At 38.2% G+C, this 57671-nt stretch carries 43 protein-coding genes, 1 tRNA gene and 2 pseudogenes (1 of these 46 running past the window's edge); 23 read left to right on the plus strand and 23 right to left on the minus strand.

All coding sequences use genetic code 11. From position 1 onward, the window contains the following. The first annotated feature begins 250 nt into the window (after positions 1–250). Positions 251–811 (plus strand): phase variation DNA invertase MrpI, encoded by a 561-nt coding sequence (gene mrpI, locus CUB63_RS07925; RefSeq protein ID WP_006534900.1) that lies wholly within the window; start codon positions 251–253, stop codon positions 809–811. 433 nt (positions 812–1244) lie between these two features. Here the strand turns inward: mrpI and CUB63_RS07930 are convergent, their stop codons facing one another. Together CUB63_RS07930 and CUB63_RS07935 are read right to left on the minus strand one after the other, a co-directional pair. Beyond that, a complete protein-coding gene (locus CUB63_RS07930) occupies positions 1245–2468 on the minus strand; it encodes an RtcB family protein (RefSeq protein ID WP_109847832.1) in 1224 nt (407 codons plus the stop codon). A 2-nt stretch (positions 2469–2470) separates the two neighbouring features. Further along, entirely contained in the window at positions 2471–3604 is a 1134-nt protein-coding gene (locus CUB63_RS07935; protein ID WP_109847905.1) for a slipin family protein, read from the minus strand. 550 nt (positions 3605–4154) lie between these two features. Between CUB63_RS07935 and rtcR the strand changes: the two genes are divergently transcribed. Next, on the plus strand, positions 4155–5744 hold the full coding sequence (rtcR, locus tag CUB63_RS07940) for an RNA repair transcriptional activator RtcR (RefSeq protein WP_109847833.1): 1590 nt from the start codon (positions 4155–4157) through the stop codon (positions 5742–5744). A gap of 9 nt (positions 5745–5753) precedes the next feature. Next, positions 5754–6671: a ribonuclease Z gene (gene rnz, locus CUB63_RS07945; protein ID WP_109847834.1), complete on the plus strand. Its 918-nt coding sequence runs from the start codon at positions 5754–5756 to the stop codon at positions 6669–6671. An 85-nt stretch (positions 6672–6756) separates the two neighbouring features. On the opposite strand, the gene CUB63_RS07950 is transcribed toward rnz, so the two are convergent. Then, entirely contained in the window at positions 6757–7431 is a 675-nt protein-coding gene (locus CUB63_RS07950; protein WP_072063573.1) for a DUF421 domain-containing protein, read from the minus strand. A gap of 270 nt (positions 7432–7701) precedes the next feature. Here CUB63_RS07950 and CUB63_RS07955 point away from each other — a divergent pair, with 270 nt between their 5' ends. Beyond that, positions 7702–8271, plus strand: coding sequence for a hypothetical protein (locus CUB63_RS07955; protein ID WP_109847835.1), 570 nt, complete (start codon positions 7702–7704; stop codon positions 8269–8271). A gap of 365 nt (positions 8272–8636) precedes the next feature. Beyond that, the gene (gene betT, locus CUB63_RS07960) at positions 8637–10643 is read left to right on the plus strand and encodes a choline BCCT transporter BetT (protein WP_072063574.1); all 2007 of its coding nucleotides are present in this window, start codon (positions 8637–8639) and stop codon (positions 10641–10643) included. A 65-nt stretch (positions 10644–10708) separates the two neighbouring features. On the opposite strand, the gene hpaR is transcribed toward betT, so the two are convergent. Then, the gene (hpaR, locus tag CUB63_RS07965; RefSeq protein ID WP_006534911.1) at positions 10709–11146 is read right to left on the minus strand and encodes a homoprotocatechuate degradation operon regulator HpaR; all 438 of its coding nucleotides are present in this window, start codon (positions 11144–11146) and stop codon (positions 10709–10711) included. A 591-nt stretch (positions 11147–11737) separates the two neighbouring features. On the opposite strand from hpaR, the gene hpaC reads away from it, so the two are divergent. Both hpaC and dtpB read left to right on the plus strand, forming a co-directional pair. Next, a complete protein-coding gene (gene hpaC, locus CUB63_RS07970; protein WP_006534912.1) occupies positions 11738–12256 on the plus strand; it encodes a 4-hydroxyphenylacetate 3-monooxygenase, reductase component in 519 nt (172 codons plus the stop codon). A gap of 596 nt (positions 12257–12852) precedes the next feature. Beyond that, positions 12853–14338, plus strand: a pseudogene (gene dtpB, locus CUB63_RS07975) (dipeptide/tripeptide permease DtpB). A gap of 167 nt (positions 14339–14505) precedes the next feature. On the opposite strand, the gene fbaA reads toward dtpB, so the two are convergent. From fbaA to dnaQ, 7 genes are all read right to left on the minus strand, one after another. Then, complete coding sequence (gene fbaA / locus CUB63_RS07980; protein WP_006534914.1) at positions 14506–15585, minus strand: class II fructose-bisphosphate aldolase; 1080 nt, start codon at positions 15583–15585, stop codon at positions 14506–14508. Positions 15586–15648: 63 nt separating this feature from the next. Then, the gene (gene pgk / locus CUB63_RS07985) at positions 15649–16812 is read right to left on the minus strand and encodes a phosphoglycerate kinase (protein WP_072063577.1); all 1164 of its coding nucleotides are present in this window, start codon (positions 16810–16812) and stop codon (positions 15649–15651) included. Positions 16813–16898: 86 nt separating this feature from the next. Continuing rightward, the gene (epd, locus tag CUB63_RS07990; protein WP_109399230.1) at positions 16899–17918 is read right to left on the minus strand and encodes an erythrose-4-phosphate dehydrogenase; all 1020 of its coding nucleotides are present in this window, start codon (positions 17916–17918) and stop codon (positions 16899–16901) included. A gap of 257 nt (positions 17919–18175) precedes the next feature. Beyond that, the gene (gene tkt / locus CUB63_RS07995; protein WP_072063579.1) at positions 18176–20170 is read right to left on the minus strand and encodes a transketolase; all 1995 of its coding nucleotides are present in this window, start codon (positions 20168–20170) and stop codon (positions 18176–18178) included. A gap of 786 nt (positions 20171–20956) precedes the next feature. Then, on the minus strand, positions 20957–22180 hold the full coding sequence (locus CUB63_RS08000; protein WP_109847836.1) for a hypothetical protein: 1224 nt from the start codon (positions 22178–22180) through the stop codon (positions 20957–20959). Between the two features lie 1044 nt (positions 22181–23224). Then, positions 23225–23301 (minus strand) — tRNA-Asp (locus CUB63_RS08005). Positions 23302–23424: 123 nt separating this feature from the next. After that, positions 23425–24177, minus strand: a complete 753-nt coding sequence (dnaQ, locus tag CUB63_RS08010; protein WP_006534924.1) for a DNA polymerase III subunit epsilon — start codon at positions 24175–24177, stop codon at positions 23425–23427. A 65-nt stretch (positions 24178–24242) separates the two neighbouring features. On the opposite strand from dnaQ, the gene rnhA reads away from it, so the two are divergent. Continuing rightward, on the plus strand, positions 24243–24728 hold the full coding sequence (gene rnhA / locus CUB63_RS08015) for a ribonuclease HI (RefSeq protein WP_072063582.1): 486 nt from the start codon (positions 24243–24245) through the stop codon (positions 24726–24728). Between the two features lie 6 nt (positions 24729–24734). On the opposite strand, the gene CUB63_RS08020 is transcribed toward rnhA, so the two are convergent. After that, positions 24735–25451, minus strand: a complete 717-nt coding sequence (locus tag CUB63_RS08020; RefSeq protein WP_006534926.1) for a methyltransferase domain-containing protein — start codon at positions 25449–25451, stop codon at positions 24735–24737. A 38-nt stretch (positions 25452–25489) separates the two neighbouring features. Here CUB63_RS08020 and gloB point away from each other — a divergent pair, with 38 nt between their 5' ends. Both gloB and mltD read left to right on the plus strand, forming a co-directional pair. After that, the gene (gene gloB, locus CUB63_RS08025) at positions 25490–26245 is read left to right on the plus strand and encodes a hydroxyacylglutathione hydrolase (protein ID WP_109399233.1); all 756 of its coding nucleotides are present in this window, start codon (positions 25490–25492) and stop codon (positions 26243–26245) included. Between the two features lie 75 nt (positions 26246–26320). Next, on the plus strand, positions 26321–27655 hold the full coding sequence (gene mltD, locus CUB63_RS08030; protein WP_109847837.1) for a murein transglycosylase D: 1335 nt from the start codon (positions 26321–26323) through the stop codon (positions 27653–27655). 234 nt (positions 27656–27889) lie between these two features. On the opposite strand, the gene CUB63_RS08035 is transcribed toward mltD, so the two are convergent. The 4 genes from CUB63_RS08035 to mazG form a co-directional block, all read right to left on the minus strand. Then, positions 27890–29272, minus strand: coding sequence for an SLC13 family permease (locus CUB63_RS08035; RefSeq protein WP_109847838.1), 1383 nt, complete (start codon positions 29270–29272; stop codon positions 27890–27892). Between the two features lie 321 nt (positions 29273–29593). After that, positions 29594–30895 carry a phosphopyruvate hydratase gene (gene eno, locus CUB63_RS08040; protein WP_036911952.1) on the minus strand — a complete coding sequence of 434 codons (1302 nt, stop codon included), beginning with the start codon at positions 30893–30895 and terminating at the stop codon, positions 29594–29596. A gap of 62 nt (positions 30896–30957) precedes the next feature. Continuing rightward, a complete protein-coding gene (gene pyrG, locus CUB63_RS08045; RefSeq protein WP_109847839.1) occupies positions 30958–32595 on the minus strand; it encodes a glutamine hydrolyzing CTP synthase in 1638 nt (545 codons plus the stop codon). Positions 32596–33105: 510 nt separating this feature from the next. Next, positions 33106–33903, minus strand: a complete 798-nt coding sequence (gene mazG, locus CUB63_RS08050; RefSeq protein WP_109847840.1) for a nucleoside triphosphate pyrophosphohydrolase — start codon at positions 33901–33903, stop codon at positions 33106–33108. Between the two features lie 243 nt (positions 33904–34146). Between mazG and CUB63_RS08055 the strand changes: the two genes are divergently transcribed. After that, on the plus strand, positions 34147–35421 hold the full coding sequence (locus tag CUB63_RS08055; protein ID WP_232240055.1) for a colicin-like pore-forming protein: 1275 nt from the start codon (positions 34147–34149) through the stop codon (positions 35419–35421). A 23-nt stretch (positions 35422–35444) separates the two neighbouring features. On the opposite strand, the gene CUB63_RS08060 is transcribed toward CUB63_RS08055, so the two are convergent. The 4 genes from CUB63_RS08060 to dgt form a co-directional block, all read right to left on the minus strand. Then, positions 35445–35783 (minus strand): colicin E1 family microcin immunity protein, encoded by a 339-nt coding sequence (locus CUB63_RS08060; RefSeq protein ID WP_109847841.1) that lies wholly within the window; start codon positions 35781–35783, stop codon positions 35445–35447. A 149-nt stretch (positions 35784–35932) separates the two neighbouring features. Beyond that, positions 35933–38170, minus strand: a complete 2238-nt coding sequence (relA, locus tag CUB63_RS08065) for a GTP diphosphokinase (RefSeq protein ID WP_006534939.1) — start codon at positions 38168–38170, stop codon at positions 35933–35935. A 71-nt stretch (positions 38171–38241) separates the two neighbouring features. Then, entirely contained in the window at positions 38242–39567 is a 1326-nt protein-coding gene (gene rlmD, locus CUB63_RS08070) for a 23S rRNA (uracil(1939)-C(5))-methyltransferase RlmD (protein ID WP_006534940.1), read from the minus strand. A 389-nt stretch (positions 39568–39956) separates the two neighbouring features. Continuing rightward, entirely contained in the window at positions 39957–41465 is a 1509-nt protein-coding gene (gene dgt / locus CUB63_RS08075; protein ID WP_109847842.1) for a dGTPase, read from the minus strand. A gap of 126 nt (positions 41466–41591) precedes the next feature. Between dgt and mtnN the strand changes: the two genes are divergently transcribed. Further along, entirely contained in the window at positions 41592–42287 is a 696-nt protein-coding gene (gene mtnN / locus CUB63_RS08080; RefSeq protein ID WP_072063593.1) for a 5'-methylthioadenosine/S-adenosylhomocysteine nucleosidase, read from the plus strand. A 105-nt stretch (positions 42288–42392) separates the two neighbouring features. Continuing rightward, a complete protein-coding gene (btuF, locus tag CUB63_RS08085; protein ID WP_006534943.1) occupies positions 42393–43217 on the plus strand; it encodes a vitamin B12 ABC transporter substrate-binding protein BtuF in 825 nt (274 codons plus the stop codon). Between the two features lie 235 nt (positions 43218–43452). Here the strand turns inward: btuF and erpA are convergent, their stop codons facing one another. Then, the gene (gene erpA, locus CUB63_RS08090; RefSeq protein ID WP_006534944.1) at positions 43453–43797 is read right to left on the minus strand and encodes an iron-sulfur cluster insertion protein ErpA; all 345 of its coding nucleotides are present in this window, start codon (positions 43795–43797) and stop codon (positions 43453–43455) included. Between the two features lie 275 nt (positions 43798–44072). Between erpA and hemL the strand changes: the two genes are divergently transcribed. Next, a complete protein-coding gene (gene hemL, locus CUB63_RS08095; protein ID WP_109847843.1) occupies positions 44073–45359 on the plus strand; it encodes a glutamate-1-semialdehyde 2,1-aminomutase in 1287 nt (428 codons plus the stop codon). Positions 45360–45431: 72 nt separating this feature from the next. Here the strand turns inward: hemL and mrcB are convergent. Then, positions 45432–47738: pseudogene (gene mrcB, locus CUB63_RS08100) on the minus strand (bifunctional glycosyl transferase/transpeptidase); the annotation flags it as partial. Between the two features lie 128 nt (positions 47739–47866). Beyond that, entirely contained in the window at positions 47867–50299 is a 2433-nt protein-coding gene (hrpB, locus tag CUB63_RS08105) for an ATP-dependent helicase HrpB (RefSeq protein WP_109847844.1), read from the minus strand. A gap of 85 nt (positions 50300–50384) precedes the next feature. On the opposite strand from hrpB, the gene sfsA reads away from it, so the two are divergent. The 9 genes from sfsA to CUB63_RS08150 form a co-directional block, all read left to right on the plus strand. Beyond that, entirely contained in the window at positions 50385–51095 is a 711-nt protein-coding gene (gene sfsA, locus CUB63_RS08110; protein WP_109847845.1) for a DNA/RNA nuclease SfsA, read from the plus strand. 196 nt (positions 51096–51291) lie between these two features. Further along, a complete protein-coding gene (gene dksA, locus CUB63_RS08115) occupies positions 51292–51747 on the plus strand; it encodes an RNA polymerase-binding protein DksA (protein ID WP_023580786.1) in 456 nt (151 codons plus the stop codon). Positions 51748–51800: 53 nt separating this feature from the next. Beyond that, complete coding sequence (gene gluQRS, locus CUB63_RS08120; RefSeq protein WP_109847846.1) at positions 51801–52712, plus strand: tRNA glutamyl-Q(34) synthetase GluQRS; 912 nt, start codon at positions 51801–51803, stop codon at positions 52710–52712. A 37-nt stretch (positions 52713–52749) separates the two neighbouring features. Continuing rightward, a complete protein-coding gene (gene pcnB / locus CUB63_RS08125; RefSeq protein WP_109399245.1) occupies positions 52750–54357 on the plus strand; it encodes a polynucleotide adenylyltransferase PcnB in 1608 nt (535 codons plus the stop codon). Then, a complete protein-coding gene (gene folK / locus CUB63_RS08130) occupies positions 54350–54844 on the plus strand; it encodes a 2-amino-4-hydroxy-6-hydroxymethyldihydropteridine diphosphokinase (RefSeq protein ID WP_006534956.1) in 495 nt (164 codons plus the stop codon). Before pcnB ends, folK begins: the two co-directional genes overlap by 8 nt. 357 nt (positions 54845–55201) lie before the next feature. Next, positions 55202–55993: a 3-methyl-2-oxobutanoate hydroxymethyltransferase gene (panB, locus tag CUB63_RS08135; RefSeq protein ID WP_072063600.1), complete on the plus strand. Its 792-nt coding sequence runs from the start codon at positions 55202–55204 to the stop codon at positions 55991–55993. Between the two features lie 43 nt (positions 55994–56036). Further along, entirely contained in the window at positions 56037–56888 is an 852-nt protein-coding gene (panC, locus tag CUB63_RS08140; RefSeq protein WP_006534958.1) for a pantoate--beta-alanine ligase, read from the plus strand. 32 nt (positions 56889–56920) lie between these two features. Continuing rightward, a complete protein-coding gene (gene panD / locus CUB63_RS08145; RefSeq protein ID WP_036932765.1) occupies positions 56921–57301 on the plus strand; it encodes an aspartate 1-decarboxylase in 381 nt (126 codons plus the stop codon). Positions 57302–57526: 225 nt separating this feature from the next. Further along, on the plus strand, positions 57527–57671 hold the start of the coding sequence (locus CUB63_RS08150) for a response regulator transcription factor (RefSeq protein WP_072063602.1). 488 nt of this gene lie beyond the right edge of the window; only the first 145 of its 633 coding nucleotides appear in the window; it begins with the start codon at positions 57527–57529; the stop codon falls past the right edge of the window.

The following is a 57671-nucleotide window of genomic DNA, read 5'->3' on the forward strand; positions in this document are numbered from 1 at the left end:
AAACAATTTGGTGTATTCTGTTTATTTCTCTAAAGATGTCTGAATTCCTCTCTTTATTTATTTTTCACTTTTTCAATCAATAGCTTTTATTTTTCAAAAATTAATAATCTTTCGATAAACTTGTTTAAAATGAACAAGTAAAAGTGAAAGCATAAAAAAAATATAATCCTTTATTGATGCATATTACTTGTTATAGTTATGCAACAATTGACTTTTGTTCCTTGTTATCTCATTGAAAAGGTTATGAAAAATGAAGCAACGCAAGTTTCTTACACGTTTTGAGATCAATTCTATTTTGAAACAAGCAAAGGAAGGACGGTATCCAGAAAGAGATTACTGCATGTTTTTAATGTGTTTTTTACATGGATTTCGCGTTAGTGAGTTATGTAAGTTAACCCTCAGCGATATTGATTTGGAAAGTAGGATACTCTATGTCAGACGTTTGAAAGGAGGGCTATCTACAACACAACCAATTATAGAAGATGAGTATGAAGCGTTAGTTAACTGGTTGAAAAAACGGGAAACATGGAGAGAAGCTGATTCTGAATGGGTGTTTTTATCTCAAAAAACAGGCCCAATTTCGCGTCAACAAGTTTATGGATTACTTCGCCGTTTAGGTAAAAAAGCTAATGTATCTATTATTCCTCACCCTCATATGCTACGCCATGCGTGTGGCTATGCCTTAGCTGATTTGGGGCGAGATACACGTCTAATTCAAGATTATTTAGGACATCGTAATATTTCACATACTGTTATCTATACTGCAAGTAATTCAAAACGTTTTTTTCACATTTGGGATGCAATAAATTAACAATTACTTTTTTATTAATATATACAATGAGGATTAATACTCTAAATAGAATAAGCTATATTTTTTCAATAAGAATAAAGTTAATTTTTATATAATTAATAAAATTAGGAATTGTTTTATACTAAAATAAATAACTGCGATTGTAGATATTAATAGATTATTAATAATTACTTTTCAATTATGAAATGACTTAATATAGGTATTCTTTTTTTGATTATCTTTATTGGTTAGTAATAAGTTTGATATTAGTAATTATTTATTAATAATACTAAACATTTATCGTTCAAATTTTGAGCGAGAAATAATGACTTAATTTAAAGGTAACTTTAATTCTTTAACTTATATTCATTTGCATACCATACACACGCTTTCATATCTCACTATCCCCAGCGTTATCGTTAGGGGATAGTTATGAATTACCTTAAAAACACCATTATCCTTTTACACAAACAACCTGTCGTAGTGTATGAACTATCTCAACAAGTGATAACTGCGCCTTCATAACCGCATCAATATCCTTATAAGCCATGGGAATTTCATCAATCACATCTTTATCTTTTCGACATTCCACATGTGCAGTTGCTCTCATTTGGTCTTCAACACTAAAGGTTTTTTTCGCTGCTGTTCGACTCATTACGCGTCCTGCACCATGACTACATGAACAGAAACTTTCAGCATTTCCTTTTCCTCTCACAATAAAACTTTTAGCGCCCATTGAGCCAGGGATTATTCCCATTTCACCTTTTTGAGCCGAAACAGCGCCTTTTCGAGTCACCAGCACTTCTTCACCAAAGTGCATTTCCTTTTGCACATAATTATGGTGGCAATTTACCGCCTGTTGTTGTGTTGTAAAAGGCTTAGCTATTTGTGTTGATAATGCCGCCAACACGTGTTCCATCATAATTTCACGGTTATGTCGGGCAAAATCCTGTGCCCATTCTACGGCTTCTATATAGTCATCATAGAAAAGTGTCCCTTCTCTTAAATATGCTAAGTTTCTATCCGGCAAGTTAGCGATATGTTCCCTCATATCTTCTTGTGCCATTTGTATAAATAGCGTACCGATAGCATTACCGACGCCACGAGAGCCACTATGTAACATGACCCAAACATTATCTGATTCATCAAGGCACAACTCGATAAAGTGATTCCCTGTTCCTAATGTTCCAAGATGACGATAGTTATTCGTATTTCGCAAACGTGGATACTTATCAGTTAACACCTTAAAACGCCCTTCAAGTTGTTGCCAATGCTGATCAACAAGTTTAGGCGGGTTCTTCCATGAACCACGATCGTTCCCTGATTGATAACTTGTTCTTCCATGAGGTACTGCTCTTTCTATTGCCGTTCTTATGGCAAATAAATTATCAGGCAGATCATTTGCGTGTAATGATGTTTTCACCGCTATCATTCCACAACCGATATCCACACCAACAGCTGCCGGAATAATCGCACCTTTGGTTGGGATAACACTGCCTATTGTTGAACCTTTGCCTAAGTGAACATCAGGCATGACCGCCATATGTTTAAAAATAAAAGGCATCTTAGCGGTATTGATAAGCTGCTTTAGAGCATCAGCCTCAACAGGCACACCATTTGTCCACATTTTAATTTCAGCAGTCCCTGCTTCTTTTACTATTTGGTGATCCAATATCATGCTTATGCTCCTTTAATTTGTACTAACCCGTTTAATACTTGGTCTAAACCGCCATAAACGGAAATCTTATCAATACGTTCTGCAATACGTTCTACGGTTTCTAGCTCTTTTAACCGTAAGGCTACAGGATTGTTTTCCATCACTTTTGCCGTATTTAATAGAGAACGCGTTGCGGATGTTTCTTCTCTTCGACGAATAACATTAGCCTGAGCTGATTTTTCTGCCTCAACCACTTGCGCTAAAATCGTTTTCATTTCACCCGGTAAAACAATATCTTTTACCCCTAATGAAGCCACTTCAATACCATATCCTTGAGTGACTTCACTGATTTTTTCACTGACTAAACTATCTATCAGGCTTTTATTTTCTAATAATTCATCCAGCGTTCTTGTTCCTACTGCTTCGCGTAAAGCAAATTGCAACTCTTTATATAAAAACTCCAATGGTGAAGCCAATTGTTGATATGCTAAAAGTACGTCGCTATAACGCCAGTTAGCCGATAAATTAATACGCAGTGTTACTTTGTCTTTTGTTAAGATCTCCTGTCCACTCACATCCAGTGTTTGTAAACGCATATCGACTACTTCAACATCCACTTTATGCTGATAACGCCAATAGCCTTTTAATCCCGGTGGCAATAACGCTTGTGTTTCCCCATTGATCCGAATAACACCATTATGCCAAGCAGGAATATCCACATTGAGGATCCCTTCACTTCCTTTTATGACTTGATTTCGTAATTTAGGATGCTGGAGTTTTTTCATCAACATTGAAGATACTTCAAGTTCATCGATAGATACTATTTCTAGAGAACGGTCGGCATAACGCCAATATAAACGTCGTGTTCCTGGTGCTAAGATCTCTTTTAAAGAGCCGTTTTCATATAAAAGGCCAATCTCTTCATCCGATAACACAATATCAAAACCATACTCAGCTACCCATTTAGGATAATATTGACGTAAAAATTCGGCTTTCTCGCTTTCTAATGCCCCCCCATTTAAAGGGAAGAGATCTACACTGAGCTGACGCCAAAAATCAAAAAACTTATGTTCACCTGCTGTTAGCACATCAATGTACTCATCTTTTTTCTTTAAAAGTGCTAACTGCCCCTGTTTTACCACTATTGTTGTTTTTATCATTTTTCGTTCCTTCTTCTTTTATTCTTCTTTATATAGTGCAATTTATCGTGACTTACTTTTCCACGGGCAAGCTTTGCGAAACTGAAAGGAAAACAAGAGAGGAACGATACTTTGTTTGTCTCTTCTTCTGCTATCAATCCAGCTCAGTTGCTGGTGGATAAGTAAGGTGACGGTACAGCTGTCACAACGATTTTTTTATTTAATTTTACATTTGGATTTGTAATGGTTTTGGTGTCAGGAATCGAACCTGAAAATAACCCTCTTCACCTACAGAGTCTCGATGTGGAGGAACACATTTAGATAACACGACAGAGTGTTCTTTATGTGCCTACCAGATTTAAAATCTGCTCAAGACAATAATAACATTGCCAATATCGTGCCAAGTTTTAAAAAAACACCAAAAATATTTTTAATTCATTGTTTTTATTAATTAAATTATTTTTAGTGTTATTTTTAGATATTTACCCATTAAATTAAAAACAACAGAACACTATCTTTTTATCTATATATTTATAAAAATAGATAAAAAATAAGTAGGGATAACTTAATGAAACGCAAAGTAGTGATTGGTGTTTTAGGCACAACATTAGATAAAAGAGGTAAAAGCCATAAAAGGTGGAATTCATGGCGCCCAACAATTTCCATTTGTCATCAAAAGGATTTTCCTGTTAGCCGATTAGTGATGATCCACCAGCCTAATGATTCAATGTTAGCGTCAAAGATCACTGAAGATATTCATACCATTTCACCTGATACTGAGGTGTGGCCTTATGAAATTGATATTTGTGATCCGTGGGATCTTGAAGAGGTTTACAGCCATTTTCTTGATTTTGCCGTGAATTATCCATTTGATACTGAAAATGAAGAATATTATGTGCATATCACAACGGGAACACATATTGCTCAAATTTGTTGGTTTCTACTGACAGAAGCACACTACTTGCCAGCAAAACTATTACAAACCTCACCCACATCTAAAATAGAAAATAAAGACGGTGTGAAAACCATACAGTCAGCTACGGGCAGTTATGCCATTATTGACCTTGATTTAAGCCGTTATACAAAATTAACGAGCCGGTTTGAGCACTACCATAATGAGTCACTCTCTTTTTTAAAATCGGGGATTGCCACACGTAATGAACGCTTCAATACTTTAATTGCTCAGATTGAACGAGTCGCATTGCGCTCTTTTGCTCCTATTCTATTAACTGGTCCCACTGGTGCTGGAAAATCATTTCTTGCTCAACGTATTTATGAATTACGACAATCACGCCATTTTGTAAAAGGGCGTTTTATCGCTGTTAACTGCGCCACTTTGCGAGGAGACAATGCGATGTCCACTTTATTTGGACATGTAAAAGGTGCATTTACAGGGGCATTACAAGCCAGACATGGCTTATTAAGAGAAGCAGATAAAGGGATTTTATTTCTTGATGAAATTGCAGAATTAGGACTTGATGAGCAAGCGATGCTACTTAAAGCAATAGAAGAAAAATCTTTTTATCCTTATGGTTCAGATACTGAGGTACAAAGTGATTTTCAGCTAATCGCAGGAACACATCGTGATATGGACAAGCAAATTGCAAAAGGACTTTTTCGTGAAGATCTCTATGCAAGGATCAACTTATGGTCTTTTTCACTACCTGGTCTAGCCGATCGTAAAGAGGATATTGAGCCTAATATCGATTATGAATTGCATCACTTTACAAAACGCCATCAAAAGGTAATCCGTTTTAACTCTGATGCGAAATCTCACTATATTCGGTTTGCCACATCTGAACAGGCATTATGGCGTGGTAATTTTCGTGAACTTAGTGCTAGTATAACGCGAATGGCAACACTTGCCGAAAATGGTCGTATTACTCTAGCACTTGTTGAGGAAGAAATTAGCCGTTTAAGACAAAATTGGGGAATAACTTCTTCTTTATTAAAAGATCAGGATATCGATCTTTTCGATCTCAGCCAACTGAATACGGTTATCAAAACTTGCCAGCAATCATCAACTCTCTCAGAAGCCGGTAGAAAACTTTTCGCAGTATCAAGACAAAATAAAAAACAGCCCAACGATGCCGATCGCCTACGCAAATACCTTGCGAAATTTGATTTAAGCTGGGAACAAATTCAACATGGAGAATAATATTTCATTATGGAGCTCATTTTTTTAGGCACTAATGCTGGTGTTCCTTCTAAAGATCGGAACGTCACAAGTATGGTGCTTGATTTACAAAATAAACAAAAAAGTATGTGGATGTTCGATTGTGGTGAAGCGACACAACATCAGATACTGCATACCCGCGTGAAACTACCGCGTTTAAATAAAATTTTTATTACCCATTTGCATGGCGATCATATTTTTGGTTTACCAGGATTACTTTGTAGTCGCTCAATGGGGGGAACAGAAACACTTTTAACAGTGTATGGCCCTACGGGTATAAAAGCTTTTATAGAAACAGCGCTGACATTAAGTCAATCCTATTTAACTTACCCTATTAATATTATTGAGATTGACGAAGCTGGTTTTCTGTTTGAAGAAGAAGGAATGAAAGTCAGTTGTGAAGCGCTTTCTCATCCAGTACCTTGTTTTGGCTATCGCTTAGAAGAAGAAAATAGCCCCGGTAAACTCGATGCTCAGAAGCTAAAAGCTGAAAATATTCCGACCGGCCCTTGGTTACAAGAGTTAAAACAAGGCAAAACTATTACGTTGCCCGATGGCAGAGTCATTGATGGCCAAGAATATATCGGCCCTGAAATAAAAGGACGCTGTATTGCTATTTTTGGTGATACACAACCCACTCCGGATGCATTAAAACTAGCAAATAATGCAGATGTTATTGTGCATGAAGCAACGTTTAAGCATGAAATGGCAGAACAAGCCAATAGTCGCGGGCATTCAACTACAGTACAAGCTGCAACATTAGCAAAAGACGCTAATGTCAAAAAGTTGATTATTACCCATCTTAGTAGCCGCTATTTACCCGAAGAGTGCGTTGAGTTACTCAATGAATGCCAACACGTTTTTAGCCATACTGAAATTGCGTCTGATTTTGCTGTGTTTAAGTTATAGTTCTACGACTAGAAAGTAACAATAGCGACATTATGTCGCCATTGTTACTCTACAGCATTCACCTAATCATCGATTTGTATTTTAATTAATTATTCTGCAGTGGTGCGGTACGTTTTATCTTGCCATCTTGCAAAATAAAATTCACTTTCCCATCCCAAAATTCAGCTAAAAAAACATCTTCAGGCTTATCAATATGCTGGTTTTTCATTTCTTCTTGTAACCATGCTTCATCTTTTTCTATTTGTACTAATTCTGAAGTACGGATAACGCCATCTTTCATCACTATCAAGGATGGCATTTTAGCACCGTCACACACTACCGTAATTTGTCCATCAGGTTCAATTTGCGCATAATTGACCTCTTGAAACGAATGAATACCTTGAGCATGAAGACGAGACGTTATGTTTAAAATATCTATTTTATTCTTTTTCTCCATGATGTTTTCCATTATAAACTCGCCGTTCTTTATAATAGGAATAGGATTGCCAATCGTCACCGCACGGAAAAAGTTGAATCGCTTACTAATATAATTAAGCAAAGAGATAAAACAGACACCAATTAAAAAGACGATAATATATTGATAAAGAGGGATTGCATCGGTATAAATTACCCCTCCCATAATGCCACCAAGGACAAAATTGCCAATAAAATCAATAGGTGTTAATTGAGAGAGTTGTGTTTTACCCGATAAATTCATATGGGCTAATATGATAGTAAAACCAATAATAAATTTAATAATAACCAGAAAGTAATATTCCATTTTTGTCTCACATTTCCAATAACTTCTGCACTTATTATAAAGCAGAAAATCTCACCTAGATAAAAATTTAAATTATTTTTGATGATATTTGACTAAGAAAAAACACTTAATATACTTAGGTTTGTTGATTTTAAGACTCATACTATACTTATTAGGATAGCTTATCCGTAATATCTTATTCGGATTCAGAACTCAATAGCTTCTCGCCTTTTCTATTTCTTACGCGGGATTTCACTGAATTGTTTTTAAACTCACATTTTGGAGAAAAAAATGAATAAAAAACTACTTACTTCATTGGTTCTAGCGGGTCTTGTCACTATTACAGCAGGTTGTGATGATTCATCTAAGAAAGTCGATGATAGCATTGATAAAGCAAAAGAAACCGCTACTCAAGTCACTGAAACAGCGCAAGATAAAGCCAATGAATTGACTGAACAAGCCAAAGATAAAGCTGCCGACTTGAAAGAAAATGCATCAGCAAAATCAGATGAATTGACACAACAAGCTCAAGAGCTAAAAGATAAAGCTGAACAAAAAGCCGCTGAGTTAAAAGATGCGAGTGCTAACAAAGCTGAAGAAATAAAGCAAAGCCTAGAAGCTGAAAGTAATAAATTATCTGAAAAAGCCGCAGAGCTAAAACAAGATGCAAGCAAAGCAGCAGATAACCTGATGCAAGAAACAGATAAAAAGATTGATCAACTGAAAGGTGACGCGTCAAAAACCAGCGATAATGTAAAACAACAAGCTCAAGAGACTGAAAATAAAGCAATTGATAAAGCGGATCAATTAACTGATCAAGCCAAACAAAAAATTGATGATTTAAAAACTGAAAACAAATAATCCGATTTCAGTTTTTTTGATGAATTGAGAGCCAGTGAACTTTCACTGGCTTTTTTTGTATAAAAAAAAGCCAAGGGTTGATCGTTTAAGCAAAAAATGTAACCATGTTCTCCTTTTTTCAACAGGAGAAACCTATTAAAGAGCGAAAGCATCTAGAATATAAAGTTATTAATAAATTGATTTAATTGTATTTTTCTTCATCTTGCGGAAAAAATAATTTACTTCCGTTCTTTTATAAAACATTTATCCAATTTTGTGTTTTATTCAAATTTTCTTATGAACTTTTCTTTTCTGGTAATACAAGCAATCAGATAATGGGTAGCGAAAAGTCTCTTTCTAAGAAAATAACTATAAATAGGTTAACTATGAGTCAACAAAACGATATAACCCCTCAAAAAAAAGTTAGGATGAAAATTAATCCTCCCGTTTTTTATACATCAGCGTTGTTAATTTTACTGGTCGTTGGTTTCTCTGCGTTATTTCCTGAGTTAGCTAATGATAAATTAGGTCATCTTCAGGAAAATCTCTTCAGAAACGCGAGCTGGTTCTACATTCTAGCCGTTGCATTGGTTTTGCTGAGTGTGACTTATTTAGGGCTTTCCCGCTTTGGTGAAATCAAGTTAGGGCCTGATCATGCTCGCCCTCACTTTAGTTACTTTGCTTGGTTTGCCATGCTCTTTTCAGCAGGTATGGGGATCGGCTTAATGTTCTTTGGTGTTGCCGAACCTGTTATGCATTACCTAATGCCTCCGACTGGCGAAGCTCAAACCGTAGAAGCCGCGAAAGAAGCGATGCGATTAACCTTTTTCCACTGGGGATTACATGCATGGGCAATTTACGCCATTGTCGCATTGATCTTAGCTTTCTTCTCTTATCGCCATGGTTTACCGTTAACACTACGCTCTGCACTTTATCCAATTATTGGTGATCGCATATATGGCCCAATTGGTCATGCTGTTGATATTTTCGCTGTGATGGGGACCGTATTTGGTGTCGCAACCTCCCTTGGCTTTGGTGTTCTGCAAGTTAATGCGGGTTTAAATCACCTCTTTAATGTACCAATTAATCCAACTATTCAAGTAATATTGATTGTAGTGATAACAGGGCTTGCAACCATTTCTGTTGTATCTGGGTTAGAGAAAGGGATCCGCTTTTTATCTGAACTTAACTTAGGATTGGCGGTTATTCTTCTTTTATTAGTCATTACTCTCGGCCCAACCGTATTGATATTAAAATCATTTGTTGAAAATACGGGGGGATATCTATCCGAAATTGTCAGTAAAACCTTTAATCTTTACGCATATGAACCCAAATCGAGTGATTGGTTAGGGGGATGGACACTGCTTTATTGGGGTTGGTGGTTATCATGGTCTCCATTTGTAGGGATGTTTATTGCCCGCATTTCTCGAGGCCGTACTATTCGTGAGTTTGTTGTCGGTGTCCTGTTTGTTCCTGCTGGCTTCACTTTACTTTGGATGACCGTTTTTGGTAACACTGCGATCCATTTAATCAAAGATAAAGGTGCAGAAGTCCTCGCCAATATCGTACAACAAGATGTGTCATTGGCTTTATTTGAGTTCTTAAATTATTTCCCATTCTCGTCTGTTTTATCCTTCGTTGCGATGTTGATGGTAATCGTCTTCTTTGTGACTTCAGCAGACTCAGGCGCTATGGTTGTTGATACTTTAGCTTCTGGCGGTGATAGCGAAACGCCAGTATGGCAACGTATTTTCTGGGCTGCCTTAATGGGTATCTCTGCAATTACTTTATTATTAGCGGGTGGTTTGACTGCACTACAAACAGTAACTATTGCAAGTGCACTCCCCTTCTCAATAGTATTGCTTGCTTCTATTTATGGACTGATAAAAGCATTGCGAGTGGATGTATATAAACGTGATAGTCAACAGTTAACTACGATTGCACCACCAGCCAGTCGTAATCCAATCCCTTGGCAACGTCGTTTAAGAAATATTGCCTATTTTCCTAAACGCTCTCATGTAAAACGTTTTATGGATGAAGTCATTCAACCCTCAATGGAAATGGTCTCTGCTGAGTTAAGTAAACAAGCAACGCAATGCTATATCCATAACGAAGAAGATGATCGCATTGGCTTCGAAGTCGATTTAGGCGATGACATGAATTTCTTCTATGAAGTTCGCCTGCGTTTTTATACTCAACCGGCCTTTGCTTTAGCAGGATTAAGTGATGAAGAAAGAGACGAAGAGCATAAATATTATCGTGCTGAAATTCATTTAAAAGAAGGTGGGCAAGATTATGATGTAATGGGTTGGACGAAAGAACAAATCATTCACGATATTCTTGATCAGTATGAAAAACACATTCACTTCTTGCATGTATTAGGTAAGCAATAATTTTATCTGCATGACAGCAACAAAAAGGAGATGCTATGACATCTCCTTTTTTCTTATCAAATAATTTATTTCTCTGATTGTTCAATATCATCTAAGTTAAGTGCAATCAGCTCTTTTAATAATCCGGATAACCGTTGTAGTTTTTCAGTCGAAAACTTTTGCTCAAGTAATTGATAACCTTCTTCAATTTTAGGCTGAATTTTATCGTATAAACTTTGCCCATTAGCAGAAAGTGAAACAAAAAGTTTACGTTGGTCACTTATCGGTTTTAAACGACAAATTAGCTCGTCTCTTTCCATTCTAATAAGAATACCCGTTAGACTTGGTCGAAGAATACACGATTTTTGCGCTAATTCGTGGAAATCAATAGAACGTTTATCCGCAAGTACACGAATGATACGCCACTGCTGTTCTGTCAGATTATGCTCTTTGAGAACAGGTCGAAAAAAACCCATCGCAGATTCCCGTGCTTGTAATAGCGCGATAGTTAATGATTCATGCATAATCAAGAAGCTCTTTATATGGTGTTATAGGTGAAATGACAAAATATCACTCAATATAGACAGTGAAAAAATACCGCTGTTTATAGTTTATAAATGGCTATATTCTAAGAATAGACTAATTGTTACAATTATTCATATTAACAAATAAATAAAGTTGACTCAATTTTTGCAATTTTCTTCCCTTTCTGCAATTTATCACCCATGCCCCTTTTCAGAGCTAAATTCATCTTCCACAACATCTTGAGCTATTCACAATTTTTATAAATTGGCAATTTGTGTTATCTCTTTATCAACCCAAAAAAGTAGCTTGATTTGCCTATTATCCTACTTCTAAATTAGGAATAATGTCGCTTAGCGATAAGGTTGTCTCACAGTTTTTGAGATAAAGTTAATGGGTTGTAACAAAGAAAGATTGCTATCTTTGTTCATGCGCGGTAGCGTTACAGCTTTTAAACAACGCAACAAAGAGACCGGCAATAGCATTACAACTTTGTTAGCGGAGTAGTCAGATGATTTTTATAGTTATCTAACTAATAAATTATTTTAAGTGAAGACGCCCACAGACGAGAAGTCTGGCAGTAGGAGTAAATAATGTCTGAGGAAAAACAGGCTAACCCACTTTTTCGGGATGCAATGGCAAGCTTAGGTGCTGCAGTCAATATCGTGGCAACAAATGGCGATGCGGGTTGTTGTGGCTTAACAGCAACTGCGGTATGTTCTGTTACTGATAACCCACCTACCGTAATGGTTTGCATCAATAGTAAAAGTCAGATGAACTCTATTTTTCAAGAAAATGGAAAATTAAGCATCAATATATTAAATCATGAGCAAGAAGAAATGGCATGTCATTTCGCCGGAATGACAGGGCTCGCGATGGCAGATCGCTTTACCCAACCAGGATGGCAAAATGGACAATTACAACAACCTGTATTAACAAATGCACTTGCCTGCCTAGAAGGTGATATTCATGATGTACGCCAAGTCGGTACTCATTTTGTTTATATGACCGAAATTAAGACTATTTCAGTACGTGAAGATGGTGATGGACTTATTTATTTCAAACGTCGTTTCCATTCTGTTAAAAATAAACAAGTCCCCATCACTGCTTAAATTTCACTTATTTTACCTCAAGATAAAAACGCACTTTTAATAAGGGCGTTTTTATTGACTATAATCACACCATGAAATTAAATATTTATTTATATTAAATGAATATTTATTTAATAAGGTAGCATTAGCTAACTTTTAGATACTTATTAAACATTTATTAACATCTGTTTGTTATAAAAGAATAATTTTTAATTATAATAAAAAATTTCTTTCTAGAATCAATTAGTCACATAATCAAAAATATTTTCTCTCTACCTTTCCCCTTTATCTTTATTTAATTTACTAAGATTAAAATATAAACAAATAATAATTCCATTGATTGTATTTTATACAAAAAATCAATTAAATGACTTTATTTGAAAATAAACTAATGAATATTTTTTTCAATCTGGTATTAATCTTACCCACAGTGTGATCAACCTTTGAGAAGTCATTTCATCAATATATTAGTCTACTCGACTTGCTGATTACCTTCTTAAATTTGCAAACATCACTCTAAATACGACAGATAATGTTACCGTCGTGTAACATTCCTCGTGAATGTGAGTAAATAACATCGTTGTTGAAAATAAATAATAATTAGGGGCATTACAGATATGGATAAACCCGCTCAAGTCGGTTTATTACAACAGCCTAAACCATTCTTTATGATTTTCTTTGTAGAATTATGGGAACGTTTTGGTTACTACGGCGTACAAGGTATTCTTGCCGTTTATTTTGTTAGTAAACTCGGTTTCTCTCAAGAACAGGCTTTCATTACTTTTGGTGCATTCTCTGCGCTGGTTTATGGGCTTATTTCTATTGGTGGTTATGTTGGTGACCACTTATTAGGAACAAAACGAACAATTGTTTTAGGTGCTATTGTCTTGGCTATCGGTTATTTTATGACTGGTATGTCAATTATGTATCCTAATTTAATTTTCTACGCATTAGGCACTATCGCGGTAGGTAATGGTTTATTTAAAGCTAACCCAGCCAGCCTATTAGCAAAATGTTATCCACCTAAAGATCCACGTCTTGATGGTGCATTTACACTATTTTATATGTCGATTAATATCGGCTCATTAATTTCTTTATCTATCGCCCCTGTACTTGCAGAACGTTACGGATATGCACTGACTTATAATATCTGTGGTATTGGCTTGATCATGGCGTTATTAGTTTATTTCTTCTGTCGTAAAATGGTTGCCAATATTGGTTCTGAACCAGACCATTTACCAATGAGCTTTAACAAACTGTTATTAGTTATTGTTGGTTCAATTGCGATGGTATTTGTTTGTGCATGGTTACTGCACAACGTGATGATTGCAAATATCGTTTTAGTCAGCCTGTCCATTATTGTTGTTTTCATTTATTTCCGTGAAGCTTTTAAACAAAAAAGACAGAGTTGCTCGTAATAAAATGTATGTTGCATTTGTTCTAATGTTAGAAGCAGTTGTTTTCTACATTCTGTATGCTCAGATGCCAACTTCACTGAACTTTTTTGCTATTCATAACGTTCATCACACACTTTTAGGCTTTGATATTAACCCTGTAAGCTTCCAAGCACTAAACCCATTCTGGATCATTGTTGCTAGCCCAATCCTTGCTATCGCTTACAGTCATTTTGGCGCAAAAGGTAAAGACCTTTCAATGCCAGCGAAGTTTACCGCAGGTATGCTTCTATGCTCATTAGGTTTTCTTACAGCGGCAGCATCAGGTATGTGGTTTGCCGATGCTCAAGGCTTAACATCTCCTTGGTTTATCGTTCTGGTTTACTTATTCCAGAGTTTAGGTGAACTGATGATCAGTGCGTTAGGTTTAGCAATGGTTGCTGCATTCGTACCACAATACATGATGGGCTTTATTTTAGGTATGTGGTTCTTAACACAAGCCACAGCCTATCTGTTAGGGGGTTATGTAGCGACGTTCACAGCCGCACCAGAAGGTATTACAGATCCACTACAAACCTTACCTATTTATACTGATGTATTTGGTAAAATTGGCATAGTAACCTTAATTGTGGGCTTGGTTATGTGGGCAACAGTCCCCCTACTAAACCGAATGATGAAAGAAGAAAGCAAAAACGTTAAAGTTGCTTAATCTTTCAATCTAAATTAAATATTAATAAAAGCGCTTTTAATAGGCGCTTTTATTTTGCAATAAAAAACATTCTTTCGTTTAAGCGTTACCATGATTTTCCACTTTTCTTGATATATAAAAAAACCCGCCAAATAAGCGGGTTTAATTTAATCATTAAGAGTGATCAATTACAGAACATCAACTGAATTCAGTTCTTTAAATGCTTGCTCCAAACGAACAACCATAGATGATTGTGCGTGACGCAACCAGTTACGTGGGTCGTAGTATTTCTTGTTAGGTTTATCAGCACCTTCTGGGTTACCTAACTGGCCTTGCAGATAGGCTTCATTCTTTTTGTAGAACTGTAAGATACCATCCCAAGTTGCCCACTGAGTATCTGTATCGATATTCATTTTGATAACACCATAATCAACAGCTTCTTTGATTTCTTCAGCCGAGGAACCTGAACCGCCGTGGAAAACGAAATCTAAGCTATTGTGTGGTAGATTGAATTTCTGTGATACGTAGTCTTGTGAGTTACGCAGAATTTTTGGCGTTAATTGAACGTTACCTGGTTTATAAACACCGTGAACGTTACCGAAAGAGGCTGCGATAGTGAAACGAGGACTTACCGCGCTCAGTTTTTCATATGCATAAGCAACATCTTCTGGTTGTGTATACAGAGCAGAGCTGTCCATACCTGTATTATCAACACCATCTTCTTCACCACCAGTACAGCCTAATTCGATTTCTAAAGTCATATCGATTTTAGCCATACGCGCTAAATATTTAGCACAGATTTCGATGTTTTCTTCTAATGATTCTTCAGATAAGTCAATCATATGAGAAGAGAACAGTGGTTTGCCTGTTTTAGCATAGTGTTTTTCACCTGCATCTAACAGACCATCAATCCATGGTAATAATTTTTTCGCACAGTGGTCAGTATGCAGAATAACAGGAACACCATAATATTCAGCCATTTGATGCACATGATGAGCACCAGAAATTGCACCTAAAATAGCAGCTTGCTGTGGTACATCAGATTTAAGACCTTTACCTGCGATAAATGCAGCACCACCGTTAGAGAACTGTACAATAACAGGAGAACGAACTTTCGCAGCAGCTTCTAACACAGCATTGATTGAGTCAGTACCTACACAGTTAACCGCAGGCAGAGCAAATTTATTTTCTTTTGCTACTGCAAATACTTTTTGTACATCATCACCAGTGATGACACCCGGTTTCACGAAATCAAAAACTTTAGACATGTAATAAGATCCTATATTTGGAACAGGTAGAAAATAATTTTCTACCTGTATGAGCTGACTTAATTACTGTTTAGCGCGTTCTTCTAACATTGCAACAGCAGGAAGTTTTTTGCCTTCAACGAATTCTAGGAAAGCACCACCACCGGTTGAAATGTAAGAGATTTTGTCTGCGATATCAAATAAATCAATAGCAGCTAGCGTATCACCACCGCCAGCGATAGAGAATGCTTCACTATCTGCGATTGCTTTAGCAACGATTTCTGTACCTTTACGGAAGTTAGGGAATTCAAACACACCTACCGGACCGTTCCACAGAATAGTTTTTGCATTTTTCAGAATTTCAGCTAAACGTTCAGCAGTCACATCACCGATATCCAATACTTGTTCATCATCTTTAATGTCATTTGCTGATTTCAATACAGCTTCTGCTGTTTCAGAAAATTCAGTTGCAACACGAACATCGCTTGGTACTGGAATATCACATTTTTCCATTAATTTCTTAGCATCATCGACAAGATCAGCTTCATATAAAGAACGGCCTACTGGGTGACCTTCTGCTGCGATAAAGGTATTTGCGATACCACCACCAACGATTAATTGGTCAGCGATTTTTGATAAAGAATCTAATACAGTCAGTTTAGTTGAAACTTTAGAACCACCAACAATTGCAACCATTGGGCGCGCTGGTTTATCTAATGCTTTACCTAATGCTTCAAGTTCTGCTGATAACAGTGGGCCAGCACAAGCAACTTGTGCAAATTTAGCAACACCATGAGTTGATGCTTGAGCACGGTGAGCTGTACCGAATGCATCCATTACAAATACATCACATAATGCAGCGTATTGTTTAGACAGTGTTTCGTCGTCTTTCTTTTCGCCTTTGTTAAAACGAACGTTTTCAAGAACAACTAATTCACCGGCATTAACTTCAACACCGTTTAAATAGTCTTTAGCAAGACTGACAGGTGCAGTTAATTTGTCTTTCAGATAGTCAACAACTGGTTTTAAAGAGAACTCTTCGTTGTACTCACCTTCGGTAGGACGGCCTAAGTGAGAAGTTACCATCACTTTAGCGCCTTGTTTTAACGCGGCTTCAATTGTTGGTAAAGAAGCACGGATACGCGCATCTGAAGTCACTTTACCATCTTTTACTGGAACGTTCAGGTCAGCACGGATAAGAACTCGTTTACCCGCTAGGTCTAAATCGGTCATCTTAATTACAGACATGATGAATCCTCTCATTGATTCTCTAAAATTTAGTAATCTTCTGTTCAGTGTGTTGTATTTTACGCGACACCGTCATTAAAACATGATTATTTAAAACCAGTTGCAGCCATTGCTAACGTTGTATCAAGCATCCGATTAGCAAAGCCCCATTCATTATCACACCAGACTAACGTCTTGATCAGGTGTTGCCCACTGACTCTTGTTTGAGTGCCGTCAACGATAGCACTATGAGGGTCGTGGTTAAAATCAGTTGAGACTAATGGCAATTCTGTGTAATCCACTATACCACGAAATGCGCCAGTTGCTGATTTTTGAATTAACCGATTGACATCTAACACATTTACAGCAGTTTTTACAGTGATACTTAAATCAATTGCCGTCACATTAATTGTAGGAACTCGTACAGAAATTGCCTCAAAATGATCCTTAAATTTTGGGAAAATCCGAGTAATTCCTGCGGCTAATTTCGTATCAACAGGAATGATAGATTGTCCTGCGGCACGAGTACGGCGTAAATCCTTATGATATGCATCAATCACGGGTTGATCGTTCATGGCTGCATGGATTGTTGTTACTGTTCCTGACTCTATATTAAACGCATCATCCATCATTTTAATGATGGGAATAATACAGTTTGTTGTACAAGATGCATTTGAAACAATGCGGTGTTCTTTTTTAAGTTCATGTTGATTAACACCAAAAACCACTGTTGCATCTAAATCTGTTGTCCCCGGATGAGAAAAGAGCACTTTTTTTGCACCTTGTGCAATATGAGCTTCACCATCAGCACGAGAGCCATAAGCACCACTACAATCAAGCACAACATCAATACCAAGCTCACCCCAAGGTAAATCAGTAATATCAGCATGATGAAAAAGACGAATGCTATCATCACCTACTTGCAATAAATCGTTATTAATTCGTACATCCCAAGCAAAACGTCCGTGACTGGAGTCATACTTGAGAAGATGCCCAATGCCTTGTGCATCAGCCAATTCATTTATTGCAACAACCGTTATTTCAGCCCGTTTACCTGATTCATAAAGCGCTCTTAACACATTACGCCCTATACGACCAAAACCGTTAATAGCGACTCTGATTGTCATGTGACTTCCTTGATAACTTGTGATTTGCAACCGCTTAGAATAATAGAGCAAGATACTAATCAACAACGATAAATCAAGTAAATCTAGAAATTGTGCAGTCACCGACATTTTAGCATTAACTGAAACGGTTCAGCTTATTGATAATCAGATTACGAGAAATGAGAGAAGATCGCAATAGTAAACAAAGATGGAAGGATAAAAAAAGAGCACATCTGAGAAATTCTTCCCAAAAATGTGCTCTTGTTAACACTTATTGATTATTTAAGTAAAGATTTTGCCTGTGTGACCACATTTTCAACAGTAAAACCAAACTCTTCAAATAATTCGTTTGCAGGTGCAGATTCGCCGAAGCTATGCATACCAACAATCGCGCCTTCTAAACCAACATATTTGAACCAATAGTCAGCAATACCAGCTTCGATAGCAACACGTGCTTTCACTGATGTTGGTAATACTGCTTCACGGTAATCTGCATCTTGCTTATCAAATGCATCTGTTGCTGGCATAGAAACAACACGTACTTTACGGCCTTCAGCAGTCAGTTGATCATAAGCGCTAACCGCTAATTCAACTTCAGAACCTGTGGCAATAAAGATTAATTCAGGCGTACCAGCACAATCTTTCAGGATGTAACCACCCTTCTCGATATTTGCCAGTTGCTCTGGAGTACGTGGTTGTTGTGCAAGATTTTGACGAGAGAAGATCAGCGCTGTAGGGCCATCTTTACGATCAATAGCATATTTCCATGCAACAGCTGATTCAACTTGGTCACATGGACGCCATGTGCTCACGTTTGGAGTGACACGCAGGCTTGCCATTTGCTCAACAGGTTGGTGAGTTGGGCCATCTTCACCCAGACCGATAGAGTCATGAGTATAAACAAAGATACTGCGGATCTTCATCAGTGCAGCCATACGCACTGCATTACGCGCATATTCCATAAACATCAGGAAGGTTGCGCCGTAAGGAACAAAACCGCCATGTAATGCAATACCGTTCATGATTGCAGACATACCAAATTCACGCACACCGTAATGGATGTAGTTACCAGCCTTGTCTTCGTTCAGTGCTTTAGAACCAGACCACATGGTCAGGTTACTTGGTGCTAAGTCCGCAGAACCGCCCATGAATTCTGGTAATACTTTACCGAATGCTTCTAATGCATTTTGAGACGCTTTGCGGCTTGCGATGCTTGAAGGATTTTGTTGCAGATTTTCAATAAATGCTTTGGCATCTTTTTCCCAGTTTGCGGGTAATTCACCAGAAACACGACGTTTGAATTCAGCCGCTAATTCAGGGAACTGTGCTGCGTATGCAGCAAATTTAGCATCCCATGCAGCTTCTTTTGCTTTACCCGCTTCTTTCGCATCCCACTCTTTATAGATTTCTTGTGGAATTTCGAATGCGCCATATTCCCAACCTAATGCTTTACGTGTTTCAGCAATTTCTGCATCACCTAATGGGGAACCGTGAGAATCAGCAGTACCTGCTTTATGAGGGGAACCAAAACCGATAGTGGTTTTACAAATCAACAGTGAAGGCTTGTCAGTAATTTGTTTTGCTTCTTCAACCGCGGCTTTGATGCTTGCTGCATCGTGTCCATCAATGCCACTGATGACATGCCAGCCATAAGCGTCAAAACGTTCTGCTGTGTTATCAGTAAACCAACCGTGCACTTGACCATCAATAGAGATGCCATTGTCATCATAGAATGCAATCAGTTTACCTAACTGTAATGTTCCAGCTAAAGAACACGCTTCATGAGAGATACCTTCCATCATACAACCATCACCCATAAAGGCGTAGGTGTAGTGGTCAACAATGTCATGACCAGGACGGTTAAATTGAGCCGCTAATGTACGTTCTGCAATAGCAAAGCCCACTGCGTTTGCAATACCTTGACCTAAAGGACCCGTTGTTGTTTCAACACCAGGGGTATAACCATATTCTGGGTGACCCGGCGTTTTAGAATGCAATTGACGGAAGTTTTTTAGATCATCTAAAGAAACTTGATAACCAGACAGGTGCAGTAAGCTATAAATCAGCATTGAAGCGTGGCCGTTAGATAATACGAAACGGTCACGATCAGCCCAGTTAGGGTTAGTCGGGTTATGATTTAAAAAATCACGCCATAATACTTCTGCAATATCAGCCATACCCATAGGGGCGCCAGGGTGTCCTGATTTCGCTTTTTGCACAGCATCCATACTTAAAAAACGGATCGCATTAGCAAGGGTTTTACGAGTGGTCATTTTCTACTCCAAGTCGGATAAAAAGCATCTAGATAGCTGATTCTCTCAATGCAGGCAAAAAACCGCAATATAAAAAATCCACCAAGGTGGCTATCGTAATTAGCTTAAAGCAATAATTCTTTGATTTGCACGGCATTTTTTACGATCAAAGCGGAAAATAACATTACACCACCGCATTGTTGCGCAACGAAAAGCAAAAAAGACAATGATTTGCGCAATTGAGAAGCGTGCTATTAAACCTTAGCTTGATATGACTAATCAAGATAAAATTTCATTGCTGAATTATCCATCAAATCAAATAAATACTGTATTGTTTTAATTATAACCTAATAACTGACTAAACTTGTTACAAGGACGTAGAATTATAAGAGATTAAAAAAGATAAAAAGCAGATAACCCACTGATTCAGTAATAAAAATCTTATTTACATCATATATAACTAAAAGGGAAAGTCAGCGTAACGTAAATGTTACTTATCACCTTAGCAAAATGAGTGAGAAAATAAGTAATTAGGTTATTCCAAGAATGGTTTTTATAAATTTTATTACAATAAAGAATATATTTTTCGTATTTTGACTTTCAATAAGCCTAAAGTTTCTTTTTTCTGTGTTAATTGAATATTTTTTTCCATTATTATTTTTGCAGAAAATAGTTTCAGAAAACAGCTTATTTAATAATACTCGAAAGTTTACAAAGCAAAAAACCCAGCATAAATGCCGGGGTTTAGTAATGAAAGGCATCCCTCCGAATTGGATTATCATTTCATGTGGTTATAACTAACCTTGTTCAGATATTTTTAAAGATAGGTATTTTTCTCACTTCTTTAAGGTAGGCAGTACCTTCAGTATTGCCAGTACCTGGCGAGGCGCCCAGCATTTTTACAGCAATACCGTAATGCGACTGCCTCCATATTTTCATGCCTAATCCAAACGACTCCATCGCTTGATGAAAATCATCTTTATACAAATTATCCTGAGGAATAAGATTAAAAACATCATCAATCGTCTCAGGGTTGCATAAAATCTCCTCGCTTACCTCCGGTACCGCTCGATAGGCTATTGAATTGAATCTTTCAGCATCAGGTCTACTACACAATGATTCAACTTTTTTATAACTGCGTGACTGGATTGCACTAGAACCTTCGGTATAGTCTCTGAACCTATGAAAGCCATCAACCCGCAACGTCGATAGCAATGGAAAAAGTGCTGCCATTTCATTCAATCGATTAGCACTGAGAAACAAGAGTTCAGTTGCTTGTTTCAGATCCGATTTAGCAAAGGCAATAACTTCCGTTAAACAAGAGGCCAGCCAATCAAACAATGTTTCAAAAGCCTGTAATATACGTAAAAAAATGTACTCATCATGATTAATATAAACGGGTATCATTGAGTATTCTAAGCGTAATTTTTCATTATCAGATAAGCGTAAAAACACAGCGGAACAAATTGTGTCGCAGATCGCTATCATATCCCGCTCATTATTTTCCCACTGTATATTCATTCGTTGATATACTTTTCCCATACACTTTATCAGTCGTCGGCAACGCATATTAACAAGTCGCTGATCTGGTGCCATTTCATAGAGCCAACTGCCATTATTACGCAATGCCTCTAGCTCAAAACGGATTAAATCCATAGTAATAATAGTCAGTTGCCAATCGATATAATCAGCACTATTTTCTGTGTAATTCTGCCAATGTAATAAATCCAGTGCTAGATAAGATCGGTAACTATAAGTGTCATCAAATTTATCCAAGACGACGTTAAGAAAACTTAACATCCAATCACCAGCGGAATTGCGGGCTAATTCATCTCGATATACTGCCAGTTGTTGTAATTTTTGGTGGGTAACAAAATGTTTTCCAACTTTATGAAATTCAGAAAGAATTTCTCTGGCATCACATCGATGACTATTATTCAATAGACTGTCTTCGGTGGTCACTCTATAACTCTTTTCACGTTTTGAATCAGCCCCATCAAGATGCTCTTGCTCTGATATTCTATCAACCATAGTTAGCTCCCGGCTCTTTGTTTCGATAAATCAGTAACTGTCCACAAAAAAATCTACGTCGGCTTGCTGTATAAAATAATGGATGGCGATCCTTAACACCTTATTACGCAAATTCCTCTTTGTTGCATAAATGTCAGGATTTCAAGTTGCTGGGCGAGTAGTTTTATATATTCCATCCCGCGCTTCACTAATACTGTTGCCTTCGCTACATGCCCAGCACTCAATTCACTTGCTGCTTCAGCTAACTCTTCATTTTGTTGAAGATTCAACCATCGCTATGTGGATTGATGTATAACCTGAAAGAAAAATTCATTAGAAATATGAATGTATTTATACAATATAACAGTCATTAAAACCAACAATAATTTAACGTTGAACCAACAACCCTAACTGTAAAAAGACATATTTACTGGAATTACATAAACAAAATCAATCAAGTTAAAAGAAAAATAATTTTATTATATAGGTTGAAAATCCTTTAAATTAATCCGCAAAAGAGTAATTAAAGCTAATTAAAAGTGATAATTTGCATTATTATAGTCTTTTAGTTCACTTTGTTATTATGATTTATTTTATTATTCTAATTGCTTTAATTATTTTAACGGTAATTTTTCGAAGGGTAACAATTAAAGATACCCCGTCATCAATCACAAGTCCGAGAAGCATATACATAAAATATATTTATATTTTTAATTGAGGCAATGTTAAAATCTGTTTTATTGGTTTCCAGTAATTATTTATATATTCAATTAAACGGCTATTCGGGTCTAATAAACAGGGTGTTACTGGCTAGCTGGGGCTAGTTTGGATATCAACGGGGATCAGTACTGGAGTTGCCCGCTTAATGGTAGGAGAAAGCCTTGTGTTCTTATGTTTAGCCCAAAGAGTTCAATGTATATGAACACACATTACAGCGTGATTTACGTGAACATTTGGCTTATTTACGGGTAGAAGGTCGGAAAAGTGGCATACTGCAGGTATGGCATAATGATAAAACCTCAATAGCAAAAACGCCATGCTAATAAATAGCATGGCGTCATAATTTGGCGGAACGGACGGGACTCGAACCCGCGCCCCCCTGCGTGACAGGCAGGTATTCTAACCAACTGAACTACCGCTCCGCGTATCCTTTTGGACGAGGTGAATATTACGAATCTCTTGCCTTGTCGTCAACTGTTTTTCTAACAAAAAGATGCATTTGGATAGTTTTTAATCTCAGTTAACCATTTCTGCATTTTTTATCTTCAAACAGCCTCATCATTTGATGCTGGACGCCACAAACAATGCCCACCTTTTTTCTCAACTAAATCTAATCGAGACTCATGCTCAGCAAGTTCTTCTGCGGTTGCTCTTATTACTCTTAATCCTGAAACAGGGCGCTCGATACGCTGGATATCATTTTGCTCTTGCTCGTTATTTGATTCACCTTCCATTGAAAATGCTAATGCTGTTTGTCCACCGGTCATTGCCAAATAGACATCAGAAAGTATTTCAGCATCCAATAACGCGCCGTGAAGAGTACGTTTAGAGTTATCTATTAAGTATCTATCACATAAGGCATCAAGGTTATTTCGCTTACCGGGAAATAATGCTCTTGCCATTGCAAGGCTATCGGTAATTTGGCAGAACGTTTCAGTAGGCGGAATATCACGGTTAAGTTTTCTAAACTCATAATCCATAAAGCCAATATCGAACGATGCGTTATGAATGATCAGCTCTGCGCCACGAATATACTCTAAAAACTCGTCAGCGATATCAGCAAAAGAAGGACAATCTTCTAAAAACTCATCACTAATACCATGAACTTCAAACGCTTCAGGATCAACTAATCTTTCGGGCTTAATATAAACATGGAAATTTCGCCCTGTTAATCGACGATTGATAACCTCTACAGCACCAATTTCAATGATATTATGACCTTCATAATGAACGCCCAGCTTATTCATACCAGTAGTTTCGGTATCAAGTACAATTTGTCGTGTGATTGGAGTGCTCATAATCCGTTTTTATGTCAGACTTAGGGTTAGTTTTTCGTATTAATCAAAAAGGATAAGTCGCCTTTATGCACAAGCAGGTAGAAATATTCACCGATGGTTCATGCTTAGGCAACCCTGGCCCTGGTGGTTATGGCGCTATTTTACGCTATCAACAACATGAAAAAACCCTAAGTGAAGGTTTTTTTATGACCACCAATAACCGAATGGAACTTCTTGCCGCTATCGTAGCATTAGAAACATTAAAATTCCCTTGTAAAATCACACTGACAACAGATAGCCAATATGTCAGACAGGGTATTACACAGTGGATCCATAGCTGGAAAAAGCGCCAGTGGCGTAAAGCAGACAAAAGCCCTGTGCTTAATGTCGATTTATGGAAACGCTTAGATAGTGCTATTACTCGTCATGAAATTGAATGGCATTGGGTAAAAGGCCATGCAGGTCATGATGAAAATGAACGTTGTGATGAATTAGCAAGAACGGCGGCTCAATCACCTACACAAGAAGACACAGGTTATATCGAAAGCCAAAAAGATAAAACCACAGATTAGTAAGCATTATGGCTCTGGATGATTACGTGTAGCGCCTAAAACTCGACCTTTTACACTCATGCGTGGCAATACAAATTTCAAGGCTGTGGGTGTTAAAGGAAGCGTTCTTTTACGTGCAATGATTAGATTTAAACAGCCACCGATGTGATAGCGGCTGCCATCACATTTTATTGGTCTTGAAAATGGCATAATCTGGAAATTCTGTTGTGTCATCACTTCGTAATTTAGCACACTTAGCCAATCAATTTGGCGTCGAAGTGAAAACATACGACTTGAATAAGGCTGCCTTTGTCGTAAAAAAGGCGTGCATTTACCCAATCCTAATAAACTCATAGGGTTAAAGCTCGTTAATACTATCCAGCCATCATCAATTAAAACGCGATCTGCTTCTCGTAATAGCCAATGGGGATCTGCACTATAATCAAGCACATGCGCCATAAGACAAACATCAATCGATTTATTTTCAAAGGGTAAATAATCTAAAGAGGCGATAACATCTGCATTTATTTTATTAGATGTCACATTGACTTGATGTGAAACGATACTTAATTTGGTATCCAGTTCAGCACTGAGTTGACCGAGTTTTAATAAATGAAAGCCATACATTTTTGGCCACCAATTTTGTAAACGCAGTTCGATAGCCATGCGATAATATTCCCCCCATGGAATATCGCGCCAAGAATCTGGCATCATAATTGGTTTTGCTGAACGCGCTGCTTTCATCGTTTAACCCTTTATATTTTATAAGTAAGGTAACTTATATGGAGCTTATCAGAATTCCTGCTTTATCCGATAACTACATTTGGCTATTAAGTAATGAAAATAGTGAATGTGTGATTGTGGATCCGTCACAAGCCAAGCCTGTTATTGAAATGCTTTCACAACGCTCGCTAACACCTATCGCGATTTTATTAACCCACCATCATGATGATCATGTTGGTGGCGTTACTGAACTTGTAAAAAAATATCCTAACATTGACGTTTTTGGCCCACAAGAAACACAAAGTAAAGGGGCTGAAAATATTATTCATAATCAAGAGCGCATCATTGTTGGCACTTTCACTTTTAATGTGATTGGCACACCAGGCCATACATTAGGTCATGTTGCGTATTATTGTGAACCCTATTTATTTTGTGGCGATACACTTTTTTCTGGTGGTTGTGGTCGTTTATTCGAAGGTACCGCACAACAAATGTTTAGTTCATTACAAAGATTGAGCGCTTTACCTGATGACACATTAATTTGTTGTGCTCATGAATACACCCTATCAAATATGACCTTTGCACATCATATCATGCCAGAAAATGCACTTATTACCGATTATTTAGCCCAAGTTAGTGAAATGCGTAAAAATTTGCAACCTACTGTGCCAATAACACTGAAAAACGAAAAGAATATTAATCTTTTTTTGAAATCTGACGATATTGATTTGCAAAGGATTTTAGGTATAACCACTAATACATATGCTCCAATTAAGACATTTACAAAATTAAGAGAATTAAAAGACAACTTTTGATTTCTATTGATTGTTTTATTTTGGCACACTAAGTATCATTTGGTTCAAAAAACACACAGGATGAATTTTTATATTATGAAGACAAAAGCGATTTTGTTCTCCATATTGCTATTGGCGGGCTGCCAGCAATCTGAGAATATTAAACCTAATTTGTCTGCGATCACACCAACATCAACGAAAGGGACTTCAACTTCTCAACAACCTCAATATGATGTCAAAACCAATTTATGGGGTTATGTGATAAGTGAATTAAAAATGGATCTCCCTGAAAATGAAAGGATCTCGCAGCAAGAATTATATTTTTTAAATAATCCCAAACATATACAAAACGTTGCTTCTCGTGCTGAACCTTATATGTATTCGATTATTGATGAAATTGAAAAACGTGAATTACCGATGGAACTAGCTTTAGTTCCTGTGGTTGAAAGTGCGTTTAATCCCCATGTTACCTCTTCTGCAAATGCTGCTGGTTTATGGCAATTTGTTCCAATAACTGGTAATTACTATGGTTTAGCACAAAACCAATGGTATGACGGTCGTCGTGATGTCATGGCATCAACCAAAGCCGCACTTGATTTACTTGAACGCTTGTATGTAATGTTTGATAGTGATTGGGCACTTGCCCTTGCTGCTTATAACGCTGGTGAAGGCCGTGTTATGCAAGCAATAAAGGCAAATGAAAGTAAAAACCTACCCACAGACTATTGGTCACTCTCTTTACCTAAAGAAACAATGAATTATGTACCTAAAATTCTCGCTTTAAGTAAAGTTATCCGTGAAAACGAAGAAAACATTACTTTTCCTAAAAGTAACTATCGTGATAAAGCATTAGCTTCCATTGATGTCGGTGAACAAATCACATTAAATAAAGTTGCTGAATTAAGTCAGCTACCTATTAATACTGTGAAAGATTATAACCCAGGCTATAAACGTGGCATAACCGCACCTAATGGCCCTCATGTGATTATGTTGCCTCGCAATAAGCTTGATCAATTCCGTAACGCTTTTGAAGATGAAGCGGTATTAGAGACTATTCGTTTAGCTGTCGCCAAAACAAATCAGTCTATTAAGCAAGAAGGTGTTTATAAAGTTCGCTCTGGGGATTCATTTTACGCTATTGCTCGTCGCTACAATATGAGCATAAAAGACTTACAACGTATTAATGGATTAAATGCAAAAAGCACCCTATTAGTAGGACAAACATTAAAAATTCATAATGCGGGTAGTGCCAGTAATACCACGGTAACAAAACCGACAAAACCGTCTCCGAGTTATTACAAAGTTCGACAGGGAGATTCTTATTACAGCATCGCTCGTCGTCACGGTATTAACCTTAAATTATTAATGAGTTGGAACTCAGACATTAAAATGTTAAAACCGGGTACACAACTTACACTTTACACAAAATAATTAAGTTATTTTCTATTTTAAATAGCCATCAATGTTATGACATTTTTAGTCTTAATATTGATGGTTTTTTATAACCCATAAAAGTCATATCACCTCTTCTTTTTCTAGAGCGATCCTTATAATAACTAGGATGCCAATCCAAATAACAGATAAGAACAAGGCAATAAAAAAGCGCCCGATATCACTATCAAGCGCTCTATTTTTATCTCATCAAGATTAATTTAACGTATTCACTTATAACCAGAAGAACCAAGCAAACAGAGAGATAACTAAGATACACACTAAGTTCAGCACACCACCGACACGTACCATCTCAGTTTGTTTAATATAACCAGAACCAAAGACAATCGCATTTGGTGGGGTTGCAACAGGTAACATGAACGCACAAGATGCACCAATACCAATAATCATTGTCAACGCCATTACTGGCATACCTAACGCTTGTGCAACGGTTGCAAAGATAGGTACTAATAACGCAGCACTTGCTGTATTGCTGGTGAACTCTGTTAATACGATGATAAAGGTCGTTACTGCAAGGATGATCACAAACCAATGGCTATTACCAAAGGTATCTTTCATAAAGTCAGCCATAACCAAGCTTGCACCAGATGATTGTAAAATTGCGCTCAGTGTTAAACCACCACCAAACAGCATTAATACCCCCCACTCAGTGTTCTCTTGAATTTGGCTCCAACTTGCTACACCTGTTACACCGATTACAATTGCTGCACCAACCGCAATAACTGTATCTAAATCTTTTACACCACCAAAAGCACTGCTGATGAAAGAGCTAAAGATCCAGCAAAATACGGTAACTAAGAAGATAATCATGGTGATAACACGTTTGTTATTCCACTCTAACACTTCTAATTTCAGATCAAACTTATGTTTCAAGTTAGGACGCAGCATTAGGTACATTACAATAAACATGATAGGCAATAATACCAACATGATTGGAACACCATACTTCATCCACGTAATGAAATCTAAGTTCAGTTGAGCCGCAGCAATCGCATTCGGAGGGCTACCAACTAACGTACCTAAACCACCAATACTGGCACTATAAGCAACACCTAGTAATACGAAGACGAAAGTATTACGTTCTGAACGAATATCTAAGTTAGATAAAATACCTAATACTAAAGGCAGCATCATCGCAGCTGTTGCTGTGTTACTGATCCACATTGAAAGTAATGCAGTAACACCAAATAACAGCAATACAGCGATTGACAGTTTACCTTTTGCAATCATCAGCAAGCGGTTAGCAATTAAGCGATCAAGCCCTTGAATATGAAGTGCTGTCGCTAATGCAAAGCCACCGAAGAATAAGAAAATGATAGGATTTGCAAATGATTTTAATGACTCATTGGTATTCATTAGCCCAAGCACAACGGCTAAAATAGGTATAAATAATGCTGTTATCGTCACGTGAATAGCTTCTGTCAGCCATAACACACCCACAAACACCATTAATGCTAAACCTGCATTGGCCTTCGGATCACAAGGTAAAAATTCTAGCAAAAGTAGTAATAACACCACATCAATAGCCAGAATAATTAACCCTCGTTTGTTTATCGGACTAGACTTCGCCGATGGGGCTAAATTGGATGCGTCCATGATAATACTCCACATTAGCTGATATGAACATTGGATTCACTAAGCTTAAATTGTTAACGAAATAGGTTATATGTGAAATATAAAAACATTTCTCGTCCTTGAAAATGCGCAAAACTAATAATTGGGATCTCATCCACGAGAATTAACCAATTTATTAATAAAAGAGTAATAATTGAACACTATTTCCTCTTACACATCACACTTTTTTCAAAACGGTTAAAAATAAATATGCTATTTTTTCGGTAAAAAAATAAAAAAAAGAGGAGAACTCAATGTTTTCCCCTTTCAGATTAATAAATTTTTTTAATCAAAGGTGCCAGATTATGCTTGGCCTTTAACTTCTTTAAGACCGTTGAAAGGTGCTTTGTTACCTAATGCTTCTTCGATACGGATCAGTTGGTTATATTTAGCAACACGGTCAGAACGGCTCATAGAACCTGTTTTGATTTGACCTGCTGCTGTACCAACTGCTAAGTCAGCGATAGTTGCATCTTCAGTTTCACCAGAACGGTGAGAGATAACAGCAGTGTAGCCTGCATCTTTCGCCATTTTGATTGCAGCTAAAGTTTCTGTCAGTGAACCGATTTGGTTGAATTTGATCAGAATTGAGTTAGCAATACCTTTGTCGATACCTTCTTTCAGGATCTTAGTGTTAGTTACAAATAGGTCGTCACCAACCAATTGGATTTTGTCACCAAGAACTTTAGTTTGGTATGCAAAACCATCCCAATCAGATTCGTTTAAACCATCTTCGATAGAAACGATTGGGTATTGTTTAGTCAGTTCTTCTAAGTAATGAGTAAACTCTTGTGAAGTGAAGGTTTTGCCTTCGCCTTTCAGTTCGTAGTTACCTGTTTCATTGTTGTAGAACTCAGAAGCTGCACAGTCCATAGCCAGAGTAACGTCTTTACCTAAAACGTAACCTGCTTTTTCAACTGCTTCTTTGATAGCAGCCAATGCAGCAGCATTAGATTCTAAATTTGGTGCATAGCCACCTTCGTCACCTACTGCAGTGTTCATGCCTTTTGCTTTTAACACTTTTGCTAAGTGATGGAAGATTTCTGAACCCATACGCACTGCTTCTTTCAGAGTTGGTGCGCCAACTGGTTGGATCATGAATTCTTGGATATCAACGTTGTTATCTGCGTGCTCACCACCGTTGATGATGTTCATCATTGGCAGAGGCATAGAATATTGACCGTGAGTACCGTTCAGATCAGAAATGTGCTCATACAAAGGCATACCTTTTGCAGCTGCAGCCGCTTTTGCGTTTGCTAAAGAAACCGCTAGGATTGCGTTTGCACCAAAGTTTGATTTGTTTTCAGTACCATCTAAATCGATCATGATTTTATCGATGTTAGCTTGGTCTTTTGCATCTTGGCCAAGGATCGCTTTAGCGATTGGACCATTAACAGCAGCAACCGCTTTCAGAACACCTTTACCTAAGAAACGTGATTTATCGCCATCACGTAATTCTAAAGCTTCGCGAGAACCTGTTGATGCGCCTGATGGAGCCGCAGCCATACCAACAAAACCACCTTCTAAGTGAACTTCTGCTTCAACTGTTGGGTTGCCACGAGAATCAATAATTTCACGACCAAGTACTTTAACGATTTTGGACATTCGGTTTTCCTCTGTACAAGTTAAATTTCCGAGAAGAGATATTCTATCTCTTCTCATATATCCTATTTCAGCAGGCCTTTTTGGTTATCAAAGGCTGCTTTCACAAAGCCTGCAAATAACGGATGGCCGTCACGCGGCGTTGAGGTAAACTCTGGGTGGAACTGACAAGCAACAAACCAAGGATGGTTTGGATTTTCAATGATTTCCACCAGTTTGTTATCTACTGAACGACCTGCAATACGTAAACCCGCATCTTCGATACGTTTTAATAGTAGATTATTTACTTCATAACGGTGACGATGGCGTTCTGTAATGGTGTTTTTGCCATACAGTGTACGAACTAAGCTATCTCCACTTAAATGGCAAGGCTGAGCACCAAGTCGCATCGTACCACCTAAATCACTCTCTTCTGAACGCACTTCGACATTACCGTCTTCATCGCGCCATTCAGTAATTAACGCAATAACTGGATATTTGCAATCTGGTGCAAATTCAGTGGAGTTTGCGCCTTCCATTCCAGCAACATTACGTGCAAACTCAATCATAGCAACCTGCATACCTAAGCAAATGCCTAAGTAAGGGATTTTATTTTCACGTGCATATTGAGCAGCCATAATTTTGCCCTCGACACCACGTTCACCAAAACCACCTGGTACTAAGATTGCGTCTAACCCTTTAAGCATTTCTACGCCACGAGTTTCAACGTCTTGTGAATCAATTAGTTTGATATTTACAGCAACACGGCTTTTGAAACCACCATGTTTTAATGCTTCAATCACTGATTTATAGGCATCTGGTAATTCAACATATTTACCAACCATACCAATGGTCACTTCGCCTTCAGGATTAGCTTCTTCGTAAATAACTTGTTCCCACTCTGCAAGGTTTGCGACTGAGCAATCTAAGCTGAATCGTTTACAGATATAATCATCTAATCCCTGAGATTTCAATAGTGCAGGGATTTTATAAATGGAATCGACGTCTTTTAATGAAATAACCGCTTTCTCTGGTACATTACAGAACAGCGCAATCTTCGCGCGTTCATTAGCAGGGATAACGCGGTCTGAACGGCAAATCAACGCATCAGGCTGGATACCGATCGACAGTAATTCTTTTACAGAATGCTGAGTTGGTTTAGTTTTCACTTCACCAGAAGCGGCTAAATAAGGCACCAATGTTAAATGTAGATAGAATGTGTGCTCGCGGCCCACTTCTGCTGCCATTTGGCGAATCGCTTCTAAGAATGGTAAGGATTCGATATCACCAACTGTCCCGCCAACTTCAACTAAAACGACATCATGACCTTCACCGCCACGGATGATGCGTTCTTTGATTTCATTAGTGATATGAGGAATAACTTGAATTGTAGCCCCAAGATAGTCACCACGACGCTCTTTGCGTAGTACTTCCGAGTATACGCGACCTGTCGTGAAGTTATTACGACGAGTCATTTTCGTGCGAATAAAGCGCTCATAGTGTCCTAAGTCGAGATCAGTTTCAGCACCATCGTCAGTAACGAAGACTTCCCCGTGCTGAATTGGGCTCATAGTACCTGGATCGACGTTGATATACGGATCCAACTTCATCATGGTGACATTGAGTCCACGGGCTTCGAGTATAGCCGCCAGAGAGGCTGCGGCAATGCCTTTACCCAGAGAGGATACGACCCCGCCGGTCACAAAAATATAATTCGTTTTCATGCTGAACCTGAAAGTTTAGGTGTATTAGGATGATGGATATAACTGGACGGGAACACAGTATACCCGAACCTTATTTTCGCTACAAACATTCTTAGTAGTATAAAGTTCTTTTTCATCACGCCACTTATCCGTTTAAACACGAAAAAACAGTAAAAATTCAATTAACTAAACCCGTGAAAATATTTCACAAGCATTTTAGCTTAATCCTTTCAGCTAAGCTATCACTTTTAGAGAAGAGATGCTTTATTTTTTCACAATATTAAGTGTAGCAGGTTTATAGCGAGATCTTTTGCTTATGATCATACGTTTAATTTTTTTGAGATTAATCACACTTCTAATGTAATAGAATGCAAATGCAAAATTTTAAATCACCCAAAAACAAAAAAACGAAATTACATTTTATAATTTTGATTTTTAAATATTTTTATAAAAATAGCTGAAAAAACGAGATGTTACAGACTATTTTTATCGCACTTTATGTCACGTTGGTGTTAATTTGCGTGTCACAATTCACTCAACCGGTTGTCCTTTTGCTTTCTGCCAACAGATCTCCATCTCTTCCAATGAGGCATTTTCTATGCCAGTGCCTTTTTCTGAGAGCATTTTTTCAACAAAACGAAAGCGCTGTTCAAATTTTCGGCATGCTCGATTTAATGCTTGCTCGGGTTTTTGTTTTAAATGACGTGATAAATTCACCACAGAAAACAATAAATCACCTAACTCATCTTCAATTCGAGAGGCATCTTGAGGCTCTTTTTTCACCTCAGCTATCACTTCATCAATTTCTTCATAAACTTTACCCAAGACAGGCTCTAGTTCATTCCAATCGAACCCCACTGAAGCACAACGCTTTTGAATTTTTTCTGCTTTCATTAAGGCTGGTAAAGTAGCGGGAATATCATCTAATAATGAAAATTGTGCTTTTGCCTCACGCTCTTGAGCTTTAAGTTTTTCCCAACGATGTTTTTCTGTTGATAAATTGTTTTCGCTTTCAGAAGCAAAAATATGAGGGTGACGGCGTTCTAGCTTATTACTAATAGCTTCACAAACATCATTAAAATCAAATAACTTTTGCTCTTGCGCCATGCGTGAATAAAACACAACTTGATAAAGCAAATCGCCCAGCTCTTCTTTTAAATCAGCAAAATCTTTGCGTGTAATGGCATCTAATACTTCATAGGTTTCTTCTAATGTATAAGGTGCGATAGTGTCAAAAGTCTGCACTTTATCCCATTCGCACCCTGTTTCAGGATCACGTAGCTGTACCATAATTTCTAATAAACGAAAGATTTCACGATTTTCTGACATCATATTGCCTTTTAAATAAGAGTGAGCGTTATCCTGTTTAATACATTTTAGATAAAAAAATGCCGAGAACAGTTTTCTCGGCATCTTATCATTTCAAGCTCAAGATCTTAAAAATAACTTTTTTGAAAGAATAATGACATTTTAAATTGAACTATAAATTTGTTATTTACAAATATACTCCTCGCTATAAATCCACTTTTCAACATCATATAAATACGTCATTTTTATCAAAGGATTAATAAAATGGGTGAAAATATAATTCAATTTAGTTCATTAACTGTAACGCCACATAGTGCTTATATTCCTGAGTATGCTTTTAATAATGGTTTTTCTTTTAATCAAGCTACAAATATTATTTGTAATAATTTTATGCAGGATAAAAACCAAGAATGCCCTGTTTGCGGAAAGAAAAATTGTCCAGCGTTTAAAAATGAATGTAAATCTTACTTAAAACAGAAAACCGAGTTAGCATTAAAAAAAGCATTAATAATGCGACCTTATGGCCGTGCTTTAATGCATAGATCAAACGAGTTTAATAAAAGCTCTCCATTACTATTATTAAATATGGAAGAAAATAACATTCCATTAAATAATGAAAATATAGGTCGTATATTTGAAGCAGATCTGAATCTAAGTAGAATGTTTTACCAAAAAATGAACTATATAAATGGTTTTCTCTTTGATATTCATTTTAGTCCTCATCCAGATCCTATGTTACAAAATATAGGTGAAAAATTTGGGGAATATTCCCGCTGGTTACCCTCAGTTCGATTAGCCTTACATGCCTTATATGCGGATAAAGGTGCAGACAATATAAATAATTTCCCTGAGATGCAAAAATACATCAGAGAACAAGATTTTAAATCCGCATGCCAAGATTTCCATAATAATATGACGTTTACATATCGCAATTTCCAAATTGCTGATATTTTAGCTCAACAAGCCAATAAAAAAGAACAAATAGATAATGATTTTAATCAGTTACATGATTCAATAAAGTTTACGGCTGATTTTTATAAAGAAGTGTTTAATGCTTATGGTGATAAAGCAAGGAAATTAGCAGAGTCTTTAGCCCAACAAGCCAGAGGAAAAACCATCCGTAACGTTGATGATGCGCTAAAAGCTTACGAAAAATACAAAGTGGATATCAATAGAAGAATTAATGCCAAAGATCGTAAAGCTATTGCGACCGCATTGGAATCGATCAAAATCGATGATATAGCTCAAAAATTAAAAAAATTTAGTAAAGGTATGTTTTTTGTGAGTAAAGCTCTTGACGTCAAAGATCTATGGATAGAGTTAATTAAAGCAACAGAAACGGATGATTGGCGTCCATTTTTTGTTAAAGCAGAGACTATATTTGCAGGAATGGCGGTCACATCTGTAGCTGGATTTACATTTAGTGTACTTCTAGGAGGTCCTATAGGTATATTAGGATATGGATTGCTCATAGCTAGTATAGGAGCATTGATTAATAATGATTTAATCGAAAAAGCTAATAATTTAATTGGTATTTAATTAATAAATTAAAGGTTATTTATTTAGAGAAAAAACCTTTTCACTGACACAAATAATATAAAAATCATTGTAATTGGTATAGATAATAAAAACACTATAAAACTATATAAAGCTAAACCACCAGCTTTACCAGCTGTATCTAAAAATAATCCTCGATTCCAAAATTCTCTGGTAGTAAATTGAAGAAAAAAACATTCAATTCCCCATTTAGCTAACGGATATAATACAATACCAGCAATACTAATTAACAATATTAAACTTTCATATTTTAACTCATATTCTAAACAAGAGTATAAAAATAAAGCGCCAATAAACCATCCCCAACACATATTCTTAATATAATATTGTTTAGTTATCTTCATATTTATCTGCTAGATCCCTTTTATTTAAAACCATATTTACTTTAAATAAACCATAGCAATTTAATCACTAACTAAATATACAGTTTTTCTGATTTTTAGATAAAAAAATGCCGAGAACAATTGTCTCGGCATCTTATCATTTTAATGTTTTAGTGAGAAAAGCGTTTCGCCTCTATCACATCAGGCAGTTGATTAAGTTTTGCCAAAATACGACTTAATACTTGGAGATTATAAATCTCAATATTCATATCGATTGTCGCAATTTGTTGCTTCACATCACTGCGGCTACTCACACCAAGTACATTCACTTTCTCATTGGCTAGAATAGTGGTGATATCGCGTAATAACCCACTACGATCATTCGCGACAACACGTACTACCAATGAATAACCGCTGGAATAATTCTCTCCCCATACTGCATCAACAATACGCTCTGGCGCATGAGAAAGTAATTCAGCAAGTTGTTCACAATCTGCTCGGTGAATCGAAATACCTCGACCTTTAGTAATAAAACCAACAATATTATCACCCGGAATAGGCTGGCAACAGCGCGCAATATGATGCATTAAATTACCAACACCCTCAACGACAATACTACTCCCTGAGCCAGTGGTTCTTGGTGCTGGCGTTTTGCTTTCGAGTGTCCGCAGTGCCTCTTTATCTTCATCTTCTGCAGTGGCTTTATTTAATTTACTTTGAATAAAGTTCACTAATTGATTAATTCGGATATCACCGACACCAATCCCAGCTAATACTTCATCAACACTATGCACGTTATAACGTGCAATCAGCAGTTTTTCTGCTTCTTTCATGTTGATATCCATATGCGCCAATTCGTTATCTAAAATCTGACGCCCTGCAAGAATATTTTTATCGCGATCTTGCTTACGGAACCAATTGTGAATTTTCGCACGTCCACGACTTGTCGTGACATAACCTAAATTAGGATTTAACCAATCACGACTCGGATTAGGATGTTTTTGCGTGATGATTTCAATTTGATCGCCCATCTGTAGCTGATAGCTAAAGGGCACAATGCGCCCGCCAATTTTCGCTCCAATGCAGCGGTGCCCCACATCACTATGAATATGATACGCAAAATCAAGCGGTGTTGAGCCAGCAGGTAAATCAACGACATCACCTTTTGGTGTAAAGACATACACTCGATCATCAAAAACCTGACTACGGACTTCATCCAACATTTCGCCAGAATCCGCCATCTCTTCTTGCCACGCAATCAGTTTACGTAGCCATGCAATACGGTTTTCATAACTTCCTGTACCGCCTTTCGTCGCAGCACCTGTAGCACCTTCTTTATATTTCCAGTGCGCAGCCACACCCAACTCTGCATCTTCATGCATTTGGCGAGTACGAATTTGGATTTCAACTGTTTTACCTTCAGGCCCTAATACAACAGTATGAATAGATTGATAACCATTAGGCTTTGGATTTGCCACATAATCATCAAATTCATCAGGTAAATGGCGGAAATGCGTATGCACAATTCCCAATGCGGCATAACAGTCTTGAAGACGTTCAACGACTATACGAACAGCCCTCACATCGAATAATTCATCAAATGCGAGGTTCTTTTTCTTCATTTTACGCCAAATACTGTAGATATGTTTGGGACGCCCATAGATATCTACATCAACATTCTCTTCTTTCATATAACCACGTACTGTACTGACAAAATTATCAATATACTGTTCGCGATCGATACGGCGCTCATGAAGCAAGCTTGCTATTTTTTTGTATTCATCAGGATGAAGATAGCGGAAACAAAAATCTTCTAATTCCCATTTTAATTGACCAATACCCAATCGGTTGGCTAACGGCGCATAAATATTAAAACACTCTTTAGCGGCCAGTACGCGCTCATCTTCTGTGGCATCTTTTACTTCGCGTAAATGGGCTATACGCTCTGATAGTTTAATGACTACACAACGGAAATCTTCTACCATAGATAACAACATACGACGTACGTTATCTACCTGAATGGAGCTTGTTTCATTGGTATGTGTCGCTTTTAATTGGCGTATGGCGTCCATCTCCATAACACCACGCACTAAACTCCAAATAGCATCACCAAAGTGTTCAGTGACAATTTCCTGACCAATAAGATTTTCTTCAGCAAGAGGGAAAAGAAGCGCTGCCCTCATGCTGTCTTTATCCATGCTGAGTGTCGAAAGAAGCTCAACCATTTCAACACCACGCCACAATAGCCGTTCAGCATCTTCACGCCCTTGAACAGTACGATGGCAGTATTCCCAGGTTTGCATGATTTCACTACCCGCATTGGTATGAGTTAAGTTCAAGCTGTTAACCCATTTATCAACAGCAAACTCTCCCGCAGGTGTTAAGTGAGCACTTCTTACTGCAACCATATTCTCTCCCTACACGGTATAAATCTTATTTGCGACTTATTTACTGGCTAACTGTTTATTATCGACTCAAATTATTTTCGACTAAACTGTGCCATTGATTCCAAATGACCCGTTTGTGGAAACATATCCAACATTTTTAAACCGGTTAGCTGATATCCAGAATCTAATAATATCTTACTATCTCTGGCTAACGTGGTCGGATTACAGGAGACATACACGATTTTTTCTGCAGATAACTTCACTATGTGTGACATTACCTCCAACGCCCCTGCTCTTGCCGGATCTAACAACACTTTGTTAAACCCTTCTTTCGACCATGACATCGCAGAAAAATCAGCCGATAAATCTGCATGCCAAAAATGCGCATTACCTAGTTGGTTTAGTTTTGCATTCTTTTTCGCCATTTCAACCAGTGCAGGTACACCTTCTATACCCACTACTTCACTGACGCGTTTTGCAATAGGTAAAGTAAAGTTACCCATACCACAAAACAGATCTAATACGCGATCTTCTGGCGATAAATCAAGCCATTCAATAGCTTGAGCGACCATCTGAGAATTTATTTCATCATTTACTTGAATAAAATCAGTGGGTGCAAAACGTAAATTTAGACCTTCTATTTGATAGAAGGGTTCCTGCTCAATTGAAGTTAATCGTGCTATCTCGCTATTACCACCTGCAAGATACATCGTAACTTGATAAGTTTGAGAGAAATCACGCAAACTCTGTTTATCATGCTCAGACAATGGCGATAAATGACGTAAAATAACTGATGGCCCATTATCAGCAAGCACCATTTCAACATGCCCTAAATCACGTGCTGATGTTAATTTGTTAAGGCATGTCCAAAGAGGAGACAATAAATCATTTAATTGAGGTTTTAACACTGGACATTTTTTTATCATCACCAAATCGTTAGAACGCTCTTGGCGAAAGCCCATCACCAACCCTTTTTCAGATTGATAGCGCAATCCTAATCTTGCTCTACGGCGGTAACCATATTCGGCACCTGCAATAACAGGCTCAGCTGAAATAATCACACCGGTTTCACGTTTAATAAGGTGCGATAACACACTGGCTTTTGTTGTACGTTGCAGCGCAATAGGGACATGTTGCTGCTGACAACCACCACAACGCTCATAATATTCACAATGCGGTTTTATGCGCTGTTCACTGGTCGTTAAACGCTTAATAACTTCGCCTTTAGCAAACTGGCGCTTTTCTTCTGTTAAACGAATACGAGCAGTTTCTTGTGGGAGTAGTCCTTTTACAAAAATTGTTTTGCCCTCAGCATGAGCAATACCTTGACCATTTGCATCCAATGCACTGGCGGTCACTTCCAGAATCATCGCCTGTTTTTTCGCAGGACGTTTTTTAGGGGAATAAAACTGCACCATAGTATTAAATTAAGTATCAATGATGGATTAACAGTGAAATGACATCGTTTTAGAATACGCTGTATGCTTTTCAGCGTGACATGAATGACTATGCATTTCAGAAGAAAACATAAAGAGAGTATAACATCGAACAAGTTATTTACTTAACTGATATAAGCAATATTTTTGTTAATTTGATAAATATTTTAATGATAACAACCTAAGGCCCTCGATTTATGAATTTTATATTGTTCTATAACTAACAAATATTATATATAACTCTTATATTGAATATACTTACAATTAATAACATCTATTTTCTGTTATTTTAATAAATTTTTATTATCACTAAGAAAAGTCTAAAATTTATAATCAATCAATTAGATAGCGTTTTTCTTAATGATTACAAATCAATCACAAACCATTAATTTTCTATATTCTTCATAAGCATAATGATCCGTCATTCCACTGATATAATCTTGAATTAATCTTGTGCGATAATAAAACTCTAAAACTTTTCCTTTTTCAGTATTTATATCATTTAGCTTTTCTAACATTTCGTTATAAGCCAGTTTATGTTTCACAGAAAGCTTATGATATAAACGCGTCTCAATAACATATTGAGGATGTTCGTTATATTTATGCAATCTTAAAAAATCTTCTGTTGATAATAAAAGCAAAGGCTTATAGATATCAAGTAATCCACTAATCACGCGATATCCTTTCATTTCAAGTTGTTCAACTTCAGGGTGGCTAAACACCCATTTTTTAGCCACACTTTTTAATGTTGTTAATAAACGGTGTTCAGCACTTTCCCCTTCCAATAAAGCGTGGTTAAAACTCCCTTCATAAACTTGAGGAAGATTTTTTATAAAACGGTACGCAGTATAAGGGACTAATTTTCCTGTAATATAAACCCGTAAATACATAAAAAACTGATCTTGCATACTGCGTTTGGCTTCGTTTTGATCAACTTTTTTATAAGCCCGATTAACTGTAATATCGAATAAATCGCCTTCAGTTACATCACCACTTTCACGCCAAGCATCTCGTAAAAGCTGAACAAGACGGTTGATATCAAAAATCCCCTTTTCTACTGCATCATCTAAATCCGCAATACAATAAGAGATGTCGTCAGCAGCTTCCATAATATATGTGAGAGGAAAGCGACAAAATTCACCCATATCTAATTTTTGTTGTACTTCTTTTACGAAAGCTAATTCAGACCAGTAATACCCTGGTTTTTTCATTAAATAGCTATATTCTTTGGGGATCTCTCCTTGCCAATAAGCAGGACGAGTATATTTTAATACACATCCAATTTGCGCATAGGTTAAATTCAATTTAAGCAGATGATGCGCCATTCGAATAGCTTGAGCATTGCCTTCAAATTGGCATAAATCTTGGCGTAAAGTTTGTCGCAATTCATTTAATTGCACTTTAGCTGAATACTGCATAGGGATAAATGGGCAACTGTCGAATTCAGCCGTCGCCTCTGGTGATAATACTTTGTGAAACCAATGCTTAATCGCTGCTTCACCAAAATGACCAAAAGGTGGATTACCAATATCATGCATTAAACACGCCATCTCAATTAAACTTTCAAGGCTATCAATACGCTCATTTAAGCCATACGCTTCAAGCTTATTTTGTTTTTTTAACTCACCAATAATTTGCTTAGCGATATAACGCCCTATTTGTTGAACTTCTAGAGAATGAGTAAGGCGACTGCGTACTGCGGAATTTGTCTCTAAAGGAAAGACTTGTGTTTTTTGTTGTAAACGACGAATAGCAGCTGAGTTAATAATACGTCCTCGATCACTTTCAAATTGTCGAGAAACCTGTGTTTCATCATTAATATCGATGTCACTGCTGTTATATTTGCGTTGATAATTTAACTTCAGCTTAAAATCGATCATTCCTATCCTCTTTCTGGCTTAAATAAAACGAATTCTCTATCCTTTGTGTTATATCGTGTTTTTCCGATAGATGTTAAACTCTATTTAAATTTTATTTATTCTTAACCTACAAGTGAGTATGACACAATGAGAGTTGGCGTAATAGGTGCAATGGAGCAAGAGGTCACACTTCTGCGTGATAAAATTGAAGATTGCCAAATCTTATCCCGTGGCGGTTGTGAAATCTATACAGGCAAAATTAATGGTGTTGATGTTGCATTACTAAAATCAGGTATTGGTAAAGTTGCCGCTGCGATCGGTACAACATTATTACTTGAGCATTTTCGTCCTGATGTCGTTATCAATACTGGCTCTGCGGGTGGCTTAGACTCAAGATTAAATGTTGGTGATATCGTTGTTTCAACGGAAGTCCGCTATCACGATGCAGATGTAACTGCGTTTGGTTATGAACCAGGTCAAATGGCACAATGCCCCCCCGCTTTTATTGCAGATCCTAAACTTATTAGCGTCGCAGAAGCGTGTATTGAATCACTAAAATTAAATGCTGTTCGTGGTTTAATTTGTAGTGGTGATGCTTTTATTAATGGTGCAGAACCTTTAGCTCGTATCCGTCGCACATTCCCAGATGTTGTTGCCGTAGAAATGGAATCAACCGCAATTGGTCATGTTTGCCATCAGTTCGGTACACCATTTGTTGTAGTTCGAGCTATTTCTGATGTGGCTGATAAAGAGTCACACTTAAGTTTTGATGAATTTTTATCTGTCGCCGCAGAACAATCAAGCTTAATGGTGACAGCGATATTGGATAAATTAAAAGACTAATTAAGTCGAGATAATCTTAAAACTGCTTTATCAATACCTCACCTTTATTTTTTACTTATTCTAAGATAAAAAATAGGTGGGTATTTTTTTATTATTGGAAAAGTAATGCGTTTATTTATCAATCTTGGATTATTACTCTACCCATTATTTTGGCTTAATGTTGCTATTGCTATCACGCCTGCTGATCGTGTTATTACGCTATCGCCATCAGCCACTGAAATGGCTTATGCCGCGGGCATGGGAGATAATATTGTCGGAGTTAGTGCTTACTCAGATTATCCGGAGGAGGCTAAAAATATTGAACAAGTGGCTAATTGGCAGGGGATTAATATTGAACGCATTCTATTATTAAAACCCGATTTAGTGATTGCATGGCAAGGCGGTAATCCACAACGTCCATTAGATCAGTTAAAAGCTTTGGGTATTCCTATTATTTATTCTGATCCACAAAGTATTGAAGAAATCGCAGACGATCTCGTTACTCTTTCCAATTATAGCCATCATCCTGATATTGCTTTAAACAATGCCCAACAATTACGCCAGCAATATCAGATATTACAACAACAATACGCATCAAATACATCGGATCACGCCAAGAAAAAAGTATTCATTCAATTTGGAATGCAACCATTATTTACTACATCAAATAGCACATTACAGAGCCATATTACGGAACTTTGCGGTGGAGAGAATATCTTTGCTAACAGCCCTGTGGCATGGCCTCAAGTAAGCCGTGAGCAAGTACTTACAAAACACCCTGATTTGATTATATTCAGTGGTAAGGCAGATCAAATACCTACAATAAAAGCATTTTGGCAACCTCAACTCCCTGTACCTGTTATTGCTATTGATGAAGACAGTTTTAGTCGACCAGCTCCACGTGTTATTAATGCAGCAAAACAAATTTGTGAGGCTATTGCGAACCATTGATTAGAAGCATAGACGGGATTTTAGATTTTGAATTTTGAATTTTGAATTTTGAATTTTGAATTTTGAATTTTGAATTTTGAATTTTGACAGATTTTGTCTTTAACTTTCACAAACAAAAGTCGTGAGCGAGCAAGCAGTGCAACAAGGCAGACAGCGCACAGTAAGCGGAGCATACATTAGTATGTGAGCATTTAACGTCGTGGCACTACTGCACAGCCACGACGCTAAATAAGGATCAGATACTAAAAGAAGAGCCGCAACCACACGTACTCTTAGCATTAGGATTCGTCACAATAAAACGCGACCCCTCCAATCCTTCGGTATAATCCACACAACCGCCTACTAAATACTGCAAGCTCATTGGATCAACCACTAAAGCAACGCCTTGTTTTTCTATGGTCATATCACCTTCATTCATTGCATCATCAAAGGTAAAACCATACTGGAATCCGCTACAACCGCCACCCGTGATATAAACACGTAAACGCAGATTTGGATTTTCTTCATCTGCAATCAGATCTTTTACTTTATTTGCAGCCGCGTCAGTAAATTGTAACGGCAGAGCCATATCATCACTCATTGTTCACTCCAGACTGGGTATTCCAGCAAAAAAAACAGCCAGCAAAAATTTATCTTTCTTGCTGATATAATGTGATGATTATCTAATACCTGCTCATAACCTTCAAGTTTGTTGTGGACAAAATACACTTTTTGCTACCTATCACTTTTTACGATAAACCACGTACCCACAATAATAGTGAGAAATCAAAATCTTGTTGCCGTAATTTGGCTTCATCAGCGTGGTGATTTAGAATACGCCTTAATCTTACGCTCACCCATCATTAGGAGTCTGACATGAGCAAGTCTGAAACGCTTTATAATCTCGCACAACAAGTGATCCCCGGCGGTGTCAACTCACCTGTTAGAGCATTTAACGGTGTAGGTGGAACCCCTCTTTTTATTGAACGTGCTAATGGTGCGTATATTTATGATGCCGATGGACGTGCTTACCTGGACTATGTTGGCTCATGGGGACCAATGGTTTTAGGTCATAATCACCCTGCTATTCGTGATGCTGTTACTGATGCGGTACAAAAAGGATTAAGTTTTGGCGCACCAACAGCGGCTGAAGTTGAAATGGCAAACCTAGTCACTGAACTGGTACCTTCAATGGATATGGTTCGCATGGTGAACTCAGGTACCGAAGCGACAATGAGCGCTATTCGCCTTGCTCGTGGTTACACTGGTCGTGACAAAATCATTAAATTCGAAGGTTGCTACCACGGTCATGCAGATTGCCTATTAGTAAAAGCGGGGTCTGGTGCATTAACCATGGGCCAACCTAATTCACCGGGCGTACCCGCTGATTTTGTCAAACACACCTTAACTTGCACTTATAACGATTTAAACTCTGTACGCCAAGCCTTTGAAAACTATCCAGAAGAAGTCGCTTGTATCATTGTTGAACCGGTTGCAGGCAATATGAACTGCGTACCACCAAAAGCAGACTTCTTACCGGGTTTACGTGCGTTATGTGATGAGTTTGGTGCATTACTGATTATTGATGAAGTAATGACAGGCTTTCGCGTGGCATTAGGTGGCGCACAAGCTTATTATGATGTTGATCCTGACTTAACATGCTTAGGTAAAATTATCGGTGGCGGTATGCCTGTAGGTGCATTTGGTGGACATATGGAAGTGATGTCTAAACTCGCGCCAATTGGCCCTGTTTATCAAGCGGGAACCTTATCAGGCAACCCAATTGCAATGGCAGCAGGTTTAGCCTGTTTACACGAAGTCTCACAACCGGGTGTTCATCAAACATTAGATGAACTCACAACAATGCTAGCGGATGGTTTACTTGAAAAAGCACAACAAGCGGGCATTCCAATGGTTATCAACCATGTTGGCGGGATGTTTGGTCTGTTCTTTACAGATGCAAAAGAAGTGACTTGCTATCAAGATGTGATGAACTGCGATGTTGAACGTTTTAAACAATTCTTCCATTTAATGTTAGAAAAGCGCATCTACCTTGCACCTTCAGCATTTGAAGCCGGCTTTATGTCTATTGCTCATACCAAAGAAGATATTCAACGCACTATTGATGCAGCGGAATATGCATTTGGAAAAATGAAAGGCTAGTTAGCGCTGTTCAGAGATCAATAAAAACGGCACTCACGTGCCGTTTTTATTTTAGCTAATCTACGTGATCACTTACTCAGAAAACAGATCTTGTAACCACTTTGGTGCGCCACTTTCATCAGTATCTTGCTGAACAGGTGTGCACAATCCATCTGGATTTGCTGTCCATACAGGTAAGGTACGAACACCACCACCATAACAAGCAAAGTTACCTTGAGCATCAACAGACATCTCTGCAATATCTTCTGGTGCTGGTGGGTTTAATTTCAGCGGTGCCTGATTCTGTAGATAATTACGATAAAGCAACAATGCCCCTGTTGAACCCGTTAAGTTCGTTGGGCCATTATTATCGCGCCCCATCCATGAAATCGTCACTTCTTTGCCATCAATCCCCGCAAACCAACTATCACGAAGATCGTTTGTCGTGCCCGTTTTACCCGCAAGATTGTAATTACCAAATTTTGGTTTTAATACACGCCATGCTGTACCCGAATTCACCACTTGTTGCATACCAAATAGCGTCATATAAGCCGCTTGTGGCGAAACCGTCGTTTCTGCTTGAGGATAACTTTGGTAAAGCACAGTACCATCTTGGGCAATAACAGAACGCAATGATGATAATTTTGCACGATTACCTAAACTACCAATTGTTTGGAAAGTTTGAGCGACTTCCATTGGTGTTAAGTTTAATGCACCTAATAGCATCGCAGGCACTTTTTCCAGATTTTCTGCGGGGGCACCTAAGTTAATCCAAGTTTGGATCACTCGATCTAACCCGACTTCTAAACCCAGATTGACAGTAGGAACATTACGTGAGGTTGCTAATGCATCCACCAACATTAATTTACCTTTATAACCGCGATCGTAGTTACGAGGTTGCCAAGGTTTGCCCCCTGGAATAGGCACAGAAATAGGTTCATCTGCAAGCCAGGTATTTAAACGAAAACGCTCAGGTTCACTTAATGCCGTTAAGTAGGTAGCCGGTTTTGCTAAAGAACCGATTGAGCGACGAGCTGATAATGCACGATTAAAGCCTGCATATTGTGGTTGAGAGCCTCCCACTAATGCTCTCACCTCTCCACTTAAGCGATCCACAACAACCATCGCCCCTTCAAGATCGTCAATTTTACGCACTTTACGTATATCGGCAACGCCCACTTCAACTGCTTTTTCAGCTGCATCTTGCGAGACAGGATCTAATGTAGTGAAAATTTTTGTACCCGATAAATCTTTTACTTTATCGCCCAGGGTTGTTTGTAACTCTTGGCGAACCAATTGCATAAATGCAGGTTGAGGCGTTAACGCTTCACTACGTGGTTTCACACCTAAAGGGCGCGCACTCAGCACATTGTAAAGCTCTTGATCGATTATCTCTTGGGTTTGCAGTAGTTTTAATACCACATTACGACGCTCTAACGCAGATTTGGGGTTACGCCATGGGTTATAAGCAGACGCGCCTTTAACCATCCCCACTAAAAGGGCTTGCTGATCAAGGCTTAATTCATCAACGGGACGACCAAAATAGTAAAGGCTCGCTAAAGGGAAGCCTCGAATTTGTTCATCACCACTTTGCCCTAAAAAAACCTCATTAAGATACAGCTCTAAAATACGATCTTTGCTATAACTCGCATCCATAATGATCGCCATATAGGCTTCATTAAGCTTTCTTTTTAACGTTCTTTCGTTAGTCAAAAATAGGTTTTTCACTAACTGTTGCGTTAAGGTACTCCCACCTTGAACCGCTTTACCGGCAGTAAAGTTTGCTAATACTGCGCGCCCAATCGAATAAAGGCTAATTCCATCATGTTCATAGAAACGGCGATCTTCTGTTGCAATTAATGTATCCACTAATAATTGTGGAAATTTATCTCTTGCTAAGAATAAGCGTTGTTCACCATTTGCAGATTGCATCATGGTAATTAACTTAGGATCAAGACGGAAAAAGCCAAATTGACGCTGATTATCCATGTTAGTAATACTAACCAATGAATTCTGCTCAAAGGTTAATTTAGCTAAAATTTGCTCTTCACGACCATCAGGAAAATCGAAAGGTCGGCGCAACATTTCAATCGTGTTGCCTCTTACCACAAATTCGCCAGGACGAGTGATTTTGTTAACATTGCGGTATTGCATACCTTCGAGTAAGCTCACCATCTCTTTTTGGCTATAATTCATGCCCGGCTCTAAGTTGACGGTACGTCCGTAAACCGCAGCGGGTAATTCCCAAACATTACCATCAAGGCGCTCTTTGATTTGAGAATGTAAATAAACCCCATAAATCCCCATTAAAACCGCAACCACAATGGCGATTTTGACAAATAACCAAAACCAAGAACGCCCTCTTTTGGTTTGTTTCACTGGTCTTTTCTTTCTACTCATGAACGCTATCTCTCATAAAAACCCCTTTATCACGGGATAAAGAAGCCTAACATTGTCGCTATTTTTCCGTGTGATCCCACAAGAAAGCTCTCAAATAGGGATAATCTACGATAAAAACTTAAATTAACTTATTGGCTATATTTTTTTACTCGTCGAGTCGGTGCCGTATTCGCCGGATCATCAGGCCATAAATGCTTGGGGTAACGTCCTTTCATCTCTTTTTGCACCTCTTTATAACTTCCAGCCCAAAATGTCGCCAGATCTTGTGTTTTTTGGATGGGACGATGGGCTGGTGATAATAATTCCATGACTACAGGCAATTGACCATTCGCAATAATAGGGCTTTGTTGTTCGCCATAAACTTCTTGAATGCGGATCGCAATGACTGGCGGTAACTCTAAATCATATTGGATCGCCACTTTTGTCCCTGTTGGTGCTAAATAATGCGTTGGAAATAAACTTTGTAGTAACTGATTTTCATGCCACGTTAATTGGTTTTTAATAATTGTATTAATATCAATTTGTTGTAATGCTTTTAATGTCTGAACTTCCCCCAATTCAGGCAAAAGCCATGTTTCTAAAGTTTCAAGTAACACCGTTTCTGCTAAATCAGGTAATAAGGCTTCTGGACACCATTTTTTCGCTAAAGAAAGGCGAATAAAAAGCTGTTGAGTCTCTTCATTCAGCGCTAAAGCCTTTAAACCGTTATCTCTCAACCAATTCAATAATGCTTGTTGCATTTGTTGCTTATTGGGTTTGTCTAATTGTCGCTGGCTTAAAGTTAATCGCCCTAATTGACGCTGTTGCCATGCAACTAATGTACCTCGTTTTTCATCCCATTCAACCGTGGTATTATTTTCAATAAGATCAGGAAAGATAGCTGATATTTCATCGATATCAATGGGTAGCGCTAATAAAATGCGCACATCGGCATAATGTACATTTTGTAGTAATAACGGCGCTAAGATCCACTGTGCATTACTCATAGAATGCGCATCATCCATCATGGCACCTTGCCCATTGGCTAAACGAAAACGACCTTGATTATCACGATTTTTAGCAATTCTATCAGGAAACCCGACTGCTAATAATGAACCTAATAATTCAGGACAAAAAATCCCTTTCCGATGTTGAGAAAGCTGTTTTTCACGTCGTGTCCAGAACATATTTTTTTGTTGAGAAACCCGTTCTAGATTAATTTCCTGCCCTCGTGGAGGCTCTTCTAAGATTGCACATAAGCGTGCTGCCGTCGCAAGATGATTGTCACTTTGCTCACTCGCATAATCTAAAATCGCGGCTAATCGAGGTTCTATTCCCCATTGCGCCATACGCAAACCACGCGGTGTTAATCCATCTTGCTTATCAATAGCGCCTAAACGATACAATAAATCTTTAGCTGCATTCAATGCTTGTGGGGTTGGTGTATCCAACCAACCCAATTGATTAATGTCACGACATCCCCACTGCAAGACGGAAAGCCATAACGACGATAAATCACTAGTTAAAATTTCAGGTATTTGGTGAGAAGCAACACGCTCTGCCTGCTCTTGGCTGATTAAATGCCAGCAAATACCTGCTTCAAGACGCCCAGCTCGCCCAGCTCGTTGTGTTTGTGACGATTGGCTAATCCTTTGACGCACTAAGCTAGTGACACCGCTTCTTAAATCAAACTGAGCGCGTTTCTCAATAGCACTATCAAGGACTAAGCGAATACCTTCAATAGTCAGACTGGTTTCTGCAATATTGGTAGCAAGTACGATTTTTCGATAACCTTTTTCAGTCGGTTCAATCGCTTTTTGTTGTTCTGCTAATGAAAGGGCGCCATAAAGTGGAAATAGTAAAATATTGTCATCCACTTTATCTTTTAGAATATCTGCAACGCGTACTATTTCTGCACTTCCCGGCAAGAATATCAGCATAGAGCCGGTTTCTTGCGCCAATAATCGCAACGCCATTGTGGCAATTTCTTGTTCAAAGGGTTGATGCGTATTGATAGGAAAATACACTCTTTCGACGGGATAACTGCGCCCTTGCGCACTGATCATAGGGGCATCAGGTAGTAGTGAGGTAATTTTTTGATTATCTAAGGTCGCGGACATAATCAAAACACGCAAATCATCGCGTAATCCCATCTGTACATCAAGCAATAGCGCTAGAGCTAAATCCGCTTGTAAGCTGCGTTCATGAAATTCATCTAACATTACAAGGCTTACGCCAGTCAACTCTGGATCTTGCTGTAACATGCGGTTTAATACACCTTCTGTTACCACTTCAAGTCGAGTTTTTGAGCTGACTTTGCTTTCCGCTTTCATACGATAACCTACCGTATTTCCAACTTCCTCATTGAGTTGATTTGCTAAACGATAAGCAATACTTTTAGCCGCTATTCTTCTTGGCTCTAATAAAATTATTTTGCCATCAAAGTAATTTTGCTCCAGTAAATAGAGAGGAAGCGCCGTGGATTTACCGGCACCTGTAGGTGCATGAAGCAAAACTTGTGGGGATTGTTTTAACGCAGTAACGATTTTTTCTGTTACATCAAAGATTGGCAATAAATGCACACAGGCTCCATGACTCATTAACTTTCTCGGCTTGGCATTGTAGCATTAGCGCTTTATTAAAGGTCATATTTTCATCGGAGTGATCATGAAATTTGAGCAACCGCTACAATCTGCCACTTTACTAAAACGATATAAGCGTTTTTTAGCAGACGTTGTTACCCCTAATGGGGAAGAATTCACGCTCCATTGTGCCAACACAGGTGCAATGACGGGATGTGCGACACCGGGTGATACTGTTTGGTACTCCACCTCTTTGAATGCAAAAAGAAAATATCCGCACAGCTGGGAACTGACTCAAACTCAAACCGATGATTGGATTTGTGTAAATACCTTAAGAGCGAATGGGATTATTGCTAATGCGATTGAGGCGGGTGACATTCCAGAATTATCTGAGTATGACGAGATAAAACGAGAAGTGAAATACGGTAGTGAGAATAGCCGTATTGATATTTTACTTAAATCAAATCATAAAGTTGACTGTTATATTGAAGTGAAGTCAGTCACTTTGCTCGACAACGGTATGGGTTATTTCCCTGATGCAAAAACAGAACGTGGTCAGAAACATCTTCGAGAGTTGACCGCTATCGCAAAATTGGGTTTAAGGGCTGTCTTATTCTACGCAGTTCCCCATACTGGCATTACGGAAGTGACTGTTGCTAAAGAGATTGATCCTAACTATGCTTCACTACTAAAAGAAGCATGTGATGCAGGGGTTGAAATCTTGTGTTATCGCATCAATATTAGTGAATACAATTTAACAATTGGACAGCAATTACCTTTTATTTCAAATGGTTAATTGAAATCCATGGTGTTAGTTAATCATTTTTTAACTAAAAAGGGATATTTACTTGCGTACCTTCACACCATGAGAAAACTTATTAAAGGAATAATTGCTATCCTCGCGGGCATCTGCTATTTATAGCGCCCTATTTTTTCCCCTTCCTGTTTTTAAGGTGGGGATTATTCAGAAATGCGTATGTAGGAGAAGCATTATGCAAGAAGGGCAAAAGCGTAAAACATCGTCCATGAGCATTCTCGCTATTGCTGGCGTTGAGCCATATCAGGAAAAAGCGGGCGAAGAGTACATGAACGAAGCCCAATTAGCGCATTTTAAGCTAATACTTGAATCTTGGCGCAATCAGCTCAGGGATGAAGTCAACCGCACCGTTACTCATATGCAAGATGAGGCGGCAAACTTCCCTGATCCCGTTGACCGAGCTGCACAAGAAGAAGAATTCAGTCTTGAGCTGCGTAACCGTGATCGTGAACGTAAACTCATTAAGAAAATCGAGAAAACACTGAAAAAAGTCGAAGATGATGACTTTGGTTTCTGTGAATCTTGTGGAGTAGAAATCGGCATTCGCCGTTTAGAAGCTCGCCCTACAGCCGATTTATGTATCGACTGTAAAACCTTAGCTGAAATCCGTGAAAAGCAGATGGCTGGCTAATAATGAGCAAACGCCTCAACCTAATACGTTGAGGCGTTAATCTGAATCTTTCGATGCACGAGATTACAGACTATATTGGGCGCTTTGCGCCATCGCCAACGGGTCGACTTCATTTTGGCTCATTGGTTACTGCACTTGGCAGTTATCTTCAAGCTCGTGCACACCACGGGCGTTGGCTTCTACGCATTGATGATATCGACCCTCTTAGAGAACCTCCTGGTACTGCACTCCAAATTATTCGCACATTAGAACATTATGGTTTGTTCTGGGATGAAGAGATCCTCTATCAATCGCAACGCCATGATGCTTACCGTGAAATTTTACACACCCTTTGGAAAGAAGGTGTTTGCTACCACTGTCATTGTAGCCGTCATCGTTTACATGACTTAGGGGGCGTGTATGATAACCACTGCCGTCATCGCGAACCGCTAACGAATAATGTTACACCTTTCGATAAAGAGAGTGCATGGAGATTAATCCAACAGCATCCCGTTTATCATTTTGAAGATAGCATTCAAGGTACATATTATTCAAAGAGTACGTCTATCGTATTAGAAGATATGATTATTCACAGAAAAGGTAACTTATTTGCGTATAATCTAGTAACAGTGATTGATGATAGTTATCAGGGTGTAACAGAAGTTGTTAGAGGTGCCGATCTACTTGATCCCACATTGCGACAAATCAGTTTACATAAACAACTGAATTTACCTATTCCGCGTTATGCTCATTTACCTTTAGTAATAAATCATGATGGTAATAAATTATCAAAACAAAATCACGCGAATGCGTTACCAGATACTGATCCAAGACCGGTCATTATCGATGCTTTACGGTTTCTTAATCAGCCCATTATTGCAGGTTGGCAAGATTATTCGTTAACATCATTGCTAGAGATTGCGATAGCACAGTGGTCACCTTCTGAGATTTTAAAACAAAATTATCAGCAACAAAGGTATGAATAAACCACACAAAGCATTCTCAAAAAATGTTCAGTAGGCTATGATTAGCCGCTTAATTTTTTTAATTATTAGAATTTATTATTCGAGGTGTCATATTTTTAATCGAGTAGCACATTTCTGCCGTAATCTGCTAGGGCGACAAACACCGTCATCAGACACACAACCGGTAGCAAGTGAAAGGCCTGTCACTGCATCTGACCGACCAAAACAAGAAACACAGAAACCTGTGCGTCGGCGTCCTGCTATATCCGCAGACCGTCCCCGTAAGAAAAAGAGTAACAAAGAAAAGGCGAACGGGAGTGATTTGCCAATGACTGTGATCCCAAGAGATCAACACCCAATTTCACGTAAAGACATCAGTGATAATGCCTTAAAAGTACTTTATCGACTAAATAACTCTGGCTTTCAGGCTTATTTAGTGGGAGGTGGTGTCCGTGACTTATTACTGGGAAAAAAACCAAAAGATTTTGATATTGCCACAAATGCAACGCCTGAAGATGTACGTCGATTATTCCGCAACAGTCGTTTAGTCGGTCGTCGTTTCCGTCTTGCTCATATTATGTTTGGCCCCGAAGTGATTGAAGTTGCGACTTTCCGTGGTTCTCATGAAGATCATGAAGTTTCAGACAACAACCAATCCCAGCAAGCACAAAGTGGCATGTTACTGCGCGACAATATTTTTGGTTCAATTGAAGAAGATGCCATTCGTCGTGACTTTACATTAAACAGTCTCTATTACGGCGTTGATGATTTTGCTGTACGTGATTACGTTGGCGGTTTAGCGGATCTGAAAGCTGGTATTATTCGTTTAATAGGCGATCCTGAAACGCGCTATCGCGAAGATCCTGTCAGAATGCTTAGAGCAATTCGCTTTGCCAGCAAATTGGATATGCAAATTGCACCAGAAACGGCAGAGCCTATTAGCAGATTAGCCCCTTTATTACGTAATATTCCATCGGCTCGTCTTTTTGAAGAGTCGCTAAAATTATTACAAACAGGGCAAGGCTACAAAACTTACAAGTTAATGTGCCGTCATCAATTACTTGAACCACTGTTTCCGCTAATTGCTTCTAAAATGACAGAGCAACATGATACGCCGATGGAGAGAATGATAGATCAAATTCTCAAAAATACGGACTACCGCATCAATAAAGAGATGCGAGTCAATCCGGCGTTCTTATTTGCGGCGATGTTGTGGTATCCATTAATTGAACATGCCGAAAAATTAGTCCAAGAAAGTGGTCTTTCTTACTATGACTCTTTCTCTATGGCGATGAACGATATTTTAGATGAGCAATGTCGTACTATTGCGATACCCAAACGCATTACCACAACCATGCGTGATATCTGGCTATTGCAACAACGTTTACCGAAACGCCAAGGTCGTCGAGCGAATAAATTACTTGAGCACCCTAAATTCCGTGCCGCATTCGATTTACTGGAATTACGTGCCAATGTACAACGCAATCCAGATCTTGAAGCGTTAGCAAGTTGGTGGGCTGATTTCCAAGCATCTAACAATACACAACAACGCTCAATGGTCTCTGAATTAGGTCAAGCGCCGGTTCGTAGACGTCCACGTCCACGTAAACGCCCTCGCCATCCAAGTGCAAAACCTGCATCCAGACAAGAGAACACCCATGAATAAGCAGAAAAAACGTGTTTATATCATCTTGGGAAGTAATTTGGATTCACCTGAAAATCAGGTGAATTCAGCGATTAAGGCAATTAGTGAGATCCCACAAACAACATTAATTGCACAATCATCTTGGTATCGTACTCGCCCTATGGGACCACAAGATCAACCTGATTACCTTAATGTCGCTGTTGTGGTTGATACAACATTAGCCCCCGAAGAGTTGCTTAATAACACTCAAGCAATTGAATTAGCACAAGGTCGCGTCAGAAAAGAAGGCAATCGTTGGGGGCCGAGAACGCTTGATATTGATATTATGTTATTTGGTGATGATGTGATCCAAACCGAGCGATTAACGGTACCTCATTACGGACTTAAAGTCCGCGAATTTATGCTTTATCCATTAGCGGAATTAGCCCCCGAACTTCGTTTTCCTGATGGTGAGTTATTAGCAGATAGATTGGCGTTAGTGCCTGAAAATGGCATGGAAAAGTGGTAATTTCACGCTAATACGTCCTTAATGCTAAAGGTTGATACCGTAAAAATAGACACTGTATCAGCCTATCTCTTCTCTTTTGCTTTCCCTCAATTTTTCAAATTCAGCTCTTCTTCTCTATTTTTGAATTCTTTTATATTTATTTTTACATATAACAAACTGATAAATATAAATAAAAATCATCATTTATTATTTTTCATTACTCATTTAATTACTTTTTCTTCGTTTTTAGTCCTTAAATGCTACAATCGAAAGCGGCTTTATTTTGATAATCTAATATTTTCTTTAATAAACAAATGATTATGTGAAGTAATTAATTTTATCTACACACCAAAAACGACACTGATGGAGTTTTTTACAATGAAACCCACTACGCTTTCAACGCTAAACCGCTATAAGCAAGAAAAGAAAAAATTCGCCACACTCACTGCTTATGATGCAAGTTTTGCTCACCTTTTTGCACAAGAAGGTATTCAAGCCATGTTGATTGGTGATTCCTTAGGAATGACACTACAAGGTCATAACAGCACCTTACCCGTTACTGTTGAGCAAATTGCCTATCACACTCGTTGCGTAAGAGCTGGTGCGCCTAATGCCTTTTTAATTGCAGATATGCCCTTTATGTCTTATTCAACACCTGAGCAAGCTTGCCTTAATGCCGGCATTTTGATGCAAGCAGGGGCGAATATGGTAAAGATTGAAGGGGGTAGCTGGTTAATACCGACAGTAAAAATGCTGACCGAACGTGCTGTTCCAGTCTGTATTCATTTAGGATTAACACCACAATCCGTTAATGTTTTTGGTGGCTATAAAGTTCAAGGCAGAGAACTAGCAGCCGCAGAACAATTAAAACAAGATGCCATGTCACTTGAAAAGGCAGGTGCGCAACTGGCTGTTTTAGAATGTGTTCCCGTGGCTCTTGCAAAAGCGATTACAGACGCGCTAACGATGCCTGTTATTGGTATTGGTGCGGGAAATGTTACTGATGGCCAAATTCTCGTTATGCATGATTTATTAGGATTAACGCCACAGCCTCCAAAATTCTCTAAAAACTTCTTGCAAGAAGCAGGCTCTTTGCAAGGCGCCGTTAGCCTGTATGTTCAGCAAGTAGAGCAAGGCCTATTTCCACAAGAACAACATACATTTAACTGATTTATTATCTTAATTTATAAACATCGTTTAAAGGAGTCACGCCATGCTAATTATTGAAACTACGCTTATCTTACGCAGAGAAATCAAGCGATTAAAGCAAGAAGGTAAACGCATTGCATTGGTTCCAACTATGGGTAACCTTCATGAAGGCCACCTAAAATTAATTGAAGAAGCCCGTCTTCATGCAGATGTGGTTATCACATCTATTTTTGTTAATCCACTTCAGTTTGATAGAGAAGCCGATTTAGCAAACTACCCTCGTACTTTACAAGAAGATTGCGAGTTACTGCGTGATAAACATGTCGATATCATTTTCGCGCCTTCTGCGAAAGAGATGTATCCACATGGCATGGAAAACCAAACAACGGTTGATGTACCTGTACTTTCTACTGTATTGGAGGGTGCAAGCCGTCCTGGTCATTTCCGTGGTGTTACAACAGTCGTCAGTAAACTATTTAATCTTGTACAACCTGATGTCGCGATGTTTGGTGAAAAAGACTTCCAGCAACTGCAAATTATCCAAAAAATGATAAACGATTTATGTATGGATATCAGCATCGTTCCTGTTGCTATCGTACGTGACAAAAATGGTTTAGCACTCAGTTCGCGCAATCGTCTATTATCTGATAATGAAAAACAGCAAGCCCCTGCACTTTACCAAGCAATGCAAGAAATCGCAGAACAATTAAAGTTGGGGGATCATGATGTTAATCACCTACTGCAAAATGCAAAAAACACTTTAGAACAAAAAGGTTTTCGTGCAGATGAATGCTTTATTTGTGATGCAGATACACTCACACCATTAAATGAAGAGAGTCGTCGAGCAGTGATTTTAATGGCAGCATGGCTAGGTAATACTCGTCTTATTGATAACCAACAAGTTAACCTTGTTTAATATTCATTATTCGAAAAATAGGAAACACAACAATGCTACGCACTATGTTACAAGGCAAACTTCATCGCGTAAAAGTCACACAAGCCGATCTTCATTATGAAGGCTCTTGCGCGATTGATCAGGATTTTATGGATGCCGCTGGTATTCTTGAAAATGAAGCGATTGATATTTATAACGTAGATAATGGTGAACGCTTTTCAACTTATGCCATTTGTGCGGAAAGAGGCTCACGAATTATTTCAGTCAATGGCGCCGCTGCGCGTAAAGCCGCCGTTGGCGATCGCTTAATTATTTGCTCTTATGTGCAAATTCCTGATAGTGATGCGCGTAGCCATAAACCCAACATCGCCTATTTTGAAGACAACAATGAAATGAAGCGCATAGCCAAAGCCGTGCCAGTTCAAGTTGCTTAATTAATAAAATATTACCTACTTCCCATAGGCAGAGGTTCCCTGCTTATGGGAAATAAGAACAATAAATAACCTATTGGTATTATTGGTTTGTCATGACCCACCTTGATAAAACGAGATATAAGATTCAAAACCGAGTTTCTTCTCCATTTTTCCTCGCTTATCTTCCTGTAGCTTGTTATAAATCAGATAAGTATTATCTGACTACTCTCTGACTAATAAAAAATTATGATAAAAGTTGCTTTAGTAGATGATCACATTGTTGTGCGTTCTGGTTTTGCACAACTGTTAATGCTAGAACCCGATATTCACATTGTGGGTGAGTATTCTAATGGGCAAGAAGCATGGCCTTATTTAGCACATGATGATATTG

Source organism: Proteus penneri, assembly GCF_003144535.1.
Lineage (GTDB): Bacteria > Pseudomonadota > Gammaproteobacteria > Enterobacterales > Enterobacteriaceae > Proteus > Proteus penneri.

Coding starts and splice junctions, on each gene's coding strand:
- CUB63_RS08060 (WP_109847841.1), bottom strand. CDS start 35,783: ATGAAGATAACTAAACAATATTATATTAAGAATATGTGTTGGGGATGG.
- CUB63_RS08000 (WP_109847836.1), bottom strand. CDS start 22,180: ATGGTTGATAGAATATCAGAGCAAGAGCATCTTGATGGGGCTGATTCA.
- hemL (WP_109847843.1), top strand. CDS start 44,073: ATGAGCAAGTCTGAAACGCTTTATAATCTCGCACAACAAGTGATCCCC.
- gluQRS (WP_109847846.1), top strand. CDS start 51,801: ATGCACGAGATTACAGACTATATTGGGCGCTTTGCGCCATCGCCAACG.
- panC (WP_006534958.1), top strand. CDS start 56,037: ATGCTAATTATTGAAACTACGCTTATCTTACGCAGAGAAATCAAGCGA.
- pyrG (WP_109847839.1), bottom strand. CDS start 32,595: ATGAAAACGAATTATATTTTTGTGACCGGCGGGGTCGTATCCTCTCTG.
- mtnN (WP_072063593.1), top strand. CDS start 41,592: ATGAGAGTTGGCGTAATAGGTGCAATGGAGCAAGAGGTCACACTTCTG.
- rlmD (WP_006534940.1), bottom strand. CDS start 39,567: ATGGTGCAGTTTTATTCCCCTAAAAAACGTCCTGCGAAAAAACAGGCG.
- dnaQ (WP_006534924.1), bottom strand. CDS start 24,177: ATGAGCACTCCAATCACACGACAAATTGTACTTGATACCGAAACTACT.
- CUB63_RS07950 (WP_072063573.1), bottom strand. CDS start 7,431: ATGGAATATTACTTTCTGGTTATTATTAAATTTATTATTGGTTTTACT.
- btuF (WP_006534943.1), top strand. CDS start 42,393: ATGCGTTTATTTATCAATCTTGGATTATTACTCTACCCATTATTTTGG.
- CUB63_RS08055 (WP_232240055.1), top strand. CDS start 34,147: ATGGGTGAAAATATAATTCAATTTAGTTCATTAACTGTAACGCCACAT.
- hpaC (WP_006534912.1), top strand. CDS start 11,738: ATGTCTGAGGAAAAACAGGCTAACCCACTTTTTCGGGATGCAATGGCA.
- epd (WP_109399230.1), bottom strand. CDS start 17,918: ATGACAATCAGAGTCGCTATTAACGGTTTTGGTCGTATAGGGCGTAAT.
- CUB63_RS07955 (WP_109847835.1), top strand. CDS start 7,702: ATGAATAAAAAACTACTTACTTCATTGGTTCTAGCGGGTCTTGTCACT.
- mazG (WP_109847840.1), bottom strand. CDS start 33,903: ATGTCAGAAAATCGTGAAATCTTTCGTTTATTAGAAATTATGGTACAG.
- gloB (WP_109399233.1), top strand. CDS start 25,490: ATGGAGCTTATCAGAATTCCTGCTTTATCCGATAACTACATTTGGCTA.
- erpA (WP_006534944.1), bottom strand. CDS start 43,797: ATGAGTGATGATATGGCTCTGCCGTTACAATTTACTGACGCGGCTGCA.
- relA (WP_006534939.1), bottom strand. CDS start 38,170: ATGGTTGCAGTAAGAAGTGCTCACTTAACACCTGCGGGAGAGTTTGCT.
- eno (WP_036911952.1), bottom strand. CDS start 30,895: ATGTCCAAAATCGTTAAAGTACTTGGTCGTGAAATTATTGATTCTCGT.
- CUB63_RS07930 (WP_109847832.1), bottom strand. CDS start 2,468: ATGATATTGGATCACCAAATAGTAAAAGAAGCAGGGACTGCTGAAATT.
- mltD (WP_109847837.1), top strand. CDS start 26,321: ATGAAGACAAAAGCGATTTTGTTCTCCATATTGCTATTGGCGGGCTGC.
- tkt (WP_072063579.1), bottom strand. CDS start 20,170: ATGACCACTCGTAAAACCCTTGCTAATGCGATCCGTTTTTTAAGTATG.
- pcnB (WP_109399245.1), top strand. CDS start 52,750: ATGATTAGCCGCTTAATTTTTTTAATTATTAGAATTTATTATTCGAGG.
- pgk (WP_072063577.1), bottom strand. CDS start 16,812: ATGTCTGTAATTAAGATGACCGATTTAGACCTAGCGGGTAAACGAGTT.
- mrpI (WP_006534900.1), top strand. CDS start 251: ATGAAGCAACGCAAGTTTCTTACACGTTTTGAGATCAATTCTATTTTG.
- sfsA (WP_109847845.1), top strand. CDS start 50,385: ATGAAATTTGAGCAACCGCTACAATCTGCCACTTTACTAAAACGATAT.
- CUB63_RS08020 (WP_006534926.1), bottom strand. CDS start 25,451: ATGAAAGCAGCGCGTTCAGCAAAACCAATTATGATGCCAGATTCTTGG.
- dksA (WP_023580786.1), top strand. CDS start 51,292: ATGCAAGAAGGGCAAAAGCGTAAAACATCGTCCATGAGCATTCTCGCT.
- panD (WP_036932765.1), top strand. CDS start 56,921: ATGCTACGCACTATGTTACAAGGCAAACTTCATCGCGTAAAAGTCACA.
- CUB63_RS08035 (WP_109847838.1), bottom strand. CDS start 29,272: ATGGACGCATCCAATTTAGCCCCATCGGCGAAGTCTAGTCCGATAAAC.
- betT (WP_072063574.1), top strand. CDS start 8,637: ATGAGTCAACAAAACGATATAACCCCTCAAAAAAAAGTTAGGATGAAA.
- rnhA (WP_072063582.1), top strand. CDS start 24,243: ATGCACAAGCAGGTAGAAATATTCACCGATGGTTCATGCTTAGGCAAC.
- dgt (WP_109847842.1), bottom strand. CDS start 41,465: ATGATCGATTTTAAGCTGAAGTTAAATTATCAACGCAAATATAACAGC.
- rnz (WP_109847834.1), top strand. CDS start 5,754: ATGGAGCTCATTTTTTTAGGCACTAATGCTGGTGTTCCTTCTAAAGAT.
- hpaR (WP_006534911.1), bottom strand. CDS start 11,146: ATGCATGAATCATTAACTATCGCGCTATTACAAGCACGGGAATCTGCG.
- rtcR (WP_109847833.1), top strand. CDS start 4,155: ATGAAACGCAAAGTAGTGATTGGTGTTTTAGGCACAACATTAGATAAA.
- folK (WP_006534956.1), top strand. CDS start 54,350: ATGAATAAGCAGAAAAAACGTGTTTATATCATCTTGGGAAGTAATTTG.
- panB (WP_072063600.1), top strand. CDS start 55,202: ATGAAACCCACTACGCTTTCAACGCTAAACCGCTATAAGCAAGAAAAG.
- fbaA (WP_006534914.1), bottom strand. CDS start 15,585: ATGTCTAAAGTTTTTGATTTCGTGAAACCGGGTGTCATCACTGGTGAT.